Source organism: Sporosarcina limicola (genome assembly GCF_014873855.1).
Lineage (GTDB): Bacteria > Bacillota > Bacilli > Bacillales_A > Planococcaceae > Sporosarcina > Sporosarcina limicola.
On the sequence record NZ_JADBEL010000023.1, the window covers coordinates 1 to 49796 of the forward strand.

Genomic DNA, 49796 nt, shown 5'->3' on the forward strand with positions numbered 1-49796 from the left:
ATTGCGCTTGGAGATAATGGCTATTTCCGTCCGAATGAGCCAGTGACAAGAGCGCAGTTTGTTACATTTTTATCACGCATTATGCAGTTACAAAAATAGTACAATAGATGGCGCTTTAGCGAAAGACATGTATCAGCCTATTTTTTCCGAAAGCCCTCAGTAGCAAACTTGTCGCTTATTAATAGCGTGTAATGCAGCAAAATTAAATACTCTAAGGGGGGCTGTCTCAAAAGTTAGGAAAAATGACTTAGACAGCCCCTCTTTGTATTCTATTATGAGAGTCAATCAAAAAAATGAGGTGGCGTAAAGATGGACTTTGTAGCTATCGATTTCGAAACGGCTAATAGCCTGCGTTCAAGTGTTTGTTCAGTGGGAATCGTGCAAGTTAAGAACTGGAAAATAATAAAAGAAATACAGTCCTTAATAAATCCTTAAAGGAATGCCACATCATGTTATTGGGGCCTAAAGGCGCGTAGTTGACACTGGCGGTACTGAGTCCGAATTAACACCTGCCAATGCAACTTGATAATAAAACATACGTAAACTTTTATGAGTCATGGGGTGAGGCTTGTTTTTCATGTCCGAAAGTTGAGTTAATTATTAACTACTTTACTCAACAATTAGATTTCCTCTTCAAAGGACAAGTTTAATGGCTCATCCAATAACTCTGATTGTTTCTCTAAATTAGTTGTTGCCACATTTTTATCCACTTCTTCAAAGGTAAACTGATCCACCCACACATGACCTTGTCCTGACAAAATAATTCCGAATGCTATAATCGAACTATCTGAGGGAACATCCAAAACGATGGAGTAGCGGTTCCAGTTTGTATTCCCTGTTATTGAACGATTGCTCATATTATCGAACTGTAATACATCTCCATAAGCATTATCAACCCTCATCCACATACTACTAAACGATTTAACATCTTTGGTCTTTAAAAAACAAGAAAGTCTACTTCTCTTCCCTCTAAACCTATCCGCTTTAAATTGCTGCATCATTGTAGAGAAGCTTGAATCATCAAGTACCGTTTTCGATTTTAAATAGCCTGATGCTTTTCCTTGATGAACAATTTCACGGTCAATACCCATCTCATAATTAAATTGGTCTGTTCCGCTTAAAAACCAGCCTTTTACTTGCTTATCCATATAAGATTCCTCCTTATTTTTTAGCATACTTGACATGAGTTTTCGATATTGTCCGGGTGGCAAATGATAATACTTTTTGAAGGCTCTTGTAAAAGCTTCCTGAGACTCAAAATGATAATACAAAGCAATATCCAAAATTCGTTCGTTTGTGTAGAGTAAAGCCACCGAAGCATTTGCCAAACGTCTCATCCGAATATACTCGGTTATAGACATCCCAACCATTGAACAAAAAATTCGATGGAAATGAAATTTAGAAAATCCTGCTTGCTCCGCTATATCATCAATCAGTAGCGATTCATGTAACCGTTCTTCAATATAGGCGATAGTTTTTTTTATAATGCCTTCATAATACAAAGAATGTTCCCTCCCTTCATTAATAGAATAGCAAAAGAAAAAGGGGGTTTTTTGATTATTTTTGCGGAGGTTTCCATTTTTAAATATTTAAATGTTAATATTACCGATAATAACCCCATTCGAAATTATTGATCTTCTAAGTATCCTTTTTACATTTGTCTTCCCCTACTTAGCTTTTTTTTACGGTTTAATTCTTCCGAAACCTTCTCCCAGGGCTCCAATAAATAATGTCGGATAAGGCTGTAAAATTCCCATACTGTCTGTGTTGATTCGCATGATTTCAACCAATCCTAACAAGTCCGCCAATGCCGATGTGTCTAACTTCGCAAGTTGTCGACTCAGCTGAGATCCACTAATAGAATCCAGCTCCAATTCAATCAAGATAGCCGGTTTAGCGCGGATTCCTTGTTCGATTTCCTCCCAACTTCTCCAACGAGATATATTCGCAGGAATCATGGATTTGACTAATGCGTATTCAGATAACTTATCATAGTCATAATTGACTAATGGGCACTCCAATACGCTCCGGGGCAACAGAGATAAATATTGACGAAAGACGATGTTTTGACCTACACTTTTCATATGAAATGCTCCTTCATTTGTAGTGTAGGGAACTGATTTGGTTGTCAGTATCTATTCTACAGAAGGAGCATTTTATTGTATAATCATATAGGTTACTATACTTATAAAGGCTGTAATTACTTTTATTTCCTGCTGCGTAAGGCTATTGGGCGCCTGGTATCGAAAGTACTAGGAATGGATTAGAGTAAAGTATTTTTTACTAAAGGATTAAAAAACTTTACTTTAGGTATGGAATATATTACACTTCATTTATGAGAGGTGAATGAAGATGCCATTAAATAATGAAAGAAAGATGCGGAACAGAATTGTTGTCTTAAGAGCCGAAAGAGGTTTATCACAAAGAGAGGTTGCTGATAAATTGGGAGTGAGTAGACAGACGATTCTATCCCTTGAAAAAAATAGATACAATCCGTCTTTGAAATTAGCATATGACATCTCACTAATGTTTGGAGTAGATTTACACGAAGTTTTTCAATATGAAGTAGAGGAGGAGTAATAAATTATGGAAATGTTATTAGCTATTTTGCGTATTACTTATGTTTTAATTTTTTTTATTGCGGTATTTATTTCATTGAAATTTGAAATGGGTGAAGAGAATAAAGATGAACGCGGGAAAAGTATTTCGAATAAATCATATGGTATCGTATTTCCCTTAATGCCACTTGGATGGTTTTTAATCGAGTTGTATGGACAATTCATTAGTAGTCTGGATTACTATACGTATAAACTAGTAATTTGGTTTTTAATCTCAGGATTAATGATTCTTCATGCAATCATCATAACAGGATTAAAAAGGAAATATTAATTTGGTGATTCGCTTACATAAAATACGACTTTGTTTTAAGGAGATGAAGCTAAATGTTGGTTTCAATTATTATCTCAATAGGTATGTTGATTGTTTTACCAGCTGTATTTATTGTCACGCTTTGGAAAGCAGCTTTCAAAAGTAAGTTAGAATGGTTATTAGATGCACTGGCAACTACCGCATTAGTTGTTTGGCTATTTCAATCAGGGAATTGGAGCTGGGTCGGATACTATTTCCGGTTTCTTTTATTAGCCCTCCTCATTATAGTTTTGGTTATTTCTTGGAAAAAGGTAGGTGCTTTGCCTTTCAGAATAAAATATAGTATCAACCAAAAGTTTACACTTGGTGTTTATACATTTCTCTTATTGATTTTCGGTATGTATAACGTATTTGTCATTACCAGTTATACAACTGATGAAGCAGCGATTGAATTAACTTTTCCCCTTCAAGATGGTACCTACTATATCGGACAAGGTGGAAATCAGGTGCAAATGAATTATCACCAGGCGTATTCAGCTCAAAAATATGCTTTGGACATTCTTAAATTAAATAAATTTGGCACACGGGCAAATGGTTTTTATCCAAAAGAACTCAAGAAGTACGAGATTTATGAAGATGACCTATATAGTCCTTGTAATGGGAAAGTTGTCGAAGCGCAAAATGAGTTACCTGATTTTACACCGCCAGAAGCTGATCCAGAAAACCCGACAGGTAATTATGTCGCTTTATCATGTGAAAATACGGATGCAATTCTTTATTTAGCGCATATGCTAAAAGGTAGTGTGACAGTAACTCAAGATGAGATTGTAAATGTAGGTAAAAAAATTGGGCAAGTAGGGAATTCGGGGAATACAAGTGAACCCCATTTGCATATTCATGCTGAAAAAGATGGGGTAGGTGTACCTATTCAATTCAATAATCGGTTTCTTGTGAGAAATAGTTTAATGCGCTAATGATGGAGTGCCTGCGTCCATCATTAGGGGCACAGGGACCCATTTATAATGGAGATTCAAAAAACTATATTTGTATGGATTTATGTGTTTTATCTGGCTGACTAGCGAGAAGAATTATGTTAACAACTCCTATTGTAGAAGTTGTTAACCTTGTTTTGTTCTCTATAGCAACCAAGATTTCTACGGAGAAGTTTTAATTTTTGAACTATATGGGCTTTTAAAAAAATAGAAATTAAGAAGTTAACATAATTTTTTTGGTGCCAGTCAGAGCGATTAATCATAAATATTCAAACAATTATGTTCATTCTAATTAACGTGTTTGTTTGAGTGACTGTCACCAAACACTTGAGAGAGAACACTAGAAAACATATTGGAGGCAGTTATGAAACGAATCATCATTTTATTAGTATTGTGTATTGTGTTAACAGGGTGTCATGCAGTTGATGAAAATGATTATTCGACAACTATTTACTATGTCCCGCATCCAGACGATGAGACCCTTAGTATGGGGCCAAGTATTTTACATAATGTAGAGTTAAATAAAGAGGTCGTTGTTGTGCTCCTTTCGAAAGGGCGAGCAAGTAAAGCAATTGGATCTGTAAATAAAAAGCTGGAAAAAGAGGATTTACCGCCGATTACACTTGAAGAATTTGGGGAAGCAAGAGTTGCGGAGTTTACTAAAGCTGTGGCGGCTTTAGGTGTGGAAAAAGAGAATGTTTATATTTATGACATTGAGGATGGGGACTTTTCTGCCGAAGAGGTTGCACCTATTATTCAGGATTTCGAAAAACAGTATCCAGAAGCTTTGCATAACGTCATGTCTTATAATGATCCACATGATGATCATTCGTCTACGGGGAAAGCGTTGCGTGAGTTGATGGACGCAAGGGAGGTACGATACGGTCTTTACCATATCCCTGTTCAAAGGCATAAAAAGATGTTGTATAAGGGCAGTTATGCAGTTCCGTCAAGTCTAATAGATGACTATAAAGTCGCGCTAGAGGCGTATGGTAAGTGGGAACCGGAAGAAGGTTCTTATAGCATTGGCCAGTCATCTGTACGTAAGTATTTTGACCGTGCAATAGATGTGATGGAGAGTCGATGGCATCAGTAAAACATGAATGCTTCTAAATATAGACATAATTTTATGCTGCCAGTCACTCATCTACTTGTGAAAATTCAAACAAAAATGTTTATTCGAATTAACGTGTTTGTTTGAGTGACTGTCACCAAAATATTTTGCGGGAACGAAAAAAGCAGACACGCCAAGCGGTCTGCTCTTTACTCCATCACATATCCGTAATATAACCATCCAAGTCTATCGAAACATTCCAGATGGATCCGATTCTCTTCACTTCTATCAGAAGACCTATTTGATGATAAAACTCTGAACCTATAGGCTTCTTGTATTCAATCACAATCGTGCCTTCCTTCTTGCCAGTAAGACGGGCAGTGAACAGATTCGTGCTGGCATCTCTTGTAATCTCCGCGATCTGCTCATAACCTTTCGTAACGATCTTGTGCTTTCCTATATCCTCTGTTGTCCCTTGCTTATACGTTGCGGAAAGCTCTTCCCTCAGCGATTTCACTTCATAGTAAAAATGCGTTTCCTTCGACGTTGTTTCAATTCCATAGCGCGATTCCTTACCACTAGCGAAACGTACAGTGGCAATATACTGACCGGTCTTGTCGATATCGATGCAAACATTCGTGTAATCGCACGTTTTGAACGCTGCATTGTCAGACAGCTTCTTTCCGTCCATCGTCGCAAACGAAATGTTTTGGACGACTTCCTTATCGGGGATGTCGAGTTTTATCACAGTCGGCAGAAAATCACTCGTCTCCTCGAGCGTCAATTTCAACTCGCCGTTTTCTTTTTTCACATGCACATAATATTTTTTGTGGTTCTCCGTTTCAAAGAAATGCTTATCAGACAGGATGAAAGTGCCCGTTCCTTCTTTTTTCGGGATCAATTGGATTTTATCGTCTTGATAGCCTTTCTTTCCTTCCACCAAAATCACATCGAATAGACCAGGATTCACTTCAGTTTCCATGACAAAGAATCGACTCCAGCCAAAATCATCCGCTCTGAGCGTCACCACATTCGTCGGTTTCGCCTCTTCCGTCGCTTTGATTATTTTGGCAGCTTGACCTCTTGTGATGGAGAGATTCGGGCTAAATGTATTGGAAGTCGTTCCTGTCGTAATGCCGAGTTGGTGGATGATCAAAACATTCTCGTAATGCGACGAATCCCATTTCGAGCCGATATCTTTGAATGGATTCTCTCCGTACTGGCGCGGTAAATCAAACGCCTTGACCAAAATCGAAGCCATCTGTCCTCGCTTGATTGGATCATTTGGGCCGAAACGCCCATCTGGATAACCGCCAATAATACCTTCCTGCGCCATCGCGGCAATCGCCATGTAGTAGCCATTTGCCATCGGGACATCTTTAAATCCAGGATCCTTGACATTCTTCGTATCCAATTTGATCATCTTCGCAATAATCGCGGCTGCCTGCCCTCTCGTAATGGAATTCCCTGGCTTGAATGTGCCGTCCGGATAGCCTCCGATAATATTGCGTTCCGCCAGATTATTGACTGCTTCTGCGAAGTGCTTTGTTGGCGGCACGTCTTCAAATAGCTGTTTGCTTGCTGCGTTGCCGGATAAAGGAAAGCTGCAGGCAAGCAACAGTGCGCCGAATAGGGTGATATTTTTTTTCTTCATTTGGTTTCTTCCTTTCTATACTTTTTTATGGATCGTTGCTGTTGGGTAAGCAACCTACGGACGAAGATATTCAGAAAAAAGTTTCAACAATTTTTTCAACAATTTTGGTGAGCGGATGAATTGTTTTGGTTTTTCAAAGTGCTAAAGCGGATCAGTAGCTGTCGCCCTGGCACGATAACAAAAAACTGGCATGTCGTCAGGTTCCCGCCTTTCTCACCGCCGCCATAGCGAATCACTGTCTTTATTTTATCTGCCGCATTGGTGAAATTGAGGTGCCTGCGCAGGAAACAATTCTGTTTGTTTAAACAATCATGAATGTTTCTCACGCAGGCACCTCTAATCAATCTTCCAACATGAGTATTCATGACAATGGCAATAATAAACTCACACAAAATCTGATCATTCAATAACTCTTTTGTGTTCGACTATTTCTTTCAAAAAGTCTATCGTAAGTATTGTCCGTATTCCTTTTAAAGTAAGGGATTCAACAACCTTTTTTCAAGTATAAACGTTGATTGGCCCTTATCATCCACATAAAAGGATAACCGGTTTCACAACAGCACCTCTTTCATTTATGCAATAAAACGTTAGTTCTTGTAATTGTATTATCGCATAAATCGAGGGGGTTTCCAAAATCATGATTAGGGGCTGATACTGCAAGCGTTTAGACGTGTTAATATATATTTTCGTGAAAAGTTGAATAAACATGAAATTCACGGGGACTGTCGCCATTGAAATCTATAGCTGACTTAGCGCGCCAAACAATCGGATTACCCGAAAACTCCAACCAAAACATTCTTTTTTTATTGGAGAAGGCTGGTGCTTTTATTTTCGAGAAAGAAATTGGAGAAACAATTGATGCTTATAGTCTTTGGACAGAAGATGATAGGCCTTATATTATATTGGGAACTATTAAAAAGTCAGCTGCTAGAAGGAACTTTGATCTGGCACATGAATTAGGTCACTTGTTATTGCACTATAAAGTTGAATTCAATATGCAGGATAGAAAATCCTATAGAACTTTGGAAGATGAGGCGCATAGTTTTGCTTCTGAGTTTCTTTTACCAGAAGAATTTAGAAAAGATTGTGCGGGCATTGCTAAAGTTTCAAATCCCGACTCTTATATCGATATCAAACAAAAATGGGAAGTATCGTTACAAGCCATTGCAATGAAAGCATATAAATTGGGTCTAATGGAATATCAACAGTATCGCTATTTCTTCATGTCCATTAATAAAAAGGGCTATCAAACGCAGGAACCACTTGATGACAAGATTTCAATTAGTCGTCCGATGAAGATAAAAAGTATACTACAGCTACTTTTTGAAAAGGGAATTTATTCTGTATCTAATTTAATGGAGGATTTAAAAGTGGATCAAGAATTTTTAACGATATTAACGGGCATAGAAAAGGAATTCTTCTATAAATATCGTCAAAATGAACAAAAAGTCTTTACAACTAGTGAACTAATCTTTAAACAATAATATCTGTAGTGACAGTTAGTTACTTATTCAATCACCAGGCATATTGTTAAATAAAACCCAATATACGTCGATATAGAGAAATAAGAAGCTGAAAAGGGCGGTGTTGGGAAATGAAAGTGTTTAGTGGATTAAAAGTAAGTATGGTCACAAAAACTTTTTCACCACAGATTATCCATAAAGCAAATGATGAAAGCGCAGGGAAATCTGGTAAAAGAGATTCTATTATCATTAGTGATGAAGCACGAGCGCGGCTAGGGAATTGGCAGGAAAGGTCTGCCTCCATGATTGAAAGCTTAATGGAAAAACGCCAAAAAGTTCAAGAGGCGAAAAGTAATTTGGTAGAACGTACATTGGAAGCTGGAGAAGAACTTTCGACAATTAAAGAGCAGCTCGGAGCATTCGATGAACAAATTGCTGAAATCGAAGGACAAATGTCAGCAATAGAAGCACAGAAACGTGAGAGAGAACAGCGTGAACAAGAAGAAAAGCAACAAGCTGCTGCCGAAACGCAAGAAAAGTCTGAAATTGAACAATTGACATCTCTTCTTCAATCTGTTCAATTCCTTGAACAAATTAACGCATTAAAACAAGTGAAAGTACCCATCGAAAATGTGCATCGTCGACTCAAAACAGAAATGAGAAACGACATGGAACGCGGAACATTTATAGAGAGTAAGGCAAAGAAAATTGCAGAACTCGCTGGGCGTATGCAAAACCTCGACAGTGAGATGAACAACCAAATTAGAAAAGCGAAAGAATCTTCTAATGAAATGAATAGGAAAGTTTCTGCTGAGGAAAAGCAAGAAGGGTCAGTAAGTGAATCGCTTGAGAACTAGATTGAACGATTAAAGGATAATAAGAAAAGAGTTATTCGAATGCTAGGTTTTCGAAGAACTCTTTTTGTTTCCCGAATATAATTGCGAGTTGTTAAACTACTAATTAAAGGATTCCACCCTCCTTTGTCGAATTATGGATATAAGGGGGGTGACGAGATGAACAAAAACCTAATCAAATTAATTTTAATGGCTGTCGCGTTAGGAATGGGTGTGAGTACCCTCGTTTTAAATGTACTAGGGAATATTACGGTAAATACTGCGGTAACATTACTATCAATTGCGGTTATATGTTTAGCGATATCAAAGTTACAAGAGAAGTAATTACTTTTTCTAACAACTATTTTTTGAAGATAATGCATTGAATTAGTTCAAGTGAGGGAGGGCTTTACTATGTTAATAAAACCTAAAATGCTAAAAGCCGGAGATAAAGTAGCGACGATTAGTTTATCTTGGGGTGGAGCCGGGGAACCCGAATTAAAATGGCGCTATGAACAAGGGATAGAGAGGCTCAGAACCGTTTTTCATTTGGAAGTTGTTTCAATGCCAAATAGCTTAAAAGGCTCTGATTTTTTATATGACAATCCCAAAGCTCGTGCGGAAGATTTAATGGATGCATTCAAGGACCCTTCGATTAAAGGAATCATTTCAAATATTGGAGGAAGCGACAGCATTCGTCTGCTACCGTATATTGATTTTGATGTAATTCGCGATAATCCGAAAATATTTATCGGCTATTCGGACTCGACAATCACACATTTGTTTTGCCATAAAGCAGGGATTTCTTCTTTTTATGGACCATCGATTCTTGTAGATTTCGCTGAAAATATGGAGATGCATGAGTATACAGTGGAGGCGTTGAAAAAGGCTCTTTTTGCAAATGATGCAATAGGTGAAGTAAAGCCAGCCACAGAGTGGACTAGTGAACGTGTAGAATGGATTATTGAAAATAAAAATAGACAAAGAAAAATGAATCCGAATAAGGGATATGAACTGCTGCAAGGAACAGGAGTTGTTCAGGGTAGATTAATCGGAGGATGTATTGAAGTACTAGAGTTTGTGAAAGGAACGTCGCTTTGGCCGAACGAATCGTATTGGGAAGATAGTATTTTATTCTTTGAAACATCAGAAGATACACCTGAGCCAGGCCTAATCGAATATTGGTTGAGAAACTATGGCTCGCAAGGAATTTTACAAAAAGCAAAAGGTATTGTATTCGGAAAACCTCTTCAGGAAAAATATTATGAGGAATACAAAGAGTCTATCGTAAAGATTATGAAGGAATTGGATTTAACTTCGCTACCTATCCTGTATAACTTGAACTTTGGTCATGCAGAGCCAAAATTCGTGCTACCGTATGGGGCAATGGCTGAAATAAACTGTGGAAATGCTACATTTTCTATTTTAGAAAGTGGCGTGGAATAATAGGTTTGAGTGACAGTGTTCATCGATTTACAAATAAATATGGGGTTTCTGTGCGAGAACAATTAAGTTGCACGGAAACCCCTTACTAAAATTAAATTAAACTTTTAACAACTTTCGACATTGTTCCGCCGTCTGTTTTTCCAGCAAGTAATGGTTTTGCAATTTTCATAGCGTCCCCCATATTCATACCTTTAGTAACTCCTGCCTCCGTCAACATCGCTACGATTTCTTCTTCGCTAAGTTGTGTAGGCAAGAAGTTTTTGAGTAGAACCAATTTCGCTTCTTCTCGTTCAATTAAGTCTTCACGCTGTGCTTGTTGCGCGCCTTCCAACGCTTGATGGGTCTGTTTGATTTCACGGTTGACGATGGCAACTTCCTCTTCAGTTGAAAGAACTGCACCTTTTTCCTTTTCCGCGCTATCCAGTGCTGCTTTCAATAATGTCAGCACGCCTTTTGCGAGCACGTCTTTTTCCCTCATGGCATTCTTTAACTGTTCAAATACAGTTGTCTTTAACATGTTTGTATCTCCTCCCATTGGTGGTTAAAAGTATAGAAGAGCTGCATGTGAAAAGCAACAAATGAAGATTGGACATATACGCGAATGTCTGATCTTTTTTGCGTGGTTATTCAGCTGTGTAAATTCATAATTGTATGGAGCCTCACATAAATAATAGTATATCTTAGGGAATTAACTTGTGGGTACAGGAGGCAGGAATCATTATGAGAGACAACAATGGAGGGGAATCAGGCTCTTCCACGGATCTAAACAGAAATATATCAAACATAAGGGCTAATGAAATGCATTCACAAACTGTAGGTGAAAGAGGTCCTGTACTGGAGCAGGACACTATTTTGCATGAAACATTGGAGACCTTTGTTCATACAAAAATTTTAGAAAGACCCGTGCATGTTAAGGGCTTTGCTGCTTTCGGTTACTTTGAAACCGTGTATTCGATGGCAAAATATACAAAGCTTAGCTTTTTACAAAATCCTGGGCAGCAGGTTCCAGTCACAGTGAGGTTTTCGCTTGCTGTAAGCAATAAAGGCACTCCGGATACCTCCCGAAATGTGCGAGGATTTTCTACTAAGTTTTATACTGAAGAGGGTATTTTTGATTTGGTTTGTAACCATATCCCCGTATTTTTAGTACGAGATGCTATGCGCTTTCCAGAGGCTATTAAGGCTTTTTTACCTTCGCCAGTAAATAACTTGATGGATTCCGAACGGTTCTGGAGCTTCATAGCCAGAGCGCCAGAATCCACCCATTTTGTAGTTCAGCTTTACTCTGATGTGGGCACAGTAAAAAGCTTTCGTCACATGCAGGGGCATAGTGTGAACACCTACGTTTGGAGAAATGCGCAGGGCGTTCGCAGTTATGTGAAATATCACTGGGTTCCTTACGCTGGGGAGCAGTATATAGACAGTCAAGAAGCTGCCCGATGGAATGGTGAGAATCCGGATATTGCAGGTAAGGATTTGTATGATGCCCTAGCAAAGGGAGAACCCGTTGTCTATGGGCTTTATGTGCAGCTTATGAATCCAAAAGACGAAACCAATCTTTCCTATGATCCATTGGATGATACAAAAGTTTGGGATGAACGGCAGTACCCCCTTATACCAGTTGGCCGCATGACGTTGAACCGAAACCCGGATAACTATATGGAACAAGTGGAGAAAGTGGCGTTTTCACCGTCCAATCTTTTGGATGGAGCCGAATTATCGGATGATAAGATGCTACAGGGGCGAGCCAATATTTACTGGGATTCTCAGCGTCGACGGCTGGGACCAGATTTCCGCAAAATACCGATCAATCATCAGCAAGACTGGTCGCCAGCTTCTCTTGTGACAAGCGGAGATGGCAGATATATGGAAGGGCATCTTATGCGATCCGATTTGCCAAAACAGGATGATTTTACGCAGGCCGGGCAATTTTATCAAGCTCTTCCCCCTGTGCAGCAAGACCACCTAGTCAATAATCTTGCTGCAGATCTTGCCTGCATATCCCCTGAAACGCAACGCATTGTTTTGACGTATCTGCACAATGCATCGCCGGAAATGGGGGAACGGGTTGTCCGGCAAATTGAAATGCAGACAAAATGAAGTTAATGGTGTCGGCGCAGCGACAATCGCTATCCGCTTGGGTGCATAGAAATCACGGTGTCACTGGCACCGGAACATCATGTATAGTTGAAAAAGCAGTTAAAATAGAAAAAGCCGCTCAACCGATTGCTTGGTGGAGGGCTATTTTCTTTGGTGCTGTACTCAGGTGTCGGAATCAGATAGAGCGACAGAGGTAGCTAAAACCAAAGCCAGTGCTACACTGCTTAACAAAACAACAACTCTTTTTTTCTTCTTGTTAAAATGCTGAATATTGCATTTTTAAAGTAATTACTGTACTGTATTAGGTAGACTGCTTGGGGGGATATTTTTGTTACTTTACTTTTGATATATATCATCTATCTAATAAGTTACTATAATTTAGGAGCGGATATAGTATGATATATATAAATGAACTCGATGGAATTTCTCCTGATAGGTTAAAAGGTTTTTTTGTGGATTGGCCCAATCCGCCAAATCCACAAACTCACTTAATACTATTAAATAAGAGCAGTAAAGTAATTATTGCTATTGATGATAATACTAATCAAGTAGTTGGATTTATTACAGCGATAAGTGATGGAGTTCTATCTGCTTACATTCCATTTCTTGAAGTTTTGCCAGAATACAAAAATAAGGGTATAGGCAAGGAATTAGTACATCGGATGCTGAAAGAACTGGATGACATATACATGATTGATTTATGTTGCGATAATGACTTAGTTCCTTATTATGATAAGCTCGGCATGATGCAGACAAATGGTATGATTTTGCGGAACTATAAAATGCAATCTGGAAGTTGAAAATATTATATAAGAGAGAAGGAATTGAATGATCTATGAGTTAAGCAACGATTTGAGAAAAAAGCTTATTCCAATGTTCGATGATATGGATAGTACTATTATTCTTTCATGTCTTCAAGGGCATATGGGATCGGCGTGGGTTGACGACCTTGAAAATCCTACAGTTGCACAAGTAACAGTGGGGATTTTTGTGTTTTTTGCTGGAAATCCTAATACAAAGATAGCGGAAGAACTTCTATACAATCTGTCAGATTATAATCTCGTTATTGTTAATACAGATGAATGGAAAAAACGTATCGAATCAGTACATAAAGGTTCAATAGAGAAGTTTCAACGGTATAAATTTTTAAAAAATCCAGACCACCTTGGTAAGAGCCACATACAGAACTTATTATCTCCATTACCAGAAGGATATGAACTGAAAAAAATAGATGCGACAATAGCGAAAGAACCATCTTTGCATGAGTTATCAGAAGACTTTATAACTCAGTTTAATTCTATAGATGATTTTATAAACCGAGGAGTAGGCTTTGCTGTTTTGAATGAGGGACAAGTTGTATGTGGGGCAACATCATTTAGTATTTATGATGATGGAATTGAGATTGAAATTGCTACACATCCTCAACATAGAAGAAAAGGCTTAGCAACGATAACAGCCTCTGCGTTGATAGTAGACTGTCTGAACAGAGGAATATATCCAAGTTGGGATGGAGCTAATAACGAATCTGTTAAACTAGCCGAAAAACTCGGATACATTTTTAAAGAGTCATATGATACATACTTTATTAATTATATAAAATAATTCTAATCACTACTTTATCTGAATTTTAAAACTAGCATATTTAAATATACAAGCTAGTCCATACTATAAACATGAATATAATATCAACTAACGTTTCTAAGCCCACTCAGTGATTGAATGGGGGTTTTGTGGATTGATTTTAATGGATTGGGTGACAGTCACGATTGAACGAGTACCTGTCACCGAACAATCTGGACGAATAATAAGTATCTATTCAAGCAAACTGCAATTGTATAGATAAAGAGCTCAATCATCTGTTTGGTTGAGCTTTTTGTTGTATGGTTTGGAATCATGATAACTGGCACAAAACACTCTGCATAGTCTTATTCATAAACCGCTTTAATAAATTCGTTGAAATTGTGGACTTTCTTTGATAAAAGGTGATTTTAGAGGAAAGAGTGCTTAGTAAATTTATAGAAACGAGGGAATCATATGACCATTCTTCTGAGTTTAAATTCATTCGAAGAGGAAAAAGAAGAAAAAGCATAAATTTTAGTAGAAAAGAGGATGAATTATGTTTGTTGGGGAAAATTTAACCGACATTCGATTACTCCACGGCTATTCTCGCAATGAATTAGCGAAGTTAGTAAATGTCAGTGAACAATCTATATGGCAGTATGAGAATAATTATAATGGACCTAGACTTGAAATTGTGAATAAGTTTAAAGAGTTATTTGATGTAAAAACGAAGTATTTTTATGAGGAAAAGACTTGTAAAACAGAGTTCGATCCAAGTTTATTAGTGTATCGATCAAAAGAAATAAACAGTGTTGTAAAAACCAAATATGAAGCCACACATTTAGAGTTTATAGAAGGATTCATCAATCTATTAGAGGGATATATTGCTTTTCCTGAAAATAGACTTGTAAAGATTCGAGATTATTGTGTCCAGTTTATTGTAGAGGCTTCTGAACGTTTTGACCGAACAGAAATCATTCAATATATAGCTGAATATGCTAGGAAAGAATTGCAACTTGGCAACGATAATCAAAAACTCTTGTTTTCCTTAGAGAAAAATGGAGTTTTTGTTTTTGAAAAATTTTTAGGTGAAGATATTGATGCCTATAGTACTTGGAGTAAGAAGGATAAACCTATTCTCATTTTAGGAACTGCAAAGAAATCATCAGTAAGAAGAAACTTCGATCTTGCTCATGAACTCGGTCATCTTTTGTTGCATTATAAAATGGATTTAAGTGAGCTAACCAAGTCTGAATAGGGGCCACTCTGGATAACGGCGAGATACCGGTTTTTCTTAAGATTCCCGGATAAGTATCTCCGAAGTGCGGTTCGCAGGCTTCCGCCAGCCTTGACTCGCTGAAAAGATAGTGATTCCTACTCTCCTCGTTATAAATCTTGTATTTGAATGTGTCAAATAACTGTATAGGTAAATTTAGTTATTTAGAATAGAAATAAACTTTATTTTGGAAACGTATTGACAATGGTGAATTGGAAATGGTATCCTCAAGTAGTTAGATTTATAAAAAAAAGAAGGAGGCTCGGAAAAAATGACTAAACTTATAAACTCTAACCTTAACTGTATAGTCATTCCGTGCCCAAACGATCTTTCTTTTGACTAATTAGAATCGGAATGGCATATGTTCTGCCGTTCTTTACTATGAGCACACGCTTATTTTAATAAGCGTGTGCCTTTTTGTATTCATTTTAAATAGGAATTGGTGTTTTCACGCATTGCGTGTTGCATAAATAAAAAGAAAAGGAGTGCTGACAATGTTTTACGTAATTCAGCAAAGAAAACTAATGAAGAAGGAATCTACAGAGAGTGGATAGTGAAAGATTTCAATACTTCAAGAATTAATTGAAAATAAAAATTGAGGAGGAGAATAAAATATGATTAAGAAAATTGTGAATAATCGATTCAATGAGCAAAACAGAGAAAATAAATTGGAGTCTCCAACAGTATATTTAGGCGGTAAATATGTAACAAGAATGGTGTTTGCCATACCTTTACAATGAAATTGGACGAACTCCTAAGGGAGTAATGGAATGTCTGAATATAATAAAGAATACGTCCGTGAACGTATGCGTGAATTAGAGAAAGAAGCAAGAGCTTATGAATTGGCACGTCGCTGCATGGCCATGAAAAAGAAAAAGAGAAAATCTTTTTGGGTAATTTTGATGAACTATTTTCATAGATGATTAACTAATTCGTTACTTCTGTCAGTGGTAACATCTCATAAATATAAAAAACGTCTTTGTCTACAATGAAATCTAGTAGATAAAGACGTTTTTTTAATGTCTGGCAACAGTTTTTTCAGCAATGAAAGATCAGCTAATCCTTTAATTTCGTTTCTTGCTATTAATAGAAGGGCGTGGATTATTTTACGCTTACACCTGATGATTTTTAAATGACTTGTACGTATACCTTACAAGTAAAGTGGAAATGACAATAGCAGTTATAATCATCATAATGGGTTGCAATAAAAGTGTGCCGAACAAATTATAAAACACGCCTAACTCAAAATGTTCATATGCGTTTATGATGTTGACAGGGAACAACGAAATGATTTTATCAGCAAGCTAAGATATTTCCGACAAGTCGATCATGAGAATATAAAGTACCAATGCTGAAAGGATGACACCAATAAACGGATTTTTTCCTTTGGACGTTATAAATAGCGCAATTGTAGCCATAAAAATCAGACCGATCAAACGGGAATAGATTGGGTGGATGAACTTGAGTTAGAGGAAGATGAACAAATTGGAAAATTTGATTTTATAGTTACAAAGGCAGAGGAATTCAAAAATGATTCTGCAAATATATTACCAATTGGTGCTGATATTTATTCTGTGAAAGACCGTGCTGATATTTTAATTGTGAAGTATGAGAGTGAAATTAAACGCTACTTACTACTATCTGAAGGTTGATTTCTTACTATTTATTTATTCTTTGAAACTTTTCAGGCTTATGATCTCTCTAAGGTGTGAAGGGAGGTTGAAATATGAATTATATAAAACTTGTGAAGAAAGCGATCAAAGGCGATGAAGCAGCTTTTGAAACACTAATCGTGGACCAGAGCGATAAACTTTATCGGACTGCATTTCTGTATGTCCGTAACAAAGAGGATACTTTAGACGTTCTTCAAGAAACTACTTATAAAGCTTTTATTTCAATGGATCAATTAAAGCATCCAGAGTATTTCAGTACGTGGATCATAAAGATTTTAATTCGTACAGCTTATGACGTCTTAAATAGGAAAAAGAAAATCATTTTGACTGGTGATGAATTTTTTGAGTCTGTCACAGAAATCAGGACAGAAAAAATTGAATTAAGACTTGATTTAACCGAAGCAATCTCAACCCTAAATCTTCATTACCAAACCGTAATCATTCTCTTTTATTACCACGACTTACCTATTAGCAAAATAGCGGAAACAATGAATAAACCAGAAGGAACAATAAAGACCTATCTTCATCGCGCTAAAAGATGAAGATGCTAGTTATTTGATGGTATATCCTGAAATAAGACAGTATGAAGAAGCGACAATCAGGTCAATTAATAGTTCTTTTCCATTCCAAATAGAAAGCAATCGTTTTGATTACAAAATTAAGGTTAAAAGTGTAGAAACAACCGGCAATGAATTAACTGTAGACTATTCCATTCAAAACATAGAAATCGATAAATTTAAACAAGATATCATCCAAAGTTTCGTTAATTTTATTGAGGTTATTAATACAGATAACATCAAAAGTAGTGAAAATGGAGAACTCCTTTATGATCAAACGCTTGGGCATTCTATTCGAAGTAAACAAACAAAGCTTATAAATAAAGATGAACTGCATTTTAAATCAACTTTTGTAATTGATGTTCCTAATAAATTCGATTATGAAGGCTACTCGCTAATGGTTCCATTTGGCACCTTAAGTTCAAATGACCCAATTAAGATGGAGCCAATAAAAATAACATTAAAAAACTAACTACTGAGGAGAAGTTGCTTCAGAATCATACTGAAGTTAGCTAAAACTGTGGGGGAAGTGTATAAACAAACTCATTGTGGCAAAGTTGCGTAGAATAGGGAAGCATTACTGGGATTACTACACCTGCTTTTGATAAAAATAATACGACTATAATGGTTACGGTTGAAGGGGAAGCAAAACTTAATTCATTGTGCCAGCCACTCAATTCAATCGTATTTGAAATAACATGGTTGTTTGAGTGACTGTCACCTTTTATAAGATTTTAGAAATCCAATAATGTTTTCATCTGTTTCATTTGACGATTTACCAAGCCAAATTAAATGACCCCACGAGTCAAGTAGATAAAGTTCTGAAAAAGGTATGTTTTCATGAGCATAATATGGATGATCTAAGGGGACAGAACCATCATGTTTACTATGCATAATAAGAGTTGGGCAAGTAACGGCTCGTAAATCTTCGATAGTTATCTCATTTATTTGTGCTAAGTCTATAAAGAATCCATAACCTGATCGTTGGCGATTATTCATTTTTCTAACAGCTTCAACATCACCCTTATTGATTTTATCTTTTGCTTCACTAAATCTTAGTTTACTGAATGAAGAAAACATTTGTTTGAAAATAAACTGAGGGAAGATATTATTCATAGAAGAAATTAAAATCCATGTGTATTTTTCAGTTTTCGGACGAAATAAAATCCTCGCAGCTTTGTATTCTTTATCCTTCGGTATAAGCCATTTTTTCGTAACAGCAGATTGCAATGTAAGTGTACAAACAAACTTTGGATATTTTGAAGCAAAATAAAGCCCACTAGGCCCCCCAGCAGAAATAGCAAGTAGATGCACTTTTTCGATTTTTAAATGGTTTATTAATTTTAAATAATACTCACAAGCTATTGATAGACTTTTTCCAACTTCTATAGATGTCCCTCCATATCCAGCTCTTGAAGGGGTGATTACTGAGAAACCATTTTCTACTAATGCCTTATACCCAAATTCTTCATTACAGTTTGAATGTCCCCCATGCATGACAAGTATGGGTTCTCCTTTACCAATAATTGAATACTCAATTGAAACACCTTCTGATGAAAATACCTCGATTCTACGTTCCATAAATCATTCCCACTTTCTTAATCGATTCACAACAGTACCTCTTTCATTCATACGATAAAACGTCAGTTCTTATAATTGTATTATCGCATAAATCAAGGAGTTTTCCAAAGTGGGTGAGTATTGTGTTTAGTGTCGTAAACGGTGGGTTAGATATACTAACATGAAATCCAGGGTTGTTTGGTTGGCACAAAACACTACAGCTGCTTCTTATTAAACAATGTGACTGTACTCCATAGGCATACGACCGAGCAAACGACTGTAACGCCGATCGCAACATAAAAATCATTCACAGCTATTTCATTTATTAACAAAGGAACATTTCCAGTTACTAACCTCAACGGATTGAATGATTGGACTTTAGTGAACATATTCAGCAATGGATTAGTAGTTGATTTTAGTTGATTAAATCAACCGATAGGAGATAAATGGATTGGGTGATAGTCACCGAACAATTAAGACTGCATAGTCTATATAGATATGAATTTGATTAGCAACGGAGGTAAAGGAATGATAAACTTTCAAGCTTTTAACGGAATCGTGACGATGATTGATGATTTTTCAATAGGGCAAAATAATGTGGTAGGTTGTTATAAATTACTATCCGTAGATAACGGATATGGAGCGTTAGTAAATTTCGTAGTGGCACCCACGACTTATTTTGTAGATCATGTAATGGTGGCCGTAGGGGATAGGATAACTGGATTTTATGATGCAAATGCGCCAGTTCCGCTCATATTCCCACCACAATTTCGAGCGATTGTTATGGCCAAAGATACGCCCTATCAAAATGTGAAAGTAGACCATTTTAACAGCCATTTAGAGAGTAGCGATGGCACATTAAAGTTAACTATTTCCCCGCATACTCAAATTTTATTGGAAAATGGGCAAGCCTTTACCGGAAATATTGCAAATCGAAATCTAATTGTTGTCTACGGCGCTACTACCAGAAGTATCCCAGCCCAAACCACCCCCCATAAAATTATTGTCATGTGTTAGTGGTTTGGGATGGATGAAAGGTTGTTCAAGCAAACAGCAATTGTATAAATAAAGAGCTCAGTCATATTCGATTTGACTGAGTTTTTTATGGTTTGGAATCATTAATTGTATCCGTTATGCTGATTCGAAAATTATCGTTACCTGTCACTTCAGCTCCTGCTTTTTCTAAAGACTGGGCAACATCACCTACTAATTTACCGGCACTTTCCCAATAACCTTCTCCCTGATAACGCTCAATCTCTGCAAGATCTACACTATGTCAACTCCATGAATCGCTTTAATCAATTCGGTTTTTTCTCGTTAGTTTATTTTAGGAATAAAGTTATTCTGTTACCTAATAATTTTTTTAAAAAGTAGGGTTTATTTTATAGGTTAGGATACATAATTTATAACAGGGATATTTTTTGGTGATATATTGTACAAAATATTACCGAGTGTTATAATAGGGAGGCATAAAATATGAAACATGAAAAGAAGGTGGAGGAAATGTTAGCTACTTTAGATTTCAAAATCACTGAATTAGAACGTGAAATGCCTAATCCAAATCGCATCGCTCTCTCTAAAATTCGTGATACAAAAGAGTGGATTCCACTTTTGGATAAGTATAATACAATCGAAGTAATTTCTGGTGTTGAAACCATCGCTCAAATAAATGCTCCAGATTTAGTACCTCACTTAATTCAAAAGATTAAACAATTACAAAAAGAGTTAACTAATGCCCAACTTAATGGTTTATATGGCGATCGTGCACACGAAGTGCAACCACTCTCTGGTGAAAAATTAGCTATTACTGCAACAGATTATTTAGATGAGCTTTTGAAAATTAAAGGTTCAAAAGTAGATGATAGATAGTGCTATCTTAAAACAAGCTATTAATAAGATTTCATCTATTGAAGAATTTCAAATGGATCCTAAACATTTAGCTTTAGATATTTTAGCTCTTTCTATGACTTTCAATGATGAAACTAAGTTTGGAGATGTGGTAAATTCAGTTATTGATGCGATTCATAGCCTTCTAAATGATGTTTCTATCGGAGAAGATTTAGAGCATAATCTTGTTGAATGGAAGTCTTATCACTTTTCAAGTCCTTATACAACTTATCCTGGAGAAGAAGATATGAGAATGGTCTATCAATCCGTTACTAATATCAAGATCCTTGCTTTTGGACATCGTTATACTCCCACAGACTTTTATAAACGCTTTATTAATAGAATATAAACAGAAATAGCTTAATTCATCATTTGATGGTTAAGCTATTTTTGAAAATTGACTTGTATTATGTTTAATAATTACTGCCCCTTCTTCGAGCATTAAACCAGTTAAAACCACTTGTTGTTTTAGAATCCACAGTTCATTATCATACCTCTGTTATGCAGTAACTATACAAGTTGAATCTTTGTTTTACATTCCAACGCACAATCAATTTACCACAGTATTCAGATCTATACTAACGCCAATCTTCTAATTCAATGAGTGTTGTAGTTAGGATGGAACGAGCATTCAGAAACATTAGTATAATGTTTCACGTTTGTTCGTGTGATTGTCACTAAACACTATCGAATCAGAGTTGACACTATAAGGAATTGATAATACACTTGTCGTAGCAACTATCATCATGTCTATTATTCTGGAGGGATACCATTGGAATTGGATGAATATATAGGTGTTATTGTGCACCGAGCAGATTTGAAACTTACTAATTATTATCAAAAAGTGCTTATTCCCTTTGATATTACAGTGGATCAATGGGAAATACTCGTTATCCTTTGGGGGAGAGAGGGAATTACTCAAAAAGAACTTGCAGAAAGGCTGTTTAAAGATCAGACGAACATTGCCCGAATGCTATTCAAGCTTGAGAAGAAAGGTTTTATTTATCGTGTAACCCATGAGACGGATAGAAGATCCTTACGCGTATATTTAACTTCCAAAGGTCAAGAAATTAAAGATGAAATTCTTGTTCCATCATTGGAAGCGTATAGGAAGACTATTGATGGATTAACTGATGAAGAAGTTGAAACATTTAGAAGGATACTTTCTAAAATACATAATAATGTAAACTATTTGTAGCAGATTTTGTTTGGATTAGCATGCATTTTAAAACGTAATATACTTGTCATGACAAGTATATTTTAACGATCATATGGAGGTTACGATGATGAAAAAAAACAATAAAAAAACAGGGATTTTTGATGTCCAGTATAGGGCGTTGACAATTGGTATTATCTTGGCTGTTGCAACTGTAGGATTCGAAGGACTAGCGATTACAACGATTGCACCAAAATTGGCGCAAAGTTTAAATGGCATCCATTTATATGGTTGGATTTTTAGCGCATTTCTTTTATCCCAAATTATTGGGGCAATGGTCATCGGTAATCAAATTGATAAGAATGGTCTGTTTAAATCTTTTGTCGTGTCCATTTTAATTTTTGTTGCAGGTATCGTCATTGCAGCAACCTCCATCAATATGCAAATGCTGATTGGAGGAAGAGCTTTTCAAGGTTTCGGAGCAGGTGCCCTTTTAACCTGCGTATATTCAAGCATTGCATTAAGTTACCCTGATGAGCTTAGAACTAAAATTCTTGCAGCATTTTCAAGTGCTTATGTTCTTCCTGCATTGATTGGACCTTATATGGCAGGACTCTTAGCTGAATCTCTATCATGGAGGTTTGTGTTCTGGTTTGTCCTTCCTTTCATTGTTCTAGCTGTATTCTTAACGCTTCCGTCGTTTCGTAAATTACAAGCTGAAAACACATTTGCACCCTCTGAACAAAGAGGAAACTATAAAGAAATCTATGCCGTTTTATTGACTCTCGGAACGGGTCTGCTGTTAGCTGGATTAGGATTTTTACCTGATTGGAAGGGAATTACGATGTCAGCTGTAGGGGTCATGATCATGATTCAACCTTTACGGAAGCTACTACCAGAGGGCGCTTTCGTAGTTAGAAGGGGTTTGCCGGCAACCATTGTTTCAAGAGGGCTGTTTGTTGCATCCTTTTTGGCTGTAGAAAGTTACGTTGTTTTGGCTTTAACAACGGTTAAAGGTTTCTCGGCGGACATAGCTGGTTTAATTGTTGCTGCTGGAGCAATAAGCTGGTCAGTAGCAGCTTGGTTCCAATCCAAGCTCGATGAAAGAGATCATGGAAATGGGCGAAAAAAACGGGTAATTGTCGGCATTGGTTTCATGATTATAGGAGTTGCGCTGGTTATCCTAATTATAGGTCTTCCAGGTAACGGAGTTGTATTCGCGATTTTATCACAAATACTCACCGGATTTGGCATAGGGTTAGCACATCCAACAACGGGAGCCATTGCTCTACAGCACGCCAAAGCAGGGGAAGCAGGCGCAGTTTCCGCTAATATTCAATTTATTGATGCGTTTGGTCCTGGATTGGGTATTGGAATAGGCGGTGCTCTAATCGCCATAAGTGGAACTGTTGGATGGGGCGTATTGACGGGAATAATGCTGGCCTTATCAATGCAGTTCCTTTGCTTACTCTTCAGTTTTATCATCTCCTTTCGTATTGCGACGAAGGAAATATAATGATTGTGAGTTCGGTAAAGATATTCCTTGTTGTAGCTGAACCACGAAATGATTCGTTATTCCAATCATTTTTCTAGTAATTTTGTTAATACTTTTTCAAATTTATTGGCACTCATTATTTCGTGTGTAATAAATTCTCCATTATAAAACAGACCAAACGTTGTCCAAATAGTAGGGGCATTTTGTGCCTCTTCTTTGGTGGTCAATTGATGCGTAGTAAAGGTAACCCCACTGTTTTCCGCTACTTGTCTTAAATCCTCTAAAATACCGACAGCGAAGGGACATTGAGCGGTGTAATAAATTGCGATCCCTTTTTGTGAAACTAAAGATTTTTCATTCCGTTTAAATGAAGGACGGGCAGCTTGTTCATTCCACGATAATGAAACCAGTTCAAAATAAGGATCAATTTGATCTACTAACTCAAATCCCATATAGTCAAAAAAGTGTTTCTCACTCAAGTAAGGATATTTTTTCTTTCCCACAATATGTACGATTCCATCCATACCTCGAGCCATAGCGTCTTCTTTACATTTATCCAACAATTGTTTGCCATGGCCATTATCTTTATATCTACCTGAAACCCATAAACAATTGATGTACATATAATTAGGTGCATGAATGGGAATCCATGCCATCTCAGCAGGTAAATATTCAATAAAGACTTTTGCACGTTCGTTTAAACGATAAAAAACTAATCCGTCATCCATTCGCTCTGCTAACCATTTTTTCTTTTCGTTTACGGCTTCCTCATATTGTTTTGCACCTAACGCACAACAAATATGTTCATTTTCAATAGTGTTTTTTGTGATTTGAATGTATCCCATGTTTCCGCCCCCCCCCCCCGTAATTATACAATTATTATATCACGTCTGTTTTGTCACTTTAAATCGTATCAGATTGGGTACCTTTTTCCTGTGGATACGTTGGAAATAACTAGCTAATCAACAGAGGTGTTGATTCCCCCGCAATTTATTATTTTCATCGGTTTCATTCATTAGAGGCATGCTCCAATTGCCCAATAATGCCAGTCAATTGTCTGGTTAGATAAGGCGAAACGTCGCCAATTTCGGCTACTGCTTCTAGTAGCGCAAAGGTGTGCCCGCCCCACGGACCTTGTGGATCGAATACTTGCCTGCCGATTCGCAAGCCTGCTGCTTCGATATGGCTGTTCAATTGTTGCATTCCTTCATTCAACAGGTCGGCCGGTAGCGGTTTGTTCCTGCGCCGGGACCATTCTGCCAAGAAGGACATGCCCCGCAATATATCATATTCAAAAAACCTTGGAAAGCAAGGTTTCAGCCATTCTGTATCGATGATGTGTCCATTTTGTTTGGAACATACAAGACGATGTTCGATCAAATAACGTGCGCCTTGATCCAAGAAAACGGCTTCCTGCGCAGTGAATTCGCGGTTCGTATACCACAGAATAGCCTCAAGTGGGGGCAGTGTTGAAACGATAGAGCTCTTATTAGAATGGATATAAGCCGCAGGATCGCAGTTCAGTCCGCCATCAGACAGCTGATGTTTTAAGAACCATTCGCGAATCCAAGGCAGCTCTTTGTCCAAATCACAGCCATAGGCCATCAAAATCATATAGTATACGGCAAGCTCACAATGGCAGCAATCCATCTTCATTCTATCGGTTTCACTTGTTGGATGGTCGTCGGCGGATATGATGAAGGTGGGCCAGGTTCGAGCTTCGAGCAAATATTTTGCTCTGGCAATAGCGGACTCGGGAATTTGTTTTACTTCCCCCATTTCATAAAGAGTTGCCATATGCCACCAAGCCCCGTTCCATTTTCTACGGCTGTCCCCGCAACGATCCATGGCCAAATCCGGATTAGATTCAAGAAATCGTATAGATTCTTCTATTGCATAACGAATATTTTGATTTGTTTCCATCTGGATATCCCCCTTTTGTTTACCTCTATAAATTCACAGCAAATAGCGACTTTATATTGTATTAGAATTGGCGTATTTTTCCTAGAATCTTATTGGAATAACTAGCTAATCAACAGACGTGACAAAATGCCCCTAAATGAAAGAGTGGTTTTAAAGTTTTCATATCAACAAAAGTAACAATGAAAAAAGTAATAATACAGGGGCAAACTTTTCTTTCCCGCATTCCGTCTATTTATATAGTAAACAGTTCAATACTGAAGGAGAAGAAATGATGAAGTCTAAAAAAGCGCTACTGATTATATGTATATCTTGTATTCTACTCATTACAGGATGCGGAGACAAGGGAGAAGTAATTGACAAACCGATAAAACAATTAACCTATTCTAATTTAACAGACAGAGCTTCTCAAAATGAATTAACAACAGCACTTATTGATGCGAATATCCCGAAAAAGTATGTTGACAATTTCATAGCTAATGTAGTCTCATTTCAAAAAACAGTAGGAAAAGAACGATTAACAAAAGGCGGATATGAAACGATTGATGGTCTAGAACCTACATATGATGAAGTTTCCATGATTGATTCTTGGAAACTATTACAACCAGACGTCCAAGATGTGAATTGTCGCTTAACTGCATTCGAACTGCTACAAGATGAAATTGTGGTAAAAAAATCTTATACTGGAGAGTCTTTTGAATTATTTATGGATGCCGATTCATTTGAGAATAGTCCGCAATGTTCGATTAATTCATCAGATTGGCCCGATTTTTCAGCTCTCTTTGGATCTATTCCAACAGAAAATACAAAAGATATTCAAAAGCATCTAGCTGTATTACAAAAATCGTGGAAGGAACGAGAAATATCATTTAAAGATAATGACAAGATTTCTCTCGTTTCAGTTGTATTTCACGCTGCTGAAGATAAGATTTTATTCATTGGACATTGCGGTGTATTAATCCGTAAAGACGACGAATTTTTATTCGTGGAAAAGGTATCTTTTCAAATGCCTTACCAAGTTGATAAGTTTAAAAGTAAACAAGAGTTGAATGATTATTTAATGCATAAGTACGATGTCTCATATAACCAACCGAGCGCTAAACCATTTATTATTGAAAACGATCAATTAATAGAAGGGTATCGTTCAAATCCGGATAACCCTGCGGATAGAACAACAGAATGATAGATGAAAAAGTGTCTTTTCAACGTTTAACGACGTGAAAGACACTTTTTTGTACGCAATAGTACTAGTACCCATTAGATTTCAAGATGTATTCTTTCAAAGTTCCTTTTTTAACAGCTTCATCAATTTTTTGTCGTTCTTGTGGATCTAAGTGAACGATGTATATCATATCTCCGCTGTCATCGAGCCCAATGACAGCCTCTCCATCTTGACTCCCAGCGAAAGCACGCTCGGCCCGAGGTGCAATTTCTTTCATCGCTTCAAGAACGACTTGAATATATCGCTCCTGTCGTTCTCCTGTTAAAAAATAACCATCGTTTGTCATATGAGTGCTCCCTTTTTATAAGGACGTTATTTCGATATGAAAGTTCATTCAATTAAATTAAGAATTGTAGATTAAATTGTGTGTATTATCAAAGTAACAGGCTGCGATTCTCAGGTTTCATATGGAAGAAATGTTCATCAATTCAGACTTGGATTGTATTAGCCATTCATATTGGGTATAATCTAAGTAATATGAAATCCTTGATGTGATCAAGTAAATAAGAATTGTGAAACAGAAAATATAGCAACTTGCTGAGAGCTATATCACCGCTTCTTATTGAAACCTATCACTGAGATGTTATGCCAACATAACCGAGTCGTTTTCGTTATCAAACGTTTAGAGGGCTTAGATTAATTTAAGCTAAACTAAGGTGGTACCACGTCTATTCAGCACAAAGACGTCCTTATATAAGGGCAACTTTGTGCTTTTTTGTGTCTAGATTTCGGGTGCCAAACAACTTTTTTATTATAGTAGGAGGAAAAGTAAATGACCAATCAACAGAAAAATGATTTTACGAGTTGGTATATCGACACGATTAAAAAAGCGGATTTAATGGATTACACGCCTGTTCGTGGATGTATTGCATTTAAACCGGATGGCTATGAAATTTGGGAGCATATCCAAGCGGAAATGGATAAACGTTTTAAAGAGACGGGACATCGTAACGCATATTTCCCGATGCTGATTCCAGAATCTTTCTTTGAAAAAGAAAAGGATCATATCGAAGGGTTTTCTCCGGAGTTGCCTTGGGTTACTGAAGCGGCTGGTGAAAAATTAGAAGAGCGTTTGGCACTTCGACCTACATCGGAAACGATGATTGGGCATTTATATTCGGATTGGATCAAAAGCTATCGTGATTTACCCGTGTTAATTAACCAGTGGGCGAACGTCTTCCGTTGGGAAAAGAAAACATTGCCATTCATCCGTACTTCTGAATTTTTATGGCAGGAAGGGCATACGGCTCACGTGGATGAAGTAGAAGCGCGTGCAGAAACGATGCAAATGTTGAACATTTATAAAGAAGTGGTGGAAGAGCTGTTGGCGATTCCGGTTTACGATGGTCAAAAAACGCCTTCTGAACGTTTTGCAGGCGCTATAGATACGTATTCGATTGAAGCAATGATGAAGGATGGAAAGGCGGTTCAAGCCGGAACTTCACATTACTTAGGAACAAAATTTGCGCAAGCATTCGATATTAAATATTTAACGAAAGAAAACAAGCATGAATTTGTGCATACAACTTCTTGGGGGACTTCTACCCGATTGATCGGTTCCGTCATTATGACGCATGGCGATGAACAAGGTCTTGTATTACCCCCACGTGTTGCGCCAACGCAAGTTGTGTTAATCCCAGTAGGTCCGTGGAAGAAGAATCCTGAAATTATGGAGAAACTGGATGAGATCTTTGCGCAGTTGAAGGCACAAGGAATCCGTGTACGTTTGGATGATTCCGATCAGTCTCCAGGTTATAAGTTCAATGAATGGGAACTAAAAGGTGTTCCAGTCCGAGTGGAATTAGGACCGCGTGATTTGGAAAATAATCAAGCGCTTATCAAAGCACGTGATGAAGATGAAAAAGAAGCAGTGGAGCTTTCTGCACTCGTTGCTAGAATTGAAGAAGAATTAGTGACGATGCAAACACGCTTATTAGAAAAAGCGCGTGCATTCCGGGAAAAGCATTCCCACATACATGTCGATTCATTAGTGCAATTAAAAGATCATATTGCAGATTCAACGGAAAGTGGAGAAATTCCAGGTTGGATTCTTGCAGGTTGGTGTGGAGTTGACGCTTGTGAAGAACAAGTGAAAGAAGAAACGAAATTTACGACACGTAATATTCCATTCAATCCACCAGCAGAGAAATCTAGCTGTATTAATTGTGGAAATGAAGCGAAGCATACAGTGTGGTTTGGTCGCGCTTATTAATTATATGAAATGAAAACGCTCCTCCACGTAAATCGGGAGGAGTGTTTTTTAGTTGAGAAACTAGAAAATACATAGTTTGGTTAGAATATAATTTCGTCATTTTTGGATAATATTTTCATTAGTACAAAATTATCCTGTATAATGAATTCAATAGTTCACCACAAGAAGAATAAAAAGAAACGAGGTAAGGTCTTGAAAAATAAATCGAAACTAAGCCGTCAAATAACGTTTTTTGTTATCGGTACAGTTGTTATCCTTCTTATCGCAATGAGTATTAGCCTATATTCAAACACATCAAATACGGTTAATAAATCTATTGGTCTACAAGGTATCTCCACAGCACAAAATATAGCATCTTTACTGGATGCAGATGCATACGAGCAACTGATTGGGGAAATGACCGAATCTGACCAATACTGGGAGCTTCGTGCTGAACTCGAGAAGATGCGAGTCAATAATGGCGTCCTATTTTTATATACGATGACAGTCCCCAATTCGAAAAATGAGGACGTCCAATTTATTGTTGAAGCTGGTGAACCGGATGCCGATGATGTAATCGCTATCGGAGAAGTACATGAGCTTACAACATATGAAACGATTAAAGGTGCTATCGAAGGCGCTGGTCATTCAACGGACATTATCATAGATCCGGAATTTGGGGACTATCTCTCTGCTTTCGCCCCTGTTAAAAACGACAAAGGCGAGATAATCGCTGTTGTCGGATTGGATATTGCAGCCGATAAGGTAGGCGCGTTGAAAAATGAAATTGTTGCTTCAAGTCTGCTAACCTATATTACAATAATTTGTGCGATTGGCATCATCGCCGCTGTATTTTTAAATTGGTATTTAAATCAAGTTCTTCGCCCACTAGCGGGGATGGAAAAGGCTGTTTCTGAATTTGCAGAAGGCAACTTAGACGAGGCAGAAGCATCACTCGCGAATATACGATCGATTGGGAATAATGAAATCACTGCATTCAAAGAATCATTTACACAATCAATTTTACAGATGAAGAACATGGTGATGAATATGAATGGAACCGCGGTTTCTTTACTTGGAATAACCGATGAATTGACACAAGTTGTCACGAATGTCCGCGGGTCAACGGACGAAATTTCGGATAGCATTGTACAAATTGCGGCAGTAAGCGAGGGCCAAGAAACGAATAACCGGGAAGTTCTCATTGCGGTGGAAAATATTACGGTCAGCGTTCAACGCATCGCTGAAGTTTCTACTTCCGTAGCGGAAGCTTCAAATGTAATGGAGGATCTTGTTGTTACAAGTGTGAAATGTTCCCAAAAAGTTTCCAATCAAATTAATGATATAGAGGCTTCATTTCTAAAAACGGAAAGTTTCATGCAAGATCTTGAATCGAATTTCAGGTCAATCGAGGGCATGGTGAGCATTATTACCAGTATCGCAGAGCAGACCAACTTGCTTGCACTGAACGCAGCGATTGAAGCAGCTCGTGCAGGGGAAGCTGGGAAAGGGTTTGCCGTCGTTGCAAGCGAAGTAAGACAACTTGCCGAGATATCTCGAAAATCTGCTGAAGAGATTCGTAGTGAAATCAGCTCATTCCATTCGATGACAACCGCTGTGTTAGATGAAATGACTTCAAGTGCTTCACAAATGGGAGAGGGTTCGAAAGCCGTCGTTTCGATTGGGGATGAATTGGTAGCTGTGCTCACTGCCGTGCGAAACGTAAACAGTGAAATTCAGGACGTCTCTGCAGCTACGGAAGAAATCTCGGCAGGATCGGAAGAAGTATTGGCCTCTATGGAAACGGTCATGTTGCTTGCAACGGAAGCTACCGAGCGTACACAAGCCGTTGCAGTGGCAAACGAAACGCAAAATCATTCAGTTACTTTGCTTTCCGAAACGATAAGAGTATTAAATGAATCATCGACTCAATTGCAATTAGCCATTGGCGTTTTCAAATTATAAATGCAAGAAAGCCATTTGGAATATAGTTTGCCCCCTTTATATCTCTAACAAACAGTTTGAATTGATGATAGGGAGATATACTAAATAAAAGTACACTGATTACATAGACGGTTTATTCAGGGGGCGTTATGAGATGAAAAAGATAGTAGTAAGACTACTATCATAGCAAAGGAAGCAAAGAATTATGGGATAGATATGGATCATGTCTATTTTGCGGGAGATTCTGCTGGCGCACAAATTGTTAGTCAGTTTGTTACGATTCAAGTGGAGAAGAGTTATGCAGATTTACTGGGAATCAAAGCAATTGTTCCACCAGAATCGATTGAAGGTACACTCTTATTTTGTGGACCTTATGACGTAACCCGTTTCGCGGAAATCAGTGACAATTTCCTTGTCAGTTTTTTATTCCGAAGAATGGGTTGGGCGTATATGGGGGACAAAAACTGGTTAGATTCTGATTCTGCTAAGGAAGCATCTATTATTGAATATGTTTCAAGTACATTTCCTCATACGTTCATCACGGACGGAAATACAGGCTCGTTCGAAAACCAAGGTATGGAGCTGACGAAGAGTCTAAAGGCAAATGGCGTTCCTGTGAAAGATATTTTTTATCCGAAGCAAGAAGAAAAGTTAGGTCACGAATATCAGTTTATAATGAACACACCACAAGCTGAAAATACTTTTAATGAAATGATTAAGTTCTTAAAATCATCTACTGAAAAGTAAAATAGAAAACGCTCCTCCGGATGAATCGGTAGGAGCTTTTTTGATTTTTGGAGACTGTCACTATAGACTATATACAGAACAGGGTCATTAGTTTTACTAATTAACTTGCATTTGCATAATCGAATTTACTTATGAGTGAAAGGATAATAAGCTATAGATAGGTTCAATGAGAGAAGGATGTCCTATGGAATACATTATGCTTTATTTTATCGGCTTTGCTGCAACGATACTTGGCACATTGGCAGGGGGTGGGGGACTCATCAGTTTGCCTGCCATGCTACTGATGGGATTGCCAGTTCACTCCGCGATTGGGGCCAATAAAGTATCCAACACAGTGAGCTCACTTTCGAGTTTTCTTGTGATTTATAAAAATAAAGAAGTAACGGTCAAAGAAGCGCTTACGGTTGTCCCAATCAGTCTTGCCGGTGGAGTTACCGGAGGTGTAATCGCATCCTTTTTGAAAGAGGAATGGATGATAGTTATTGCGATTGTGCTCTTAACATTCGCATTCATTACATCATTTCTAGGAAAGGCGGACTTTGATGGCAGTGAAGCATTTCATGTGAATAAAAAAAGTGCCGCTTCACTATACGGAATCGGTATTTATGATGGCGTGTTTGGTCCTGGAAGTGGAACATTGGCATTATATTTATATGCTCGTATGAGAATGTCTTATTTACGAGCAGTCGGGTTATCACGTATCATGATATTTTCGAGTTGCTTCGGCGCGTCAATCAGTTATATTTCAACCGGAAAAATTATATGGCCACTCACGATTGCATTAATGCTCGGTTCGATTAGTGGCGCACAACTCGGTGTTCGTCTTGCTCACAAATTAAAAAAAGAGCATGTTAAGCCGATCCTTCGCCTCGTTACTGTACTTCTAATTATACAAATTATTATGGAGTGTATTGGGAAATGAGATTTTGAATTATATTGAAACGCACATAAAAAATCAGCCTCTCGGAAATCTAAACCGGAGGCATTTTTTTTATCCCGTAAGAATGTTAACCGTTGTTCGGTTGTTACGGTTTACCGCTGTCCAAGTATGATTCTATTAGTTAGCGCTTATTCACTTAGATTCATTGTATAATAAAGAGGGAAATGGAATGAATTTGACACTATACGATTGAATTGAAATAGTGAATTGATATTCAAACAGGCAGGAGGGATGCAAATTGTTAAATAAAGTCTTCAGGAAATTTAAGCAACAAGACCATGAAGCAGAGAAGACTATTTTTGATAAATACTATGAGCGTGTGTACTACGCAGCCTATTATGTCATAAAAGATCCAGATTTAGCGCAAGATATACTTCAGGAAACCTTTATGAAGGCATTTAAAAACATGCATAAAGTTCATGACGAAGAAAAAATAGGAGCGTGGCTATCAACAATCGCTACGCGCACAGCAATCGATTACTACCGTCGAATGAAAAAGAGGAACGAATTTGTAATAGAGGACGTCTTAATGGATACAGAGTATGTTGCAACTTATCTCGACCATATTTCGACTGTGGAAACCGTGTTGGAAGAAGCTCAGCTCAAGGCCATTTTACTTGAGGAAATTGATAAACTAAAACCGGATCATAGAGAGGCTGTGATTCTTTACTACCTGCATGATTTAAGATATGAAGAAATTGCGGAGCTGTTGGATATGAATATAGCAACGGTAAAAACGCGGGTTTTCCGTGCGAAAAAGAAGTTGAAAGAGTCGATTGAGAAACAACCTGAACTCATGGAGGTGTTGTGGAATGTCTGAATCCGAAAAACATGATATGGATCAACTGATTAAGGAAACGATGGAAGAAAAGAAAAGAGAATGCCCGCCTCCCGAACTAACATCAGCAGAAGTGTGGAAGAAGATGGAGGATAGTCGAAAGGTAACAGGCAATCTGTTAAAGAAAAAGCGTATTCCTAAAAAGGTTTTTTTGGCTGTCGCCTCTATTTTTATAGTGCTGATTATTGCGTCGTACCCGCAAAAGGGAGTTGCATTTAGCCGATGGAGTGGGATGTTCCAGAAAGTTCAGGGTTCTGTCGTGCAATTGTTTGGAAGTTCGGGCGAGTTACCAGAAGACCAAATGAACGCTCCTGATTTTTATGTCATAGAGGATTCAGGGCCTGTTATGGTGCAGATGAACCTCGAGGAAGCGAAAAAAGTGACAAACTTCCCCATCACTATTCCAAAAGTTCCGACTGAATTTCAATTGAAACAGGTCTCCGTAATGCAAGAGAAAAGAAAAAAAAGCGATGAAATTTACTTGAACTATGTTGGCGATGAACGAGGTTTTATCATAGAGGAAAAGGCATTGAGTGGACAATTCATTTTTGGCAAGACGGTAGATATGGATGATACTAAAGTGGAGGAAGTTTTCATTAATGGTGAACAAGGGTCTCTCTTAGCGTTTAAAAATGGTGTGTACTCGCTGACTTGGATGACACAAAGTAATTACTTTCATATTGAAGGGAAACTAACAAAGGAAGAAATCATTAAAATAGCAAGCACCATGTAGAAGACGGGGGCATAGACCCCCGTTTAATTTGCGTAAATTTGATTGGATACTCTTGTGAACTGCTCGATGGTTCCATTATGACTGACGTAGTGTTCGGTTTTCGTACGATAATAATAGCCACTGACAACTTGAACATTTTTAGAATATGAAACAAAATTAGAGCTATTGTTCTTTGCTGATCCAATCGATAAAATATCGACCCATTGACTAGTGGAGGAATTCCATCTCTGCAAGTATAAAACAACGCTGATACTATCTACAGGAATGTAGGCCTTTGTATTTCCACCTATTTTAAGCGTTGTACTTGTTAGAAGTTCAATAGATGAACTACTACTCATAATATATTGAGTAGATAGGATACCAAGATCACCTGAGTTGATTTCACTACCTTCAATCGTATCATCTATTGCAGTGATGGATAGCGGTGTGAAAACAAGATTTTCTTTTTCGGCAGCTAGACCTTCATGCGCTGTCCAACCCATCATCGCAATTGCGGCTAGCGATAGTATTGCTACTTTGTTTATTATTTTCATTTTTCCTACACTCCTTTAATAGTTGTTACATATTTAACGAACAGAACACAGAGATTGTTCCTAAAAAATAATTAAATAATATTATTTATGGTTTTATTGGAAAATCGTTTTTATAATCGCATTTCGACATATACCAAGGATATTCCCCGAACCGTAATAAAATTGACAAAATAATTTCTACAAAACTGCGAACATTTCCAGGAACAGTAGACGCTCTATATGAATTAATGGTACTTTAGAAGGGAATAGAAAGGGAGGGAACACCATGAGAAATAGTACTACTTTTATCCTAGGCTTCCTATTTGTCGTTTCACTCGCTGTTATTGGCATGATGGCCAACCAATTGAAAGTTAGCAAAGAAACCGCAAATCAACCTGGAGCACCAACTGAAACCGAAGCTCCAACACCACAAGTGGCAGGAATTACACACACACCACCTTCACTTGACGATGTACCCGAAGGTCCGCTTGGTGAAGCGATTCTCAGAGGGTACGAATTGACAAATGATACGTCGAACGTTTTGAGAGCGGAAGCTGCTTCTGTTGAAGATGGTGAAGCGAGAGTAAACGCATTATCTTGCACGAGTTGTCACGCAGGAGCGGGACTTGAAGAAGAAACGTCTTCACTTGTCGGCATGTCCGCAGTCTATCCGATGTTTATCGGACGTTCTGGTCAAATCGTAACATTGGAAGAGCGCATCAACGGCTGTATGGTAAGAAGTATGAATGGTCAAAAATTCGCAGATGATGATGAAGATTTGGATGCGATGGTTGCTTATTTGACTTACATATCCGAAGGGATTCCTGTTGGCGCGGAGCTTCCGTGGCGCGGCCAGAGTGACATGAAAGACGTACCGACTCCTAGTGTAGCTGATGGTGAGGAACTTTATCAGCAATCTTGTATTGCATGTCATGCGGGAGATGGTTCTGGAACAGGATCTAACTCGGGACCAGCATTATGGGGCGATGAATCGTTTAACGATGGAGCAGGAATTGCGCGTGTGTCAAAAATGGCTGGGTATATCAAAAACAATATGCCTATTGGCGCGGCAAACACTTTGTCAGACCAGGAAGCAAGCGATCTAGCGGCATTCATTTTGTCACAGGATCGGCCGGAATGGGGAAAACATGATAAAGATTGGCCAGGAGGTGGACGTCCTTCTGATATTATGACAAAAGAACTTCGTCAACAAGTGAAAGACGGTACAGTCGATTGGGATGAAGTGCTTGGAAAGAATAAATAAGTAAAATTTTTGTGGTCAACCACTGTTGGTAGTTATGAATATGAAACCCTCCCTGATAGTTTGGGAGGGTTTTATTATATCGAAGGGTTCTTGATCCATGGAGACAATGCGCATGGATATCGTTACTGTGTCAGTTACATACTGGATGGCCAATGTTCAAGGGATTCAACCATCTCCTGCAGCAATTCATCCGCTGAAATCGTCGGTTCTCCGCCACCTTGGACAAATGCATCACTGCCTCCGCCTTTGCCATTGATAGCTGGAAGTATGGCAGATGCGACCTGCTTCATGCTCGTTTCCACGGATGCGCCCCGTGCCGCGACAAATTGTAGACGACCATCACTTTCGGCGACTAGCAGAACGATGATATCAGCTGTTTCTGCTACAAGCAGCTTAGATAGTTTTTGCAGTTCCTGTACGGTACGATTTGCAAAAGAGGCCTTTACGATGCCGTCCTCCTGTTTGTTCAATAAATCTTTCGCCTCGAATGTCAAAATTGTTTCACGCATTTCCTTCAACGATTTCTCAAGAAAATGATTCGACTCCAACAATTTCTCTACAGAGGCGGCAACACCGTCTTCCGGAGCACTTAACAACTTCGACGTGGCTGCCAACTCTCGATTTTTCTTATGCAATTGTTCTACTACACGACCACCACAAACAAAATGCACCCGAACTTTCCGCTTTTCTTTCTCTGTCGATAAAATCTTTAACACACCCACTTCACCCGTTGAACTCGGATGCGTTCCGCCACAGCCGTTATAATCGAGATCGGGAATGATAACAAGTCGGATTTCGTCTGACACCGCAAGTTGCTTGCGTAGTGAATAGTTGTCTAACTCGTTCTCCGTTACCCACTTCGTCTCAATCAGCCGATTTTCTACAATGATAACATTAGCCAGTTTTTCTGCCGCATCCAATTGCTCGAGTGAAACGCCCTCCACAGCTAAGTCAATCGAGACAATTTCTTTCCCCAAATGGAAACTCACTGTCGGAAATCCGAACAACTCAACAAACGCCGCTGTTAGTATATGCTGGCCCGCATGCTGCTGCATATGATCAAACCTGCGCTCCCAATCGACGACACCAACCACTTCATCTGTGGAATCAAGAACTTCCTCCATTGTATGACGGATTTCACCCTCCACTTCCTCCACATTTAGGACGCGAACACCATTCAACGTACCTGTATCATATGGTTGCCCACCACCCGTTGGATAAAAAGCGGTGTTCTCCAACACGACATATGAATTGCTGTCTGTATCTTGGGAGGATTTCACAATCGAACTCGAAAACGTTTTACAATATGGATTTTCATAATACAGTCGATTTTTTAACATAAGACCAACCCCTACTCGTTATTTCCCCTTATCTTATCACGAGTAAATAGAAGAGAGCCAAAATCACGAAACTTCAGACTTTATTTGGCGTATCAGCTCAACATTTTTCCGGAAGGAGATAGAACTTTAGTATTTAGTTGATTTCTTATTAGCTTCAATTGTTTTTGCCCATGCCGGCTTTTTCGACCAAATCGTAGCGAGGATTGGACCGGAAATATTATGCCAAACTGCAGCAAGCGCACTAGGCAATGCAGCCAGTGGACCAAAGTGTGCTGACGCCAACGCCACGCCTAATGCGGAGTTTTGCATGCCCACCTCTATGGAAATGGCTCTACGATCACTTTCGTTTAATCCCATTGCTAAGGCCGTGAAGTAACCCAATAGTAGACCTACCGCATTGTGAATCATAACGGCGATGAAAATAAGGAATCCCGCTGATGCGATATTTGCTACATTTCCTGACACGACTGCGGATACGATAATGATAATCGCGACGACAGATATAAGAGGAACGACTGTGATGCCTCTATCTACAAATGTTGGTAGGACTTTGCGCGCCAACAAACCTAAAACGATGGGAATGATGATGACTTGAATAATCGTTTTAAACATGGACATTGCATCCACAGGCATCCATTGCCCAGCCAGTAATAGCAAAAGAAGTGGCGTGACAATCGGTGCAAGTAGTGTGGAGAAAGAAGTCATCGTGATGGACAAGGGCAGATTCCCTTTCGCCAAATAAACCATGACGTTTGAAGCGGTTCCACCCGGCACAGAGCCGAGCAGGACCAAGCCCGCGGCCAGTTCAGCCGGTAGTTTCATGATGTAGGCAATCGCGAAAGCAGCAAGCGGCATAATGATGAACTGTGCACAAACTCCCATGATAACAGGGATCGGTTTCGTTACGACAAGTTTGAAGTCGACAGCTTTGAGCGTCAACCCCATCCCGAACATAACGACGCCAAGCAGAATGGCTATATAGCCTTTAAAAAATAGGAAAGGGGCAGGGAACATGAAAGCGACGACGGCCATAAGGATGACCCAAAAGGCAAAGTATTTCCCTGCGAACGTACTGATAGATTCTAAAGCTTTCATAAGTTTACACCTTGCTCTTCCAGTTTCACTATTTTATTTGGATTTAAAAGATTGTTCGGGTCGAGTGCGAGTTTAATCTTTTCCATGACTAGCAATGCGGCACCGTGTTCAATGGCCTGGTATTTCAGTTTTCCTATGCCGACACCGTGTTCACCCGTGCATGTTCCATCCCGTTCAAGTGCGTACATGACAATCAGTTCGTTCAACTGGTTCGCTTTAGCGACCTCTTCTGGATTATCCATATCCATCATGACAAGTGCGTGAAAGTTTCCGTCGCCAACATGACCGACGATTCCGCCGGGAAGACCGAAAGCATCCAGTTGTTGACGTGCATAGTGGACCGCATTTGCCAACTCTGAAATCGGAACGCAAACATCGGTGACCATCATTTTCTTTCCAGGGTACCCATGGATATAAGCATAAGCCAAGTTATGTCGCGCATCCCACAGCTTGTTGCGGGCAGCGTTATCCTTCTCGAATGCAATGCTTTGACAATGATGATCCTCCACAATTTCTTTCATGAATTCAATATCTTGTTTGAGTCCCGCTTCATTCCCATGAAACTCCATGAATAGCGTCGGTTCTTCCTTATAGTTGGTTTCGCTATGGAGGTTTGCCTGTTTCATTGATACTTCATCGACAAGTTCCACCCGTGCGATTGGAATACCGGCTTGTAAAATGGAAACGACAGCCTCAACCGCGTCATTAATTGACAGGAAAGATGCTCTTGCGGCCATGACGTGCTCCGGAATCCCATATACGCGAAGCGTCAATTCCGTAAAACAGCCGAGCGTCCCTTCAGAACCGACAAAAAGGCCATTTAAATGATAGCCAGAGGAGGATTTTGCGGCCAAGTTGCCTGTATGGATGATTGTCCCGTCGGCAAGGACTACTTCTAAATCACGTACCTGATCCCTCATGACGCCGTATTTGACAGACGTCGTTCCACTGGCATTCGTAGCTGCCATGCCACCTAACGTTGCATCAGCACCTGGATCAACAGAGAAAAAGAGTCCATACTTTTTTAGCTCTTGGTTCAACTGCGTGCGGGTTACGCCTGGTTGTACTTTGACGAGAAGGTCGTTTGCCTTGATTTCCAACACCTTGTTCATCATTGAAAAATCGATTGTGATGCCGTTATCGTAGGGAATAACATGACCTTCCAAGCTTGTTCCAAGACCGAATGGGACAATGGGTACTTGGTGGGTTTGTGCCAACTTCATGATTTTACTCACGTCTTCGGCACTTGTCGGGAATACGACAATACTTGGAAGACTCATTGCGTGGTATGATTCGTCCCTACCATGCAACTCACGTATTGCCTGGTTTATGGACACTTGATCGTCCGATAGGATTTCTTTCAAAGCTTCTACTAAACTTTCGGTTGCAATGGTCATTGTATTTGCTCCTCTATATAATTGACTTCTCTGAATTCAGTGTTCAGAATGATATCGTGAGTTATGGTTATACCAAAAGGTTAAAAATAAATTTTTGGTCCAACCAACCAAACTACGTACGTACTATTATATATAATAGTCTGAAGAAAGCAATAGATAACTTTGAATGTATTGAATATTAAATTGTTCACAGGTATCATTTAGGAAAGAAATCAATTCGGTAGGGGTGACACTATTGATTCCACAGAAGAAAAGAATGTATGAAGTGATTGTCAGCAAAATTGAGGACTTCCTGTTGGATGAGGGAATGGAAGCAGGTGATAGATTACCTTCCGAAAGGGAATTGGCGATTATGTTTACTGTTAGTAGGACGTCTGTCAGAGAGGCACTTCGAGCACTGGAGCTTAGCGGTGCAATTGAAATTCGGCAAAGAGGCGGCAGCTTCCTGAAAACACCGAAAATAGGTAGGGTCCATGAAGAGATTTCCGCGGCAATTATTGAGAAGGAAAAACATCTTGTCTATGAAATGTTGGAGCTGCGCCGTGCACTTGAAGTGGAATCTGTTTCACTTGCTGCACAAAGGGCGAAAACTGCAGATTTGGAAAAAATCAGACAAGCGCTTGAAAATATGGCCATTTCAGCGACTGATATTGAGGCAGGTGTGCAGGCAGATTTGCAGTTCCATATGAGCATCGTAGAAGCAACGCATAATACAATTTTCATTCAACTAACCCAAACACTGGCCGAACATATGGAAGATACGATACGAGTAACTCGGAAATATCGATTTTTAGATATGAATCGTTACGAAGAAACATTTGAAGAACATAAAGCAATCTATTTGGCGATTGCTTCGGGAGATCAGGAAAAGGCAAAACGACTAATGGAAGATCATATTCTGGGTATAAGAAGGGAGTTGAGTGAGTCGTTTTTGTCGGGGAGTATAGGGGAATAAAAGAAAATCTAATAAATTCCGATTACTTGATAGCTTTTTGTACTTAAAAACGAATTAGCAAGTAAGAGTCTTTTCGGGTGTGAATGAAACCTTTATTTGCAATACCCGTCTACTCGGATAAAGGGGAAATGAAATTGTTATGAAGAAATACTTAATCTTACTAATAATTGTATGTTCTACCTTAATGGGTTGTAATCAAAAAGCAGAAGAAGGTAGGTATGATGAAAAAGAACTAACGGGCAAACCGGCATTACACAAATTTGATTTTAATAATCATGGATTCCCACCATATCCACCTGGTTTTATTAAAGTCGATGAAACTAGATCCAAAATGGAAATGGGCGGTTTTCGATGGGAAAAAGGAAATACGACTACTCTAACTGATGCAGCATCTCCACAGCAAATTGCAGAAAACTTCAAAGCAATTGTCTTAGAACCGAATAGCAAAGTGAACATCCAGATAGAGCAAGATCCGGCTTTAAGCGCATATTTATGGGATTCCGAAAGGGAGAAAGTGACTATAGAAGGAACCCAAATTACAATACCCACAAACAAGGGCCGATATATTTACGAAGTAGTAGCCAAATGGTCTAACGGTGAAGTATCCTATACAATTGTTGTGGAAGTTGAATAATGCCTATGCAATTAAGATAGAGCTGTGAAAAAAGAGTATCAATCGATGCTCTTTTTTTCGTGAATATTTACTCATAAACAAGTTTAACAAATTCCGATTACTTGATAGCTTTTCGTATTTAAAAACGAATTAGTAGGTAAGGGCCCTTTGGAAAGGAGTTAATAATGAAAATTAATGAAGATAATGTTGTGCAACAACTAAAGCAGGGAAATGAAGATGCTTTAAATTATGTTATCGATCGCTATGGTGGCTTAATCAAGAGCATTGTTAACCGTCATTTGTTTCAATTTCGACATATGCATGATGAATGTATAGATGATATTTTGCTGGGCATTTGGAACAATATCGAATCGTTTAATTCAGAAAAAAATTCGTTGAAAAACTGGATAGCTGCCATTTCGAAGTATAAGTCAATTGATTACAAAAGAAAGTATATAAAACGACTTGAAGAACAAGAGATAGAAGAAAGTAGCGTGGCAAGTTCTTTGGACGATGGAATAAGAGGAGTGGAGAAAGAACTTAGTTTAGAAATGGAAAGCCTGCTAAGTCATCTTAAGCAAGAAGATCGAGAATTATTTATACATTATTATGTGGATGAAATAGACACGGCAACACTGGCTAAGGAGCTAAAGGTCGAGCAATCTGTTATTCACAATAGGTTGTCCAGAGGGCGAAAAAAGTTAAGGAAACTGTTTGGAAATATTTAATGAAAGGGGAGAAGTGGTCAGATGAAAGGTCTATATAAGGCGTTAAATGAAGTGGAAGTCGATACAACTGAATACAATCCCATGGAGTTAACTGATTTAGAAAAAAAGCGCATGAAAAATAGGATGAAAAAGAAACTGGGGAGGCGAAAACAAATCAATAAGATAAGAGTCGGTAGTATTGCCGCGGCTGTCATAATCATGTTTTCTATTGGAGTTGGCACGAATACGATTACGTTAGCTAAAGTACCTATTATCGGACCTTTACTGGAAGAATATTTAAAAATTAACGATAATCAATCGCTAGAGGATTATAAAATGGTCATTGGAGAGTCAGTTGAAGATAATGGAATCCAAGTGACGTTGAATGAAGTAATGTTAGATGAAGGTAAACTTCTTATTAGTAGCACGTTCCACACAAACTTTTCAGATATAGACTTAGAATATAATTGGTTTTCAGACATAGAAGTTTATATTAATGGTAGCAAGTTCGGTCACGTTGGAGGCAGTGGAGGACCTAAAAATATAACAAGTTCTACGGTAAACTATTTTTGGGCTGCTAGTTTAGAAAAAAATAAACTGGAAGATATTCAAGATATTAAAATCGTTTTCAATAATTTAGAAAGAAGCGGTTCAAAGAAATTGAAAAAAGGGAAATGGAGTTTTGAATTTACTGCATCAGCTGAAAATCTTCTGACCGAAAGAAAGTCAATTCCAATCGATAAGCATTTCATACTAGAAAATGGTCAACAGATTATTGTAGATGCAATCGTGTTAACACCTGCTTCTACAACGTTGTATTATCAAATGCTCAGTGAAGAAAAATATGTTTACGATTATGATGTGCATTTTATCGTAGAAGACGTAACTGGAAAGAAGTATGACCCTGTCAGTGCAAGTACATCGGGAGAAAAGTCTCATATTCGTTTTGGAATTTTAGACGAAAAAATAACAAAACTGAAAATAACGCCGTATTTGATGTCCGGAAAGGAAGGCAAGGAGAAGACAGATTATTACGAAGTACTTACGGATGAAGAATTTGAAATTAATTTAAAGTGATGGATTAGAGTATTCGTTTTATCCTTTTTATGCATATGAAACTCAAGTAAAGAGGCCATTTATTGATGGCCTCTTTACTTTGGCAAGCTAATTTCTTTCCTTTTACGGAAAGAATATAATCGGGCTAGCAATTTCTCATAGTTCTCTTTACTCAGTTTTTTCATTATCAGCGTCAAGAACAACAAGGAGACTAAAAGTGAAAAAGAGATGATACATATTAACCGGAAGAAAAGAGTTTCTTTGAATCCGTCATAACCGAAAGAGATTGCAATACTAGTCATTAAAATAACGGATAGAACAGGTATTAATTGAAAAAACAAGTCGCAGTTTCTCTTTTTGAGAAGACGCATCATATATGGGGAAATTAAAGCAATCAGTATAATGTACAAGAAAATGACGAGCGAGTCTATTATGACTAAGAATAAATCCATATTTTTCAACCCTCCTCTTTTAATTCGCTGATAGAATGACTTTTTCACGAAATACTACTCACTTAATCTATACCCTTCGCACTTCACTGTTATACATTGAAACATATAAAAATGTAGCAGTCAGTCTCCTTCAGAAGTGAGGACACAACAGGAAAGAGCTGTAAACCATTGCGGTTTCAGCTCTTTCCTGTTGTTGAAATATAAGGGGCATCGAATAACTTTACCCGTTACTTACTAGAAAGTTGCTCCCACATTTTTTCGAAAACCGGGTTATCCATTTTAAAATATAGATTTAAGGAACCATAACGGATATACCCATCTTTAAGAACGAGTAGGCTGACTGTAGAGCCGTCAGTTAGATTGAGAATCATTTCTTTATAGTTCTCGTCATTTCTGAAATCGCCTAACTTGGCTTCAACATTTTCACTATCATAGGGAACAGTATGATTAAGTTGCTCAACAAATGAATTCAATAAATCCTCATCGTCGATTGGGTGAAAATTCTCTACCTCATGATTCCAGTCGCTAGAGTTTCTGTATTGAGCATTTACACTATTTCCAGCCATCTTCAACTCCCCGAAAACTCCCGAGCCATCATGTAGAGTGATTCCATTTAGACACTCAAAAAATTCGGCGGTTAGTTCACCATCATTTTCAGCATACGTCATAATTCGGAAATTCTTATCGTATCCTTTTACAGTAAATACATCAACTTTACCTATTGTTGAAGCTAGCTCAACTGCGTATTGATTCTGTTTACTCCATTCATTAATATTCCCTTTTGTTTCACCGATTTTTTCGCCCAACAAGTCCTTTGCACGCTCCGGATCTACCTTTGTACTAGTTTGTGTATATATTTTTCCGTTATACACGATAAGACCCACCATATCTGCCATCCCATTACTTGTAGGCAAATCAATTGCCGGGATTTGCAAACCTTCACCTACTGCAACGATGGGCATATTGTTAAAAGTGGGATAGTACTTGTAGACACCATAACCACCAATTACGATAAGTAAGCTAGCTACCAAGGCAATCCCTTTAGACCGGAAGCCTTTGTTTTTTTGCATTTCGGATTTTGCTTGCTGAACCCCCCTATTGCCTCTTTCATGTAGTTCTTTCGGAATTTCAATGGTATTCATTTCGTGTTTTATTTTATTGTTCATGAATAAGATCTCCTTTCAAATCTTCACGTAGCTTTTTTAAACTGCGATACAGAATTGTTTTTGCGGTGCCTAGAGGGATACTAAGTGTTTCTGCAACTTCCTTGATTGTTAAATCTTGATAAAATCTTAAAGTAACAACACTTTTTTCTTCTGCAGTTAAAAGCTCAATTAAATCCCGAATCGTTATGAGTAAGGGAATATCTTCGTGCACTTCTTCTGAAATCAATTCCTCGAACTTAGGCTTCCATGGAACAACATTTTTTTTCTTCCGAAGAATATCCGTGGCACAATTAATCGCAATTCGTATTAACCATGTCTTAAAGTATTCAGGTTCTTTGAGATTTTTGATAGACTTAAAAGAACGATATGCTGTTTCTTGAACAACATCCAGCGCATCATTTTGATTTCCAACATACAGATAAGCTGTTCTGTAAACCTCAGCTTCGCACTCCTGAAATAACGTTGAAAATGCTTTATCATTGCCTCTTTGGGCCTTTTTCACTAAACGTATAATCAGAACCACCACCTCTCCATTCTAGTATAGCGTTTACACTCCTAAACTCCCTTACACCAATTAGACGGAGAATAGCTTCATTTGGCTTTCATCTATTTTAAAAAATAAAAGCGTGAACACTAATCCAAAATAATATGCAAAAAGCACCGCTAAATGCGATGCTGACTAGGAGTGTTAATTAACCTGCATGTATCTTTTCATGGAACTGGTTAGTGTAGCGTCTATCCTTGATATCTAACAAACTTAAAGTTCTTCAACATACAGTGAATCCTGAACTCTCGGCATCTCTATACAATAATCATTTGTATCTCCTCACTTTAGACATTGTTGTCTAGTAATTCTCTTTATGCCCTAGAAACCATGATGAGATTTTTAATGGCATCACTAACTTTTTCGGGTTGTTCCAGATGAATGAAATGCCCACTATTTTCTATAACAATATGCGCATGATTAGTAGAAAGAGAAAGTAAATTTTTTTGAGACTCTATCCAATTTTTATAGATTTTTTCTGTTTTTCCGCCGGTTATAACTATCAAGGGTATATTTCCTAGGGTTCCGATAGTACTAACCTGATCTACACTTTTATCTAATTGAAATGCCTCTTTTAACATGGCGTTATTTAGGTAATGTTTATAAAAGAACGCCTCATCCAATGCACCATTTTTTCAGTCAACCTCTTTCTTCGATCTCTAATATGCGGAATAAGCCCCAGTTTGCCAAACACACGAAAAATACCCATTTTATTGAAAATGTTAAGTGTATACATTAGTAACTTTGGTGCTTTAAAATAGTTCCTATAAAAATCAACGGACCCACCATCAACAAGGACTAGTCCGGCTACTTTATCTGGATATTTATTTGCAAAAAGAATCATATTTAACGCACCAAAAGAGTGTCCTACTAAAATATAGGGTGGTTTTTCATCTGAGTTTACTAGTAAAGAATGGAGTTCCTCTACGATTTGTTCACTGTTTCTTGAATTCTTACTTTCTTCACTCCAGCCCATTCCAGCTCTATCATAAACAATTGTTCTGGTTATTTTAGCTACTTCAGGTTGAACTAGACTCCATTCAGTAACCGCAGAACATGTCCCGTGTCCTGTGTCAAAAATAACTGTAGGGCTTCCTACACCTTCTACATATATATGAAGTTTGATATCTCCAATATCCACTAGCCTACCAATTGGAGTGAATAGTTCTTTGTTGTTTTTAGTCGGAAAATCGGGTTCCATTATTTTATTCCTCCCTTTAGTTAGTTGATCATTCGGGCTCTTACTGCCCGTTAATACGGGATAAAAGTAGTCCTTACTATTTTGTTATACAAAAAATGGTCTTGGGGAAGTATATTTTCATCTCACTACAATAACTGTAACATAAAGGGATTTGTATACTAGTATTATGACAGTTTCCATACTTGTTTGACCTTGTTTTTAATAGCTTTGTTTAGAAAGTCAAAAGAGCGGCTCGTTTGTATTTTGATTATTATGTATCGTTAACCTGCAGGAACTACTCCAACTGTATAAACTAGACTATAATGTAGTTAATGACTTGGGCGAGGAGAGGGCATGATGGATACTAAGCGATTTGATAGTGAATATATACAAGATGTTTTAGTCAGAATGGCGCATCATTCCAGTGGTTTGGAAGGAAATACAATTACACTTCCTGAAACAGTGAGCATTATTTTATACCACACTGTCAATAGTGATCGATCCATAAATATGAGAGAAATCTATGAAATCGCAAATCATGAGCAGGCATTTGACTATATGTTTGATGAAATCAGCAATGATCGGCCGCTGACGATTGAAACCATTAAAAATATGCACAGTCACTTAACGGACCGGTTGCAATATGATAAAGGGAAATTCAAAGAACATGATAATGCAATTATTGGGGCTGATTTTCAGACGGCGAGTGCCAAAGAAACATCGATACTTATGCTCCAGTGGGTAGAAAACTTGAGTTATCAACTGGATCATGCGAAAACAGAAGAAGAAAAGGTGGAAATCATCGGGGATTTTCACATCCAATTTGAACGAATCCATCCCTTTTCAGACGGAAATGGTCGAACAGGTAGGATGATCATGAACTATTCATTGCTGCAAAACGGATTGCCGCCACTTATTATTCGGAAAGAACAGAAAGTGGATTATATAAACGTATTATCGGTCGTTGATAAGGAAGCTTTCTACACGTTTGCGATACCTTTGCTTGAAGAAGAAAAATCCATCATGGAGAAGTTTGAAAACAAGAAAAGGCAACAAATTCAACATGACGATAGCGAAAATAGATCTTGATTCAACAAAACCACTTCGGGATAGGGAATGGTTCTAGGACTTGGGTATATTTTTGTATGTAAATCGATACGATCGTGTAGGATATACTCATGTCATAAATAGTATGAAACTAGGGGGAGAGGTATATATGAAAATAGTGGAAATTGTCGGTAGTCTGAGAAAAGATTCATTCAATACGTAGTTGATGAACACAATTGAAAAGAGATACAGTACTCGTTTTGAACTGGAAGTCGCGGATATCGGAATTCTCCCATTCTATAATGAGGATGATGAAAAGAACCCTTCTGAGGTAGTGAAGAATTTCAAGAAATTGATTGCAGACGCAGATGCTGTATTGATTTGTACGCCTGAATTCAACTGGTCCATCTCGGGCGTGTTGAAAAATGCATTGGAATGGCTTTCTAGAGTAGATCAGCCGATGGCGGGGAAACCTACATTACCGATGGGCGTTTCCCAAGGAGCGCTTGGAACAGTGAGAGCACAATTACACTTGCGCCAAGTCCTATCCAGTGTTCAAGCAATAACGATGCCGCCAGCGGGAAATGAAACCTTTGTTGGTGCGGCAAATCAAAAATTCAACAACGGTGAGTTAACGGATGAAATGACACTCAAGTTTTTGGATATGATCATTGACAAATTTTGGACTTTGCAAATGACCAGAAGAATAAATAATCTATCGTTATAATAAAACCGCCTTTTTGATTTCTACTAGAGAAATCGAAAGGGCGGTTTGTTTTTTAATCAAATAATCTTTACCATGTGATGAAATGGTTCACCGATGATGCTAGCAACTTTACTATCCAGTTCAGCAACATACGTATAGTGTAGCAAAAAAAGTACATTCATTGGCGAATGGGTTCGTCTGCAAGTCGATTATCTGATTGATGAAGTATGCTTTTTCATTTTAATAAGCATAAAACCGATTGAAATAGATGCGGGGCGCTGATAACCCAGTGCGAGTCGGTGATAAACTCGTCCAAGGCGGTGATAACCAAGTTCAAGGCAGTGATAACTATGAATAAAAAAGACAACCCCATACGTCGGTAAACTTTCGACGTATGGGGTTGCCCAATCTAGATTATCTCGTATATTTCAATCGCCGTTGTGCAAGCGTCGGCAACGTCATACCAACCAAAATGACGATGATGCCGACAATTTGGAACAATGTCAATCTTTCCCCTAACAAAATGACGGATACGGTGATTGCGACCGGCAGTTCCATTGCGCTTAGAATCGACGTCATCGCGGTTCCTACTTTTGGCACTGCGATTGAAAAAAGGTAAATTGGAATGACAATCCCGAATAGACCGAGAAGCAAACCATAAATCCAAAGTCCGCCGCCGAATAATTTCCCATTCCATACGATTTCAGGCGTTTGGAAAAAGAAAATGGCAATCGCGGCGAAGAACGATGTGAAAAGGAGTCGTGTTTCGGTATTCATGCCGACAATTTGTCGTTGGTTGATCATCACAAATGATGCAAAACTGACGGCAGAAGCCATACCCCATGCCCAACCTTGCCACGGAATCCCGCTTAAGTCGGCATCGATGACACCAGCCGCAAGAATGGTTCCTCCAAAAAGGAAGGTGAGCGAAATAACTTCAATGCGCTTCGGTAGACGTCGTTTTGCGATGCAGTCAAATAGCATGCCAATCCAAGTGAATTGAAAAAGCATGACAACAGCTAATGATGCAGGCATGTACTCGATTGCTTGGCCATATACCGTCCCTGTTGTTGCCGTAAATAATCCTGCAATAATAAGTGTGAAGCCGCCCCCGAACTTGGGTATGTTATGTTGCACGATGATAAAAAGAAGTAGGGCTATAAAAAAGCCAACGAAATATTGACTTGTCACTGCTTCTGCTGCCGTGAAGCCATCTAAAATTGCTAGTTTAACAATCGTTGAAAGAATTCCGTAACAGCTTGCTGCGAAGATGATAAGCAGCGGGTACATCCATTGTTTCATAAGAAAAATCCTCCCGTTCCATCAAAACAGTATAACATGCTTGGAGTGGATTTTATATGTCGGATGTCTGACCTTATAATATTGGTGGGAAATTAGCAAGGCGGTGATAAACCCATACAAGGCGGTGATAAAGTCACTCAAGGCGGTGATAACCGATTCCAGGGGCACATGTTGAGGGAATTACATCCATATTTAGTATGAAATCAGCGAGGCAGTGATAAATAGTGTTAAGGCGGTGATAAAGTACGACAAGGCGGTGATAAACCCATACAAGGCGGTGATAAAGTCACTCAAGGCGGTGATAACCGATTCCAGGGGCACATGTTGAGGGAATTACATCCATATTTAGTA

Annotated in this window: 55 protein-coding genes and 1 other annotated feature; of the genes, 37 read left to right on the forward strand and 18 right to left on the reverse strand. The window is 38.3% G+C overall.

What is annotated here, in order from left to right; genetic code table 11:
• Complete coding sequence (locus H4683_RS22450) at positions 1–99, forward strand: S-layer homology domain-containing protein (RefSeq protein ID WP_420826559.1); 99 nt, start codon at positions 1–3, stop codon at positions 97–99.
• A 521-nt stretch (positions 100–620) separates the two neighbouring features.
• On the opposite strand, the gene H4683_RS16215 is transcribed toward H4683_RS22450, so the two are convergent.
• Positions 621–1502, reverse strand: coding sequence for a helix-turn-helix domain-containing protein (locus H4683_RS16215; protein WP_192599877.1), 882 nt, complete (start codon positions 1500–1502; stop codon positions 621–623).
• A gap of 180 nt (positions 1503–1682) precedes the next feature.
• On the reverse strand, positions 1683–2084 hold the full coding sequence (locus H4683_RS16220; protein WP_192599878.1) for a hypothetical protein: 402 nt from the start codon (positions 2082–2084) through the stop codon (positions 1683–1685).
• A 268-nt stretch (positions 2085–2352) separates the two neighbouring features.
• Here H4683_RS16220 and H4683_RS16225 point away from each other — a divergent pair, with 268 nt between their 5' ends.
• The 4 genes from H4683_RS16225 (at position 2353) to H4683_RS16240 (ending at position 4956) form a co-directional block, all read left to right on the forward strand.
• On the forward strand, positions 2353–2580 hold the full coding sequence (locus tag H4683_RS16225; protein ID WP_420826571.1) for a helix-turn-helix transcriptional regulator: 228 nt from the start codon (positions 2353–2355) through the stop codon (positions 2578–2580).
• 6 nt (positions 2581–2586) lie between these two features.
• Positions 2587–2889, forward strand: coding sequence for a hypothetical protein (locus H4683_RS16230; protein ID WP_192599880.1), 303 nt, complete (start codon positions 2587–2589; stop codon positions 2887–2889).
• A gap of 53 nt (positions 2890–2942) precedes the next feature.
• Positions 2943–3842 carry a M23 family metallopeptidase gene (locus H4683_RS16235; protein ID WP_225942150.1) on the forward strand — a complete coding sequence of 300 codons (900 nt, stop codon included), beginning with the start codon at positions 2943–2945 and terminating at the stop codon, positions 3840–3842.
• A 382-nt stretch (positions 3843–4224) separates the two neighbouring features.
• Positions 4225–4956 carry a PIG-L deacetylase family protein gene (locus H4683_RS16240; protein ID WP_192599881.1) on the forward strand — a complete coding sequence of 244 codons (732 nt, stop codon included), beginning with the start codon at positions 4225–4227 and terminating at the stop codon, positions 4954–4956.
• Positions 4957–5131: 175 nt separating this feature from the next.
• On the opposite strand, the gene H4683_RS16245 is transcribed toward H4683_RS16240, so the two are convergent.
• Positions 5132–6568 (reverse strand): S-layer homology domain-containing protein, encoded by a 1437-nt coding sequence (locus tag H4683_RS16245; RefSeq protein ID WP_192599882.1) that lies wholly within the window; start codon positions 6566–6568, stop codon positions 5132–5134.
• Between the two features lie 731 nt (positions 6569–7299).
• On the opposite strand from H4683_RS16245, the gene H4683_RS16250 reads away from it, so the two are divergent.
• From H4683_RS16250 to H4683_RS16265, 4 genes are all read left to right on the forward strand, one after another.
• Positions 7300–8052 (forward strand): spr1629 family repressor/antitoxin, encoded by a 753-nt coding sequence (locus tag H4683_RS16250; RefSeq protein ID WP_225942151.1) that lies wholly within the window; start codon positions 7300–7302, stop codon positions 8050–8052.
• Between the two features lie 110 nt (positions 8053–8162).
• On the forward strand, positions 8163–8888 hold the full coding sequence (locus tag H4683_RS16255; RefSeq protein ID WP_192599883.1) for a hypothetical protein: 726 nt from the start codon (positions 8163–8165) through the stop codon (positions 8886–8888).
• A 156-nt stretch (positions 8889–9044) separates the two neighbouring features.
• Positions 9045–9209, forward strand: coding sequence for a hypothetical protein (locus H4683_RS16260; RefSeq protein ID WP_192599884.1), 165 nt, complete (start codon positions 9045–9047; stop codon positions 9207–9209).
• A 69-nt stretch (positions 9210–9278) separates the two neighbouring features.
• Entirely contained in the window at positions 9279–10310 is a 1032-nt protein-coding gene (locus H4683_RS16265) for a S66 family peptidase (protein ID WP_192599885.1), read from the forward strand.
• Positions 10311–10401: 91 nt separating this feature from the next.
• On the opposite strand, the gene H4683_RS16270 is transcribed toward H4683_RS16265, so the two are convergent.
• Positions 10402–10827, reverse strand: coding sequence for a GatB/YqeY domain-containing protein (locus tag H4683_RS16270; RefSeq protein ID WP_192599886.1), 426 nt, complete (start codon positions 10825–10827; stop codon positions 10402–10404).
• A 203-nt stretch (positions 10828–11030) separates the two neighbouring features.
• On the opposite strand from H4683_RS16270, the gene H4683_RS16275 reads away from it, so the two are divergent.
• The 9 genes from H4683_RS16275 (at position 11031) to H4683_RS16310 (ending at position 17948) form a co-directional block, all read left to right on the forward strand.
• Positions 11031–12410 (forward strand): catalase, encoded by a 1380-nt coding sequence (locus H4683_RS16275; RefSeq protein ID WP_192599887.1) that lies wholly within the window; start codon positions 11031–11033, stop codon positions 12408–12410.
• A gap of 395 nt (positions 12411–12805) precedes the next feature.
• Positions 12806–13210 carry a GNAT family N-acetyltransferase gene (locus H4683_RS16280; protein WP_192599888.1) on the forward strand — a complete coding sequence of 135 codons (405 nt, stop codon included), beginning with the start codon at positions 12806–12808 and terminating at the stop codon, positions 13208–13210.
• Positions 13211–13238: 28 nt separating this feature from the next.
• On the forward strand, positions 13239–14012 hold the full coding sequence (locus H4683_RS16285; RefSeq protein ID WP_192599889.1) for a GNAT family N-acetyltransferase: 774 nt from the start codon (positions 13239–13241) through the stop codon (positions 14010–14012).
• A 514-nt stretch (positions 14013–14526) separates the two neighbouring features.
• Entirely contained in the window at positions 14527–15228 is a 702-nt protein-coding gene (locus H4683_RS16290; protein ID WP_192599890.1) for an ImmA/IrrE family metallo-endopeptidase, read from the forward strand.
• A gap of 632 nt (positions 15229–15860) precedes the next feature.
• Positions 15861–15986 carry a hypothetical protein gene (locus tag H4683_RS21980; protein ID WP_275403090.1) on the forward strand — a complete coding sequence of 42 codons (126 nt, stop codon included), beginning with the start codon at positions 15861–15863 and terminating at the stop codon, positions 15984–15986.
• Positions 15987–16016: 30 nt separating this feature from the next.
• Positions 16017–16169, forward strand: coding sequence for a hypothetical protein (locus H4683_RS16295; protein ID WP_192599891.1), 153 nt, complete (start codon positions 16017–16019; stop codon positions 16167–16169).
• Between the two features lie 528 nt (positions 16170–16697).
• Positions 16698–16898, forward strand: a complete 201-nt coding sequence (locus H4683_RS16300; protein WP_192599892.1) for a hypothetical protein — start codon at positions 16698–16700, stop codon at positions 16896–16898.
• 74 nt (positions 16899–16972) lie between these two features.
• A complete protein-coding gene (locus H4683_RS16305; RefSeq protein WP_192599893.1) occupies positions 16973–17461 on the forward strand; it encodes a sigma-70 family RNA polymerase sigma factor in 489 nt (162 codons plus the stop codon).
• Positions 17462–17474: 13 nt separating this feature from the next.
• Positions 17475–17948 (forward strand): hypothetical protein, encoded by a 474-nt coding sequence (locus H4683_RS16310; RefSeq protein WP_192599894.1) that lies wholly within the window; start codon positions 17475–17477, stop codon positions 17946–17948.
• 245 nt (positions 17949–18193) lie between these two features.
• On the opposite strand, the gene H4683_RS16315 is transcribed toward H4683_RS16310, so the two are convergent.
• Positions 18194–19057 (reverse strand): alpha/beta fold hydrolase, encoded by an 864-nt coding sequence (locus H4683_RS16315; protein WP_192599895.1) that lies wholly within the window; start codon positions 19055–19057, stop codon positions 18194–18196.
• Between the two features lie 507 nt (positions 19058–19564).
• On the opposite strand from H4683_RS16315, the gene H4683_RS16320 reads away from it, so the two are divergent.
• From H4683_RS16320 to H4683_RS16340, 5 genes are all read left to right on the forward strand, one after another.
• Positions 19565–20053 carry a hypothetical protein gene (locus tag H4683_RS16320; protein ID WP_192599896.1) on the forward strand — a complete coding sequence of 163 codons (489 nt, stop codon included), beginning with the start codon at positions 19565–19567 and terminating at the stop codon, positions 20051–20053.
• Positions 20054–20512: 459 nt separating this feature from the next.
• The gene (locus H4683_RS16325; RefSeq protein WP_192599897.1) at positions 20513–20905 is read left to right on the forward strand and encodes a hypothetical protein; all 393 of its coding nucleotides are present in this window, start codon (positions 20513–20515) and stop codon (positions 20903–20905) included.
• Positions 20895–21272: a hypothetical protein gene (locus tag H4683_RS16330; RefSeq protein WP_192599898.1), complete on the forward strand. Its 378-nt coding sequence runs from the start codon at positions 20895–20897 to the stop codon at positions 21270–21272. Before H4683_RS16325 ends, H4683_RS16330 begins: the two co-directional genes overlap by 11 nt.
• A 423-nt stretch (positions 21273–21695) precedes the next feature.
• Entirely contained in the window at positions 21696–22121 is a 426-nt protein-coding gene (locus tag H4683_RS16335; protein WP_192599899.1) for a MarR family winged helix-turn-helix transcriptional regulator, read from the forward strand.
• A gap of 88 nt (positions 22122–22209) precedes the next feature.
• The gene (locus H4683_RS16340) at positions 22210–23595 is read left to right on the forward strand and encodes an MFS transporter (RefSeq protein WP_192599900.1); all 1386 of its coding nucleotides are present in this window, start codon (positions 22210–22212) and stop codon (positions 23593–23595) included.
• A 65-nt stretch (positions 23596–23660) separates the two neighbouring features.
• Here H4683_RS16340 and H4683_RS16345 read toward each other — a convergent pair whose 3' ends face one another.
• The gene (locus tag H4683_RS16345) at positions 23661–24419 is read right to left on the reverse strand and encodes a GNAT family N-acetyltransferase (RefSeq protein ID WP_192599901.1); all 759 of its coding nucleotides are present in this window, start codon (positions 24417–24419) and stop codon (positions 23661–23663) included.
• A 163-nt stretch (positions 24420–24582) separates the two neighbouring features.
• A complete protein-coding gene (locus tag H4683_RS16350; RefSeq protein WP_192599902.1) occupies positions 24583–25497 on the reverse strand; it encodes a hypothetical protein in 915 nt (304 codons plus the stop codon).
• A 271-nt stretch (positions 25498–25768) separates the two neighbouring features.
• On the opposite strand from H4683_RS16350, the gene H4683_RS16355 reads away from it, so the two are divergent.
• Positions 25769–26677 carry a DUF4300 family protein gene (locus H4683_RS16355; RefSeq protein ID WP_192599903.1) on the forward strand — a complete coding sequence of 303 codons (909 nt, stop codon included), beginning with the start codon at positions 25769–25771 and terminating at the stop codon, positions 26675–26677.
• A 64-nt stretch (positions 26678–26741) separates the two neighbouring features.
• Here the strand turns inward: H4683_RS16355 and H4683_RS16360 are convergent, their stop codons facing one another.
• Complete coding sequence (locus tag H4683_RS16360; RefSeq protein ID WP_192599904.1) at positions 26742–27002, reverse strand: hypothetical protein; 261 nt, start codon at positions 27000–27002, stop codon at positions 26742–26744.
• A gap of 191 nt (positions 27003–27193) precedes the next feature.
• Positions 27194–27410 (forward strand) — a binding site (T-box leader).
• Positions 27411–27488: 78 nt separating this feature from the next.
• Between H4683_RS16360 and proS the strand changes: the two genes are divergently transcribed.
• From proS to H4683_RS16390, 6 genes are all read left to right on the forward strand, one after another.
• Positions 27489–28928 (forward strand): proline--tRNA ligase, encoded by a 1440-nt coding sequence (proS, locus tag H4683_RS16365; RefSeq protein WP_192599905.1) that lies wholly within the window; start codon positions 27489–27491, stop codon positions 28926–28928.
• Between the two features lie 192 nt (positions 28929–29120).
• Positions 29121–30872 (forward strand): methyl-accepting chemotaxis protein, encoded by a 1752-nt coding sequence (locus tag H4683_RS16370; RefSeq protein ID WP_192599906.1) that lies wholly within the window; start codon positions 29121–29123, stop codon positions 30870–30872.
• A 162-nt stretch (positions 30873–31034) separates the two neighbouring features.
• Positions 31035–31598, forward strand: coding sequence for an alpha/beta hydrolase (locus H4683_RS16375; RefSeq protein WP_338062485.1), 564 nt, complete (start codon positions 31035–31037; stop codon positions 31596–31598).
• A 184-nt stretch (positions 31599–31782) separates the two neighbouring features.
• On the forward strand, positions 31783–32520 hold the full coding sequence (locus tag H4683_RS16380) for a sulfite exporter TauE/SafE family protein (protein ID WP_192599908.1): 738 nt from the start codon (positions 31783–31785) through the stop codon (positions 32518–32520).
• A gap of 256 nt (positions 32521–32776) precedes the next feature.
• The gene (locus H4683_RS16385; protein WP_192599909.1) at positions 32777–33358 is read left to right on the forward strand and encodes an RNA polymerase sigma factor; all 582 of its coding nucleotides are present in this window, start codon (positions 32777–32779) and stop codon (positions 33356–33358) included.
• On the forward strand, positions 33351–34109 hold the full coding sequence (locus H4683_RS16390) for a DUF4367 domain-containing protein (protein WP_192599910.1): 759 nt from the start codon (positions 33351–33353) through the stop codon (positions 34107–34109). The genes H4683_RS16385 and H4683_RS16390 overlap by 8 nt, the downstream gene beginning before the upstream one ends.
• 23 nt (positions 34110–34132) lie before the next feature.
• Here H4683_RS16390 and H4683_RS16395 read toward each other — a convergent pair whose 3' ends face one another.
• Positions 34133–34642: a DUF6147 family protein gene (locus tag H4683_RS16395; RefSeq protein ID WP_192599911.1), complete on the reverse strand. Its 510-nt coding sequence runs from the start codon at positions 34640–34642 to the stop codon at positions 34133–34135.
• A 265-nt stretch (positions 34643–34907) separates the two neighbouring features.
• Here H4683_RS16395 and H4683_RS16400 point away from each other — a divergent pair, with 265 nt between their 5' ends.
• Entirely contained in the window at positions 34908–35885 is a 978-nt protein-coding gene (locus H4683_RS16400) for a c-type cytochrome (RefSeq protein ID WP_192599912.1), read from the forward strand.
• A gap of 134 nt (positions 35886–36019) precedes the next feature.
• On the opposite strand, the gene H4683_RS16405 is transcribed toward H4683_RS16400, so the two are convergent.
• From H4683_RS16405 to H4683_RS16415, 3 genes are all read right to left on the reverse strand, one after another.
• Complete coding sequence (locus H4683_RS16405; protein ID WP_192599913.1) at positions 36020–37225, reverse strand: alanyl-tRNA editing protein; 1206 nt, start codon at positions 37223–37225, stop codon at positions 36020–36022.
• A 126-nt stretch (positions 37226–37351) separates the two neighbouring features.
• Entirely contained in the window at positions 37352–38320 is a 969-nt protein-coding gene (locus H4683_RS16410) for a bile acid:sodium symporter family protein (protein ID WP_192599914.1), read from the reverse strand.
• Entirely contained in the window at positions 38317–39717 is a 1401-nt protein-coding gene (locus H4683_RS16415; RefSeq protein WP_192599915.1) for an FAD-binding oxidoreductase, read from the reverse strand. The genes H4683_RS16410 and H4683_RS16415 overlap by 4 nt, the downstream gene beginning before the upstream one ends.
• 235 nt (positions 39718–39952) lie before the next feature.
• Between H4683_RS16415 and H4683_RS16420 the strand changes: the two genes are divergently transcribed.
• From H4683_RS16420 to H4683_RS16435, 4 genes are all read left to right on the forward strand, one after another.
• Positions 39953–40672, forward strand: a complete 720-nt coding sequence (locus H4683_RS16420; protein ID WP_225942152.1) for a FadR/GntR family transcriptional regulator — start codon at positions 39953–39955, stop codon at positions 40670–40672.
• A gap of 139 nt (positions 40673–40811) precedes the next feature.
• Entirely contained in the window at positions 40812–41306 is a 495-nt protein-coding gene (locus H4683_RS16425) for a hypothetical protein (RefSeq protein ID WP_192599916.1), read from the forward strand.
• A gap of 164 nt (positions 41307–41470) precedes the next feature.
• Positions 41471–42013: a sigma-70 family RNA polymerase sigma factor gene (locus H4683_RS16430; protein ID WP_192599917.1), complete on the forward strand. Its 543-nt coding sequence runs from the start codon at positions 41471–41473 to the stop codon at positions 42011–42013.
• Positions 42014–42034: 21 nt separating this feature from the next.
• Positions 42035–43069, forward strand: coding sequence for a DUF4179 domain-containing protein (locus tag H4683_RS16435; protein WP_192599918.1), 1035 nt, complete (start codon positions 42035–42037; stop codon positions 43067–43069).
• Between the two features lie 74 nt (positions 43070–43143).
• Here H4683_RS16435 and H4683_RS16440 read toward each other — a convergent pair whose 3' ends face one another.
• The 5 genes from H4683_RS16440 to H4683_RS16460 all read right to left on the reverse strand — a co-directional run bounded on the left by H4683_RS16440 (position 43144) and on the right by H4683_RS16460 (position 46411).
• The gene (locus H4683_RS16440; protein WP_192599919.1) at positions 43144–43500 is read right to left on the reverse strand and encodes a hypothetical protein; all 357 of its coding nucleotides are present in this window, start codon (positions 43498–43500) and stop codon (positions 43144–43146) included.
• A gap of 227 nt (positions 43501–43727) precedes the next feature.
• Complete coding sequence (locus H4683_RS16445) at positions 43728–44666, reverse strand: hypothetical protein (protein WP_192599920.1); 939 nt, start codon at positions 44664–44666, stop codon at positions 43728–43730.
• On the reverse strand, positions 44656–45189 hold the full coding sequence (locus tag H4683_RS16450; RefSeq protein ID WP_338062484.1) for a sigma-70 family RNA polymerase sigma factor: 534 nt from the start codon (positions 45187–45189) through the stop codon (positions 44656–44658). Before H4683_RS16450 ends, H4683_RS16445 begins: the two co-directional genes overlap by 11 nt.
• A gap of 335 nt (positions 45190–45524) precedes the next feature.
• Positions 45525–45833, reverse strand: coding sequence for an alpha/beta fold hydrolase (locus tag H4683_RS16455; RefSeq protein WP_192599921.1), 309 nt, complete (start codon positions 45831–45833; stop codon positions 45525–45527).
• Positions 45800–46411, reverse strand: a complete 612-nt coding sequence (locus H4683_RS16460; RefSeq protein WP_192599922.1) for an alpha/beta fold hydrolase — start codon at positions 46409–46411, stop codon at positions 45800–45802. The genes H4683_RS16455 and H4683_RS16460 overlap by 34 nt, the downstream gene beginning before the upstream one ends.
• A 336-nt stretch (positions 46412–46747) precedes the next feature.
• Here H4683_RS16460 and H4683_RS16465 point away from each other — a divergent pair, with 336 nt between their 5' ends.
• Together H4683_RS16465 and H4683_RS16470 are read left to right on the forward strand one after the other, a co-directional pair.
• Entirely contained in the window at positions 46748–47479 is a 732-nt protein-coding gene (locus H4683_RS16465; protein ID WP_225942153.1) for a Fic family protein, read from the forward strand.
• 184 nt (positions 47480–47663) lie between these two features.
• Positions 47664–48164, forward strand: coding sequence for an NADPH-dependent FMN reductase (locus H4683_RS16470; protein WP_225942154.1), 501 nt, complete (start codon positions 47664–47666; stop codon positions 48162–48164).
• Positions 48165–48557: 393 nt separating this feature from the next.
• Here the strand turns inward: H4683_RS16470 and H4683_RS16475 are convergent, their stop codons facing one another.
• Positions 48558–49445, reverse strand: coding sequence for an EamA family transporter (locus H4683_RS16475; protein ID WP_192599924.1), 888 nt, complete (start codon positions 49443–49445; stop codon positions 48558–48560).
• Positions 49446–49796 lie beyond the last annotated feature (351 nt).

Coding starts and splice junctions, on each gene's coding strand:
- H4683_RS16235 (WP_225942150.1), top strand. CDS start 2,943: ATGTTGGTTTCAATTATTATCTCAATAGGTATGTTGATTGTTTTACCA.
- H4683_RS16325 (WP_192599897.1), top strand. CDS start 20,513: ATGAAACATGAAAAGAAGGTGGAGGAAATGTTAGCTACTTTAGATTTC.
- H4683_RS16350 (WP_192599902.1), bottom strand. CDS start 25,497: ATGGAAACAAATCAAAATATTCGTTATGCAATAGAAGAATCTATACGA.
- H4683_RS16320 (WP_192599896.1), top strand. CDS start 19,565: ATGATAAACTTTCAAGCTTTTAACGGAATCGTGACGATGATTGATGAT.
- H4683_RS16305 (WP_192599893.1), top strand. CDS start 16,973: ATGAATTATATAAAACTTGTGAAGAAAGCGATCAAAGGCGATGAAGCA.
- H4683_RS16435 (WP_192599918.1), top strand. CDS start 42,035: ATGAAAGGTCTATATAAGGCGTTAAATGAAGTGGAAGTCGATACAACT.
- H4683_RS16285 (WP_192599889.1), top strand. CDS start 13,239: ATGATCTATGAGTTAAGCAACGATTTGAGAAAAAAGCTTATTCCAATG.
- H4683_RS16245 (WP_192599882.1), bottom strand. CDS start 6,568: ATGAAGAAAAAAAATATCACCCTATTCGGCGCACTGTTGCTTGCCTGC.
- H4683_RS16410 (WP_192599914.1), bottom strand. CDS start 38,320: ATGAAAGCTTTAGAATCTATCAGTACGTTCGCAGGGAAATACTTTGCC.
- H4683_RS16260 (WP_192599884.1), top strand. CDS start 9,045: ATGAACAAAAACCTAATCAAATTAATTTTAATGGCTGTCGCGTTAGGA.
- H4683_RS16430 (WP_192599917.1), top strand. CDS start 41,471: ATGAAAATTAATGAAGATAATGTTGTGCAACAACTAAAGCAGGGAAAT.
- H4683_RS16465 (WP_225942153.1), top strand. CDS start 46,748: ATGGATACTAAGCGATTTGATAGTGAATATATACAAGATGTTTTAGTC.
- H4683_RS16330 (WP_192599898.1), top strand. CDS start 20,895: ATGATAGATAGTGCTATCTTAAAACAAGCTATTAATAAGATTTCATCT.
- proS (WP_192599905.1), top strand. CDS start 27,489: ATGACCAATCAACAGAAAAATGATTTTACGAGTTGGTATATCGACACG.
- H4683_RS16270 (WP_192599886.1), bottom strand. CDS start 10,827: ATGTTAAAGACAACTGTATTTGAACAGTTAAAGAATGCCATGAGGGAA.
- H4683_RS16295 (WP_192599891.1), top strand. CDS start 16,017: ATGTCTGAATATAATAAAGAATACGTCCGTGAACGTATGCGTGAATTA.
- H4683_RS16425 (WP_192599916.1), top strand. CDS start 40,812: ATGAAGAAATACTTAATCTTACTAATAATTGTATGTTCTACCTTAATG.
- H4683_RS16475 (WP_192599924.1), bottom strand. CDS start 49,445: ATGAAACAATGGATGTACCCGCTGCTTATCATCTTCGCAGCAAGCTGT.
- H4683_RS16275 (WP_192599887.1), top strand. CDS start 11,031: ATGAGAGACAACAATGGAGGGGAATCAGGCTCTTCCACGGATCTAAAC.
- H4683_RS16230 (WP_192599880.1), top strand. CDS start 2,587: ATGGAAATGTTATTAGCTATTTTGCGTATTACTTATGTTTTAATTTTT.
- H4683_RS16360 (WP_192599904.1), bottom strand. CDS start 27,002: ATGACAAACGATGGTTATTTTTTAACAGGAGAACGACAGGAGCGATAT.
- H4683_RS16265 (WP_192599885.1), top strand. CDS start 9,279: ATGTTAATAAAACCTAAAATGCTAAAAGCCGGAGATAAAGTAGCGACG.
- H4683_RS21980 (WP_275403090.1), top strand. CDS start 15,861: ATGATTAAGAAAATTGTGAATAATCGATTCAATGAGCAAAACAGAGAA.
- H4683_RS16240 (WP_192599881.1), top strand. CDS start 4,225: ATGAAACGAATCATCATTTTATTAGTATTGTGTATTGTGTTAACAGGG.
- H4683_RS16225 (WP_420826571.1), top strand. CDS start 2,353: ATGCCATTAAATAATGAAAGAAAGATGCGGAACAGAATTGTTGTCTTA.
- H4683_RS16395 (WP_192599911.1), bottom strand. CDS start 34,642: ATGAAAATAATAAACAAAGTAGCAATACTATCGCTAGCCGCAATTGCG.
- H4683_RS16405 (WP_192599913.1), bottom strand. CDS start 37,225: ATGTTAAAAAATCGACTGTATTATGAAAATCCATATTGTAAAACGTTT.
- H4683_RS16445 (WP_192599920.1), bottom strand. CDS start 44,666: ATGAACAATAAAATAAAACACGAAATGAATACCATTGAAATTCCGAAA.
- H4683_RS16460 (WP_192599922.1), bottom strand. CDS start 46,411: ATGGAACCCGATTTTCCGACTAAAAACAACAAAGAACTATTCACTCCA.
- H4683_RS16255 (WP_192599883.1), top strand. CDS start 8,163: ATGAAAGTGTTTAGTGGATTAAAAGTAAGTATGGTCACAAAAACTTTT.
- H4683_RS16345 (WP_192599901.1), bottom strand. CDS start 24,419: ATGGGATACATTCAAATCACAAAAAACACTATTGAAAATGAACATATT.
- H4683_RS16340 (WP_192599900.1), top strand. CDS start 22,210: ATGAAAAAAAACAATAAAAAAACAGGGATTTTTGATGTCCAGTATAGG.
- H4683_RS16315 (WP_192599895.1), bottom strand. CDS start 19,057: ATGGAACGTAGAATCGAGGTATTTTCATCAGAAGGTGTTTCAATTGAG.
- H4683_RS16400 (WP_192599912.1), top strand. CDS start 34,908: ATGAGAAATAGTACTACTTTTATCCTAGGCTTCCTATTTGTCGTTTCA.
- H4683_RS16220 (WP_192599878.1), bottom strand. CDS start 2,084: ATGAAAAGTGTAGGTCAAAACATCGTCTTTCGTCAATATTTATCTCTG.
- H4683_RS16440 (WP_192599919.1), bottom strand. CDS start 43,500: ATGGATTTATTCTTAGTCATAATAGACTCGCTCGTCATTTTCTTGTAC.
- H4683_RS16470 (WP_225942154.1), top strand. CDS start 47,664: ATGAACACAATTGAAAAGAGATACAGTACTCGTTTTGAACTGGAAGTC.
- H4683_RS16280 (WP_192599888.1), top strand. CDS start 12,806: ATGATATATATAAATGAACTCGATGGAATTTCTCCTGATAGGTTAAAA.
- H4683_RS16415 (WP_192599915.1), bottom strand. CDS start 39,717: ATGACCATTGCAACCGAAAGTTTAGTAGAAGCTTTGAAAGAAATCCTA.
- H4683_RS16380 (WP_192599908.1), top strand. CDS start 31,783: ATGGAATACATTATGCTTTATTTTATCGGCTTTGCTGCAACGATACTT.
- H4683_RS16355 (WP_192599903.1), top strand. CDS start 25,769: ATGAAGTCTAAAAAAGCGCTACTGATTATATGTATATCTTGTATTCTA.
- H4683_RS16390 (WP_192599910.1), top strand. CDS start 33,351: ATGTCTGAATCCGAAAAACATGATATGGATCAACTGATTAAGGAAACG.
- H4683_RS16290 (WP_192599890.1), top strand. CDS start 14,527: ATGTTTGTTGGGGAAAATTTAACCGACATTCGATTACTCCACGGCTAT.